Genomic DNA, 57,104 nt, shown 5'->3' with positions numbered 1-57,104 from the left:
ATCCCTGAGACAATCAAGGCACCAAACATAGCACCACTACCATGGCTAGCCCCGATCATGCTGAGAGGCGCTACAGACTGGAAGGCAACCCCAAGGACTACCGGAAGACCGATCCCAAAGTATTTATTGAGCTGCACTTGAAGGAAAGTTGCTACCCCACACATGAAGATATCTGTAGAGATGAGGTAGGTTAGTTGATGAGCATTATAGCCCAAAGCTCCTGCGATCATGATCGGCACCAAAATAGATCCCGAATACATGGCCAAAAGGTGTTGCAAGCCTAGAATGGCCGCCTGTGAATGGCTTTCTTGTTTTTGCATTAGATGTCTGCCTCCTTAAATACAACCTGACCATTTTCAAAACGGTCCAAACGTGCGAGGGATACAACTGGATATCCCAACTCTTCTAACAATCCCCGTCCATCTTGGAAGGATTTTTCAATCACGATCCCAATCGCTTCGACTTGAGCCCCGGCTTGTTCAATGATTTGAATCAAGCCTTTGGCTGCTTGACCATTTGCAAGGAAATCGTCAATGATCAAAACCTTATCTGATGGATCCAAAAATTTACCCGCAATCGAAACGGTGCTGGTGACTTGCTTGGTAAAGGAATAAACCTCAGCCGTCAAGATGCCCTCATTCATCGTGATGTTTTTCGCCTTCTTAGCAAAGATCATGGGAACATCCAAGGCTTCAGCTACATAAAGGGCTGGTGCAATCCCAGATGCTTCAATGGTCACGACTTTGGTCACACCAGCATCTTTAAACCGATCCGCAAAAGTCTGACCAATTTCTTTCATGAGTTTGAAATCCACTTGGTGGGTTAAAAAGGAATCCACCTTGAGGATATTCTCACCTAAAACATTGCCATCTTTTAAGATGCGCTCTTCAAGTAATTTCATACTTCCTCCTACTTTTTTAAAAAATCCTCTACTTCATTCACAAAACACAAAAAGGCCTGCTAAGCAAGCCTTGAAATCTCTCTAGAAAGAGAAATAATCACGACTTACTTATTGTTAGGTGTTCCGGCACCTTGTAGAAACATCACGCCTATTCGTGAAATAAATAAGTAATTCAATTAGTGTGCATCGCCATTCCATATGGAATTCTTAACGATCACATAGTCAACATGTTTCAAATCTGCTAATTTTCGGCCTCCTGCATACGAGATCGAACTTTGCAAATCTTGTTCCATTTCCGTTAAGGTGTCTTGCAAATGACCCTTGGCAGGTAATAAAATCTTCTTACCTTCGACGTTCTTATAAGCGCCTTTTTGGTACTCTGAAGCAGATCCATAGTACTCTTTAAAAGACTCTCCATCAATCTCTACTGTTTTACCAGGACTTTCGATATGTCCTGCAAAGAGAGAACCGATCATGACCATAGACGCCCCGAAACGAATCGATTTGGCAATATCACCATGAGTCCGAATACCACCGTCCGCAATGATTGGCTTACGAGCTGCTTTTGAGCACCAGCGAAGAGCAGCCAATTGCCAACCACCTGTACCAAATCCAGTCTTAACTTTGGTGATACAAACCTTACCAGGGCCGATTCCGACCTTAGTCGCATCAGCTCCCGCATTTTCCAATTCACGAACAGCTTCAGGAGTTCCAACATTTCCAGCAATGACAAAGGTATCTGGCAATTCTTTCTTGATGTGTTGAATCATCCGAATGACACTATCCGCATGACCGTGTGCGATATCAATAGTGATGTACTCAGGCGCATCTGCCTTTAATTGACTCACAAAGTCGTATTCGTATTCCTTAACACCAACCGAAATGGAAGCGATCAAACCTTGATCATGCATGCGTTTGACAAAAGGAATCCGACCTGCTTCATCAAACCGGTGCATGATATAGAAATACCCACCACGCGCCAACTGCTCTGCTACACTCTCATCCAAGATCGTCTGCATATTAGCCGGAACGACTGGAAGCTTGAAGGTATGCTTTCCAAATTGGACGGTTGTATCTGCTTCTGACCGGCTATTGATGATACATTTGTTGGGAATCAACTGAATATCTTCATAGTCGAAAATAGGAAATTCATTTAACATAGATTGAAAAATCTCTTTTCTAAAAACTGACCTACCTATGCGCAAGCGCATCGCTACGTCTCTTGACGTTTCCTTGATAGATTATACCAAAGATACGGACCTAATGCAATGGGAATGATTTTATAGGAAATAACGTTCGGAAATTACAAGACAAAAACCCGTTTCAAAAAGAGAAACAGGTTTTATTTATGAACATTTTGGAGCCAATTGTTCACTTCTCTAGCTACAATTTCAGGCGCCTCTGTATACAGTTCGTGCCCCAAACCATCTAGCAAGACTTGCTCGATCTGGGGATCTAGTTGCTTCAGAGCTTCTTTTCTCCATTCAGGCTCTTCTTGGTATCGAGGCCCGATAAATAGGACAGGCTTGTCTGCAACTGAAATCTGGTTAGCTTTGATCTGACGCCGTAGACGCAATAAGGCCATGACCTTTTCGAGATCCAGATTTAATTCATATTGTTCACTCACTGGATTCCAACGATAGCTAGCCTCTACTGCTTTTCGCGCTATAGGAGTAGGATCTGCTCCATCACCAAGTTCTGATAACACAGCCTCTTCTAAAGTCGCAAAAACTTGCTGCTTCATGAAAGACGCCGTTCCTTCTAGTTCTTCTTCAAGAGGCAGGATCTTTTCCATATCCAGATACCCCCCATCCAGGAGAATCAAAGCCTGAATCTGAGGAAACTCACTAGCCAGATAACGAGCCAAATCTCCACCTAAGGAATGACCCAATAAACAGATTTCTCCCACCTGGCCAACCCGACCTTGGAACCAATCACGAAGATCGTTTTCTGTCTGAATCATTTCCCTATAGGGATCTAGAAAGGTCACAGGAAAGCCTAGCTCATCAATAAGTGGAGCCAGATGGTAGCTATTGCTACCGAGGCCACCAATAAAATAATACTGCATGTGTTTTGTCCTTTCTTTTTCATTCTATTTCATTGGTTAGCGCCATTCCCACTCATTTCCTTTCCTAATTTCTGTATTATAGGCAACTTCTGCTTTTAGACTGCCTTTTTCACTTTTAACCACACCTTTTAGGTGACCAGTATTGACAAGCGCTACAATATTTTCATCCATTGAGGGGTTAATTGTTAATTTAGCTTTTGGAGGTAAGCTTTTGTAATTCGTTATGTCAAGAAATTTACCATCTACATCAATTTCAATCACTTCCTCATCAAAACCATTAAAATCTAACCGTAGATCTCCTAAAAGACCGTAGCTTGCATATCCATGCTTACCAACCTTCTGCCCTAAATAAGCCTTATTCCCATGATTGTCATAAATTACGGTAACGATATTAGCATCGAACATAATCTGCCCATCCCCACCTTGCACAAAAATTGGCGAAAACTCAATTTTACTAACACCAGAGTAATGCTCTTTAATGTAAGTTGCCAGTTGTTCTTCCAACAAACGAAATCCTCGTTTGTAAAGTTTCACTCCTTTGTCGTCTAACACAGTACTCACGTTGTATGGATCTTTCTGCTCTTGCATCTTTTTGTTAAGATACAACATACTTGCAGCAAACAAAATAGCAAGAACTAAGGCAAGCCTAAAGAACTTCTTCTTCATTCTGCTCCTCCTTTATGGAGTTCCGTATTATAAACGATTTCTGCATCAGGACTCCCCTTATCATCCTTAACAACATCTTTTAACTGACCATCTTCAACCAATAATTCAATATTTTCATCTATAAGCTCCTGATTAGTCAGTTTAACTTCATTAGGTAAGTGTTGTTTATTGGAGACATCAATAAATTTCCCATTTGAGTCCATTAATTCTATAGATTCACTTCCATCTCCATAAAAATCAACTATTATATATGAGACGATACCAATTTCACTTGGAATTACATTTTTAACTTTAGTACCAAGAGTGGCTTTATTTCCATGCTTATCATAAATAGTTGGACGAATATAGACACTTGAGAATGTTGACCCTTCCTCAGTAACGTAGATTGGGGAAAATTCAATCTTCTCAATCCCAGTATAGTGTTCTTTGATGTAGGTTCCAATTTGCTCTTCTAGCAAACGAAAGCCATGCTGATAGAGTTTGGTTGTTTTAGGGCCAAGATTTGGTTTTGTTATTTTATGGTAGACAAAGTAACTACCGGATAGGATTAAAATTGAAATAGCAATGATTTTTACCCATTTCCTTCTCATCAGTTGCCCCTCCTTCTATCTACTACTATATTTATCCTCTCTCTGTTCTTCAATTGTAATCAATCTTCGCCATATACATCGGTGCAACTAGTCAACCAGAATTTTTCTTCTTCTGGAATCTTATCCCAAAATGATTTATATTGACCTTTCCATGGTTCTGAAACATATTCTTCAAATGATACGTATTCTGCGTACTGTGAGTACAGTTCCATCTGATCCATATCAATAAACAAGGAAGGTTTAAAATCATAAACTGCGTTCAATCTATCTTCCTGATACGATTTAGCAAATGCTTCTCCTAGCTCATTTCGATCATATTTGTATGCTTCCATATCTTCTAAAAAATATGGCAGTGTTTCATGGGTCAGTTTTGAAGAACGTTTTCGCTCATCATAAAGAGTATCAAGCGAATAGCGTGCTACCTCATAATCAATATACCAGAATTCTAAATCCGAAACATACCAGGTATATTTATTTTCATGTTTAAAAAGAACAACAATATTTTCCCCGTACTTAGGTTCGATCATATTTTCTCCAATCTGATTTCAATTTTTTCTCTTATTTCTTTCCCGATGTGTCATGATATCAGCGAATCGTGTTGTGATTGGCAAACGGCTATCTTTTGTAACAAATTCTAAAACAAATTCCCGAGTCGTTTCCAGATCAATCCAATTTCCACAAGAAATATAGATTGGTTTGACATCTTGATGAGTCCGTAAAACTTGCCCCATAAATTTCACCGTCTTTTACAATATTTGTATAAGCTCCCTCACGATTTTCCGGGTCAGTATATTGTGCCCCGTCAATATGGTAATAGTTTTTAGCGACGCCAATCGTCGGCTTATTTAAGTAGAAAGAAGCGTGTGTCGCTATCCCCATATTGCGCGGATGCAAATATCCATTTCCATCAAACATATACAAATCTGGTATAACACCTAAAAGTTTTACTGCCTCTAAAATCAAAGGTAACTCTCGAAAAGCTAAATAACTAGGAAGATAAGGAACATGGATTTCGTCAGAGTAACTCACTTCCTCCAACACTTCCATAGTTTTACGGTCGATGACAACGATACATGCAACACCATATTCCTTATCTCCTTCTTTCCAATAAGCAAGGTCCACTCCTGCCACATACTGGATATCAGAAGGTATGAAACGATTTGTTAAATCAATCTGAGATCTCAAACGATTTTGTTCTACTTCAAATTCATGTCTCGTTTTGATAAATCAACACCCCACTTCTTTGCTCTCTCAAAATCTGCCTCAGTCGGTTCTAATTTTTCATCGATAATGTGGCCAGCCTCATCGTACTCAATGTAAGTTACCCTTGCCCCTAGAACACAATATGTCTGTGATTTTAATGCGCCGTTTGCATAGTATTTCTTTTGAAGCCCATCAGCTGCACCGCAATCTTGAGGATTGATGCTTTCAATATTTCCATTAGGATAAAACAATACATTCATTCCATGACGGAACCCATCTTTAATATAACCATAATACTCTAATTTACCATCTGGGTATAAATCATAAGCTAAACCTGTAAATGGAATTTCTTCGCCAGATTCATTCTCACAAACAATCTGCTCACAATACCATCCACCCCAATCAAGCTCTTCTTCAAAACAAACACCATTTTGAAGCACTTCTTCTTTTGTTAAAATCTTTTCTTCCATCATTCTTCAACCTTAAAGTTTATTTTATAGCGTTCCTTCCGCAACCAAATCATAAGGAAAATATGAAAGTCCTTCTAATTCCTTATAATCCAAGCCCTTAAGCTTGCAGAGAGCCCCCGACTCAAAGGACCAGTAGCCATAATAATTATCAATGTTGCGCTTATGCAAATCATACCAGCCTTCATCTCTACATCCCTGATACCATTTTTTAGTCAAGTATTCTTTCAAGAGAGATACAGCCTTTTCAGAATTTTCTTCCTCTATAATCTTTCGGGTAAAGCCATAAGGTCTTGGAAAATTATAGTTTATCCGAATTGTCCACTCTGGATGACGAGACTGGATAAGGTAATCGATCAAATAGTCCTCTGGATCATCTTTCCTTACCAAATCTACCAATTTATCAAAAGTCGTTTCATCAACCTCTAACATAATACCAATGGAAAGAGCCCAGAGCATTGCATCATATCCTGAATTACTATACCAAATAGGGAGAAGGCTATCGACATATTTAAGGTACTCTTCTTTGAATCTCTCAATAGAATATCCTGCAGTGTAGGTGGCTATCATATTTTCTTTTTGGCAAACAGAGTTATCAAGCTGTATTGATCTGGTAACTTTTTCTATCGGGCGCTTGTATGGATTGACACCTTGCTTTAATTTTTCCAATTCTTCAGTCCACTCATCTATGGATGATTTATTAATTTGAATTAGTTCATTAATTTTCTCTTCAATAAAAATAGTATCTCTTTTCATCGTCACTCTTTACCTTATACTACAAGAATCATAAATATTGTAAGCCTATTCTATACCGGTAATTCTATCTTCAAACTCATATCTGTGGGTTGCAATACTTTCTGAACCGCTGCAAGAAAGGCCAAACCGTTATCAGATGGAGAGTACTGGAATGTGATATGGATGACTTTTTTGTCAAAATTATCACCATATCGTTCCACATACTGCTTGCTTTCGAGGAAGTGAATGTATTTGTTAATTTTTTCTTGCAGAATTTCCAAATGGACTGCTTCTATCTCTTCCTGCCAGCCAACTGGATCCACTAGAAGAAGCTCTAAATGATTATCAACTATACCAATTGCATCAAGTTCGCTAGGTTCCAGTTCTGAAACAATGGCTTGGGTGACGATTTGGGTAAATTCCTCAGGAGAAAATATTTTTTGGTTATAAGATAAATCATTGAAAATTAAGTCAGGATTATTTTGTATAAAAATTTTATTCGACTCTTCTTGTGTATATTGTTTTTTAGATTTCCAAAAACCATATTGCGCATAAGTCATCAACTCTTTGCCAGCATGTTCTCCCGACATGTAACTATCAGCAGCTTCTTTGGGAATTTCTCTAATCACTTCTGGGCAGGTAATATTAAAAGTTGGATAACGCAAGAAATACTTATCACCATCTTGACAAATTTCCAACATATCTTTTTGACTTACATAAATTGTTTTCATATTTTTCTCCTTCGGTCTACTGGCAAATCCTTTCTCCGACGTAGAATCGTTACTTCACTAATAGGGATTTTTCCTGATGCATACGTAAAATGACCGTACTTATCATCCATCAATGATGCACCATCTGCTATATTGTTTTCATTTAAAAATTCTTTATCAGAAACCAATATTCGCACATAGGAATCAGGTGCTGTAAAATCATCATCTCCACGCTTGTGACCAGCCATTGCAAATTCCTGACCTTTATATAGGACACGATCATAAACCGAATACCTCTGACTAACCTCACTATAAGACAAAAACTTCCCGTATACGCCTTCTCCAGCATCACATACATAGGAACTATAGGGAATGTAGCCTTCTTCCAGCATTGTTGGATCTTTTGATAGAAGAATATATCCATTTATATAATTCACAAAATTAGAATATACTTTGTTTTGATAAACGAGAAATTCTTTACGCATACTATCCCTCCATAAACTGGCATATTAACTACCTTTATCTTCTATTCATCTTGTTTTCTTATTTCGCTTGAAATTTCAAATTCGATCATCCGATCATGATCACTCACGAGAACACCATTGAAAAATAGAACCAGATAAAGCACAATCGGTACAATTAAGAATAGCCTCAATTGGACAAAATAAGCAAATAAGAATATTGGAAAAATGAAGACAAGGAATAACAATCCATAACCCAAGCCTTTTTGAAAAATTCGTTTCTTCATTACCAAAAATCCACTCCTTCTTTCGTTAGTTTTAATGGTTTCAGTGTTTTAACTCTACCAATATACTTTAAATCCGCCTTTTTTCCTTTAAGAAAGGCTTTTAATTTCATTTTTCTAAACACAGCAACAAGCATAAATGAGAAGGTCACCGCAAGAGCCAAAGATAGTAAATGTACCATACCTTGAAAATAGTTTGTCGCTTTAATAGTAGGTCCTAGCCAAAATTGATACGGAGTAAGTAAACGAATAAGTGCAGCTATCACAATAGTTGCTCCAAGGTATGATAGACCTTTCCTACTTCTCACGTTTTGGTTATGTGTATGTTTGATAAATGAATAGTTTGTTTGATAAATGGCAAAGGATTTCTTAGTAGACAGACTCCAATTTCTTTGCACTAAGTATTCTTGAGGTTGGTCTGTCACAATCAAATACCATCCTTTTTGAAACGTCTGGTCATTTAAGGAGATATTGTAGACACGACCTTTAATTTTTTGTTTACGAACCATGAAAACAACCTTTCGATTAGATGAATATTCTTTAATGATAGAGTACATTACCATGAAAGACCAATGCTCTGAATAAAATATTACAAAGATGTTTATTTTCAATAATCTTCTTCATCTTCTCCCCTATTTGATTAGTTTTTCAAACAAAAGCCATCCTTGCTACTTCATGTAATCCGTATTGATATATTTTTCAAAATGAAACCTTTTTGTAAAAAATCCATTCGTATAAAATAGATAAGAAGAAAAAATTACATAGTCCATCACTAGTAACAAGAAGATACTAGGAGTTGAAAGATATAGAAACATTGAGACAGAAAATATAACAATAAATAAAATGGTGAGTAAAACGATGGTTTTGTTATGTTTTTTTACTTGCTGCTGAAATCCTGCGTACTCATCTTTTGTCAATTCAACCTTTTCAAATTCTGTATTCTTATATAGCCGTTTATTAAACACAATCGCAGCAATGATTGAAAGAACAAAGGAAACAAGCAAGAGAACAATACTTAGGACCACGTTAGATTCAACACTTTTAAATAGACCCAATCCTAGAACATGGTAACCAATGATAGATGACAAAAATATTTTGGATGTAGATGCCTTATGAGCAACTGACTTTTTCAAGTCGCCAGTAGATAAATCGATATAAAAGGTATCTTCTTTATAATCTCCTAAACAAAGAAGCGATTTATAGGTATACTTCATTCCTTCTCCTTCTTATCTACAGCCTTTGCATATTGCTCAGTCAGAGCCCCACAAACAAACCGTAAATCTATTACCTACTATCATACCGAAATACAGTTTGAAGTTCAAGTTAGTCACTAGCTAGGGAAATTTGATAAGCAAAAAGAGACCACAGGGTCTCTATCTGAATGAATAAGAAAAAAATCCACTCACTCGTAGGTGAAATGGATTGTTTCTTTATTAACGGTTCAACAAGAAATTGAACAATTTTTCGACAATTTTTACGACCAACCAGCATAAGAATCCGATATAGCTGAAATAGAAAATGAGTGACAAAATCGTAATAATCATGGTTTCCTCCTTCGTCGATTGCAAGTACTTGTCTTATTATACCTTTTTATGCAATCGAACTCAATAGAATTTTGAAAATTGTCTGATTATTCTTTTTCTTCTTTAGCTTCTTTGGTGTCTTGATCAGCTTCTTCACTGCCTTTATTGACAGCAGTCTTAAATTCAGCAAACATTTTGCCGATGGACTGGCCCAACTCAGGCAGGCGTTTTGGTCCAAAAATCAAGAGGGCGCCCAGGATGATGATGATCAAACCCGGTGCTCCAATATCACGTAAAATTCCCATTAGTTTCTCCTTTTTCTTGAATAGATGACTTTACTGATGACGATACTCACTTCAAATAAGAGGATCAAAGGGAGTGTCATAGCCAAGTCACTGATAAAGTCTGCAGGGGTTAGCACGACGGCTAAGACCAGCAGGACAAAGTAAGCGTATCGTCGGTAGATTATTAAAAACTGTGGTGTCAAAAATCCAATCGAGGTCAGAAAAGCGACCAAAACTGGTAACTCGAACAAGACCCCTAAAGGCAAGGTGGTGTGCCATAAGAAGGTTAAATAATTTTGTGCCGTTAATTGGGTATCAAACAACCCTTCTCCCAAGCGCATCAAGACCTCTAAAATAGCTGGACTGACAAAGAAATATCCAAATGCAAGCCCCAGTACAAAGCAAATAAAGCTAGCTGGGATGTAAGCAAAGACTGCACGCGCCTCCTTCTCCTTCAGAGCCGGCCTTACAAATTGCCAAATCTGGTAGACAATAAAGGGCAAGGTCAGGCTAAAAGCTGTGAGATTAGCCAGCGATACATAGATCCAGAGGATATCATTCGGTCCCAGTACCAGCAGTTTTTGATGGAGGCTAGCCGTCAAGGCTTGGTAGAGCTCTCCTCCAAATATAAAAGCCACCAGAAAGACGACAATATAACACAAGACCACTGCGATCAATCGTTTTCGAAATTCGACCAAGTGCTCAACAATGGTCATTTCATCTGCTCTACTCTTTGCCATGTTGTCTCACCGTGATGAGGGCGATCAGAGCCAGAAACATTAACTGAGGAAGAAGAACTTCCCAGCTTGGATAGATGCCCGCCCAATCGATGGTTGGAAGTCCATTGACCAAATGGCTAGGTAGGATATTGGTCAACTGCAAGGCGTGGATGCTGACACCGAGCATCTTGAAGGCCAAGGCGTAAATCAACCAAGTCAGAATGAAAAAGATTCGATGAGGTTGAATAGCTTGACTAGCCTTGGTCATGGCCACTGCAATGATGATGAGAACGGCTATGGCAAGCCCGATTCCCAGTAAGAAATTCGCGGTTGTAATCCGCGGAATAATTCCAACATAAAAGAGAATGGTCTCAGCTCCTTCACGAAAGACTGCTAAGAAACTGAGAGCAAACATAGAGACAAAGCTTCCTGTAGCCGTCACGGTCTTCATTTGACGGTCCATAAAGGCATTCCACTGTTTGACAGAGGACTTTCTGTGGAGCCAAATTCCGATGAGAATCATCATGACTACAGCGAAAATGCCAACGCCACCTTCAATGATTTCCCGGTTAGACCCCGAAGTAACGGCTGGAAAAGCTACTTGCAAAACAAGAGCGATCGCTGCACTGGCAAGAACACCAGCAATGGCTCCACCGTAGACCCATTTGAGGCCTCTCCTCATCTTAGCAGCCTTAAGGGTCGTTACAAGCGCCATAACGATCAGAAGGGCTTCTACTCCTTCACGCAGAAGAATCAACATGGCATCAAAAGCGTTGTAAGAAGCTGTCGTATCGATCGCAGAAAGGTCCCTGATCAAGGCTTGTAATTTCTCTTGATAGGCCTTTTCTTTCCCCTTGACCATAATGACCGGGGATTCGCTCTCTACGCGCGTGTAGAGAGTGGGATTGGTCGTGCTGACATCCCCTTCGATAGTTGGCCAGATCGTGATGAACTGCTTCATAGTCGCTGCAGCAGACTTATCGTCGCCGGATTGGAATTGGCTTTGCGCCTTCTCCAAAAGCTTGATTCCATCGTTCAACGTCAAATCCGTACTGGCACTGCTAATGGCTTCTCCTTTTACAAAGGCATCAATCCCATTTTTGAGGTCGTCATAAGAGGACTGGATGTTGGTAAAATCGGTAGGCTCTGTTTCAATGCTACTGCGTAAGAGCGAAATAGCCGTCTCGATTTTGCCATAGTAGGCTGTGCTGTGATCTCTGACTACCGCTTCGTTTCGCGTCCAGGTGTTATTAAGATCTGCATAGGTTTGACGAGTTTTATCCAGATCCTTAGCTGTAATGGCATCTTGTAGGTTCTTAAAATAAGGAGCGAGGCGACTCACGAGTTTGTCTTTTTCCGCCTCTAAATCGACCGGATTTTGCTCTTTTTCAAAAGCGAGCAAGGCTGATGAGATCTTGGTGAGATCGTCTTTGGTTACCTCCCCTTTTATAGTCAGGGCTTGGCTAACTTTTTTCCCTGCCTTGGAATCATGGTGGTCTTTGGATTCAAAATCAGCCTGAATCTCAGAGATCAATTCCTTGGTCTTTTTCTGGTCCTTATTTTCTACAGCGGTTGTTGCATCTGTGATCTTGATAAAGAGATCGCTATAAGACTCCGCAGCCACTGGATGAGTCCAGAACAAGGCAAGAAGGCCGAACAAGATCAAGAATTTATTCAAAGAGTGCTTGACCAAGATAACCTCCTTTCTCAACGCCTGCAAAGCAAGCAAAGAGTCCACTTCCGATATGGGTGATGTACTCGTTCATTTTATCTACCGCACCCAAGTTGGTTTGGATTTTAACAAAGCTGTTCGGATCCTTTTGAAAGGCGATAAAGATCAGGCCAGCATCAAATTGCCCAGTCTGTTCATTGATGCCATCCGAATAGGAATATGACCGACGTAAAATCGGTCGATCGACTTCTTTGGCCAAACGGACATGTGAATCTACTGGTAGTTTAGATAAATCTACTTCATCAAATTCGTTGGTTTTACCAAAGGGAGCACCGGACTCCTTGTAGCGACCAAAGGTATTTTCCTGCTCCTGCAAATTGGTTCGGTCCCAAGTTTCCAAGTGCATTTGCACTAGGCGAAGAGCCATATAGGAACCACCCTTCATCCAGTCCTTGCTGTCAGTCCAGACGACCTTGTCAAAGTCTTTTTCAGTCGTGACATTTGCCGTTCCATCCTTGAAACCAAAGAGGTTGCGGGGTGTTTCTTTTCGGTCACCAATAGCTGCAAATCCTGATTTGCTCCACTTCATGGTAATGGTATTGCGACCCTTACGAATCAGATTTCGCACCGCATGAAAGGCTACTTGCTCATCATCCGCACAGGCCTGAATGACGATATCACCACCTGTATATTTGTCCTGCAACTGCTCCTTTGGAAATGGAGGCAAATCACGAAAGAGTTTCGGACGTTTGGCCTCCAAGCCCAGTTTCTTTAGAAAGGAAGCCGAAGCCCCAAAAGTCAAGCTCAAGCGATAGGGGTTGAGCCCTACTGTTTCACCTGTATCTGTTGGTGGCAAAAGGGCATTGGCCCCATCTTTTTTGACCAACTCTCCTTCGACTAATTTACTACTATAATCAGTCCAGTCTTTAAAGAGCTGGATGACTTCTTTTTTGTCCGTCGTGTGAAGATCTAATACAACCAAGTAGCAAGCCTTCTGCATGGGCGTTGTAATCCCTGCTTGGTGCTTGCCATAAAAGGAGATGTCTTCATCCCCATCATAAGCTTTTTTGCTGGAACTGTCTTGATTAGCGAAAAAAGCAGATGCACCAGAGAGACCCAGCGCTAGACCAGCCCCTCCAATACCTGCTTTTTTAAGAAATTCACGACGGTCCATTTTTTTATCTAAAAATTTTTCGTCAGCCATGTTTCTTATTTCCCATCTAAAATCACACCCATTTGAGACAAAGGTTCGCCAAGTTTGGTCACAGCTTCTGCCAATTCCTTGGTATCTTCCTTGGATAAATCTGTGTAAGACTTATAGTTTGAATCATCTGTCATGTGTTTGTCCAATAGAGCATTGACATTTTTGAATTCTGCTTCCAAGGTTTTAACCAATTTAGCATCTTTTTTCTCAATCAAGGGTTTAAAGAGAGAGAAGATCTTTTCAGCCCCTTCAATATTAGCGCAGAAGTCGTAAAGATCTGTATGAGAGAAGACTTCTTCTTCACCCGTAATCTTTTGCGTTGCCACTTCATTGAGCAGATCGACAGCTCCGGTCAACATGATATCCGGTGTGACTTCTACTGTAGCAATTTTAGCTTTCAACTCCTTGATATCGTTCACCAGTTGGTCAGCGTATTTGTCTGTTCCATCTGTAGTATTGTTTTCCCAAAGGATACGCTCAATCCGGTGGAAACCTGACCAGCCATCTTCTGATTTATTTTCATCTACATAATCCACCAAGCGGTAGTCGATTTTGACATCCGATTCTCCAAAGGTTTCAGCAATCGGCTCAGATCGTTCATAGGCCATGCGGATTAAGGGGTATTGCTTTTTGGCTTCTTCCAAATTTCCTTCTTTTAGGGTAGCACGGAATCCTTCTGTATCCTTGAGCAATTGGTCAATTTGCATTTCGACAAAATCTTTGTATTCAGCCGTCGCATTGTCCAAGGTCTTCTGGTCAGCCTTTGACAACTGCACCGTTGAGCTAGTTTGCGTCTTTTGACTGGACTGTTTGCTAGTAGTATTTGCACACCCTGCTAAAAGAGCAACACTCAATAAGAGTAGACTATATTTTTTCATGAAAGACTTCTCCTCATCTGTTCTTGCCCTTATTTTACCAGATATTTTCTCATTTTTCAATAATTGTCTGAAAATTTAATAATAGAAAAACTTTTCTGAGAATCAGTCTTTTACAAAAGAATATCTTTGACCCGTCCGATTTCAGATTCTTTAACCACCACAAAGATACTATCCCCTAGATACAAGCGGGTTGCACCATTGACCGTATAGCTCTTACCACTTCGCATTTGCGTGGAGATCAAGATATCTTGAGGGAGGTGCAGTTCATGGACTTGCTTTCCTGCGATCTTTTCTGATACAGGGATCTCAATTAAAGTCAACTCTCCTTCTTCTTGCGCCTTATCCGGCAACAATTGCTCGAGCATGGCTTCATAGACTGGCGCTCCATGGAAGAGATCCATGATCATATAAGCCAGCAAGGTCACCATACCTAGGGGCATTAAACTGCGAATATCACCGACCATCTCTGTTACCAAGATCATAGCTGTTAATGGCGCTTTTGAAATAGCCCCAAAATACCCACTCATTCCTAAAATGATGAAAAGAGGTAATTGATTTTGAGAGATAAAGCCAATGTTTTGGAGGAAGGTTCCAACGATGGCCCCTAAAAGTGATCCTAATGCTAGTATAGGCAGGAAGATGCCACCTGGTAAGCCACTACCATAGCTCAACATACTCCAGATGAAACGGATCGCAAAATAAAGAAGGATGGTCAGCACTGGATACGGTACTCGAGCTAAATCCAAGACCAATTGGTTTCCACCACCAAGAATTTGAGGCAGAAAATAGCCGATTGGAAGAATCAAGGCAAAGGCAAATAAAGAAGAATAATGAGAAGGAACATGGAAAATTTTCTCAAGTAAGCGATAGAGTCGGCCGATATTGAGAACCACTATTTCGTAGACATAACCCGCTGCCCCTAAAAAGACTCCAAGAAAAAGATAAATCCAGTACTGAGACAGATGGAGCGGTGGAATATTTTGTGGCATATGAAGCACTGGTGTTTGACCAAAGACATTGAGTGAAATAAAATTAGCCGTCAAACTAGCAGCCAAGGTTGAAATCCAAAAGAAGCGTGAAAAATGATGGTAGACCTCTTCAACCACAAATAGGAGCCCCGCTATAGGTGCATTAAAGGCAGCCGCAAGACCAGCGGCAGCCCCACTTGCAATCAAAGACCGCTCCTCAACTGGGCTAACCTTCAAATGATGGGCCACTCCTTTTCCACCCATTGCCCCTAATTGAATACTAGGACCTTCACGACCAAGCATCAAGCCACTTCCGATGGCCAAAACACCTAGAATATACTTCTTCCACAGGGTATCCCACCAGCTCACCGCCAAGAGGCCCTTAAGCTCCGCTTCGACTTGCGGAATTCCTGATCCCTTGATATCCCGATTGGTGCGAATGAGGCGACCAGCAATCAGTACGATCACCCCATAACCCAACAGCATCGCCAGCAAATAAAATGGTTGACCAGACATCTCCTTGTAAACGCCTTGAACAAAATGAAAAATATGTTCGATCAAAAAACGAAAACTCGAGACGATGCAGCCCACAACGATCCCAACCAGAACACCTCTGACAATATGGGCCACAATTGAACTAGAGGCAAAATGAAATTCCTTTTTTAAGGCTTCTTCTTTAGCAGACATTCCCTAACTCCTTCAAACTCTTATCCTATTCATTATACCTTATTTCACTGCCTCTGAATACATGGAAAAGCAGAAAAAAACAAAACTAGCACCGCTAGCTTTGTTTTTCAATTATTCATTATTCAGCAGTTAAAGCTGCCATTGTAATGTAGTTGTATGGTTTGTTGAAGTGTGGCAAGAAGAATAAGTCAGTCAAGGCCAACTTATCAATCGTCACGTGTTCTTGAATCGCAAGTGAGAACATGTGGATAGCCATTGAAATGGCGCTATCACGGGATACCATTTGAGCTCCAAGGATTTGACGAGTGTCTTTATCATAGACGATCTTGATACCAACTTCGTAGTTATCGTGTTTGATAAATTCAGGTTTTTGAAGGTCGTTGAAGCCAGTTTCAGTGGCATTGAAACCTGCAGCTTTCGCTTTTTCAAGAGTCAAACCAGTTGAAACCATGTGAAGGCCATAGATAGAGATACCGTTAGAACCTTGAACACCGATTCCTTCCAATTCATGACCAGTCGCATTGTAGGCACCAACAATACCTGAACGAACTGCATTAGATGCAAGAGCGATGTAGCTCATTTCGTTACGAGCGTTATCAAAGATAGTTGCACAGTCTCCAACTGCGTATACACCTGGAAGTGACGTTTCTTGTTTCTTATCAACAAGGAAGGCACCATTGCGGAAGAGTTCGATCTTACCATCAGCAAGAGCTGTATTAGGACGGAAACCAACAGCCAAGATAACCATATCTACATCGAAGGTTTCTTTATCGGTTACAAGGCGTTCTACCTTACCGTCTCCTTCAACCGCTTGAACCGTTTGTCCAAGTGCCAAACGGATGTTGTGGTCTTCCAAGTTTTTCGCCATGATGTCAGTGAAGTCTTTGTCGTAGTAACCATTCAAAACAGTGTCCACGATATCCACCAAGACAACATCTTTACCAAGACGTTCGAAAGCTTCAGCAAGTTCAACACCTATGTAACCACCACCAACGACGGCGATACGGTTCAAGTGTTTGCTGTTGTCTTTCAATTTTTCGATCACTTCTTCAGCGTTTTGGTACAATTTAACAAATTGAAGATTTTCGAGAGTTGCTTTGAATTCGCGGTTACCAGGAACGATTTCAACTCCTTTAATTGGGGGAATAATTGGTGTTGATCCAGTCGCAAAGATCAATTTTTCGTAAGATTCTTTGTGTTCTTTTCCATCAACTTCCGCTGTAACCACTTTGTTGTCATAGTCAATTGAAAGAACAGGAGAGTTCATGTAGACTTTTGCACCTTTTGCTTCCAATTTTTCTTTGTCAGAGTAGAAAAGACCTTCAGGACCATCGATTTGCTCACCGATCCAAAGCGCCATCCCACATCCAAGGAATGAAATGTTTGAGTTTTGGTCAAAAACTACAATTTCATTTTCATTTCCGAAATTATCTAACATAGTGTTGATACAAGCTGTTCCGGCATGGTTAGCCCCTACAACAACGATTTTACTCATAGAATAAATCCTACCTTTAATTTAATTTACTTCTTGAGTATATCATAAAAATGATATCGGTTACAATTATTTTGCTCAGAATTTGTGATCTTTTTTTCAATTTTCCAGAAAATCACATTTCACATGTTTCAAAAAATGTCAAACAATATGCTTGAAAGGATTGTGAAAACGATATCTTTTTGATATACTGTAAGTAAGTGAAAATAGGAAAGGATAGATTTTTAGTGGACCTAAGTAGTCGATCCGAACGGTTGATGGGAACGACCATCACTGTTTCGATCTGTCACCCACAAGCGAATGAACTCTTAGCCCGCTGCTTTGAACTTCTTCGCTCCTACGAACATCGCTTCAGTGCTAATGATGCAAGTTCTGAACTCATGGAAGTCAATCACCAAGCTGGTATTGCTCCTGTCCAAGTACATCCAGATCTTTTTGAACTGATTGCATTAGGAACCTTGCATAGTCAAGCTCAGAACAGCCATTTAAACATCGCCATTGGTCCTCTTGTACAGACCTGGCGAATTGGATTTTCAGATGCTAGACGTCCCCAGCAAGGGGAAATTGATCAAGCTCTGACCATGATCGATCCTCACCAAATCCAGCTCGACCCAGAACATCATACGGTCTTTCTGACGCGTCCTGGAATGAAGATTGATTTAGGAGCCTTGGCCAAGGGCTATAGTGCAGACTGTATTGCAACCTTTTTAAAGAGTCAGGGAGTAACAGATGCCTTGATCGATCTTGGAGGAAATATCCTTACTGTCGGTCAACACCCCATCAAACAACAGCCTTGGCGGATTGGCATTCAAAATCCAGTCGAAAAAAGAGGTCAGCACCTACTGGTCCTCTCTGTCAAGGATAAATCTATTGTCACCTCTGGCATCTACGAGCGTCATTTAGAAGTTGACGGCCAGTCGTTTCACCACATCTTTGATAGCGCGACGGGCTATCCGGTCGAGACAGACTTAGCCAGTATCACCATCATATCTGATCGATCCGTAGACGGGGAGATATGGACTACCCGCTTGTTCGGGGAATCTCCTGCTTCTATCCTCAACACTGTTGAATCACTTCCTGGTATAGATACCTTATTGGTTTCTCAATCAGGCAAGATCGCCTATACAAGTGGGCTTCAATCTTATTTATAATTCTCCTATCAGAAAGGAATTTTCCATGATAAAACTTATTGCGATTGTGGGGACTAACTCCAAACGTTCTACAAACCGTCAACTGCTTCAATACATGCAAAAACATTTTGCTGACAAGTCTGAGATCGAATTGGTTGAAATTAAAGATATCCCTGTCTTTAACAAACCAGCCGACAAACAAGTGCCTGAAGCTGTCTTGGATATTGTTGCAAAAATTGAGGAGGCTGATGGAGTCATTATTGGGACTCCAGAATACGACCACTCTATTCCAGCGGTCTTGATGAGTGCACTCGCTTGGCTCTCATACGGAGTCTTCCCATTGTTGAATAAACCAGTCATGATTACTGGGGCTTCGTACGGTACGTTGGGATCTTCACGCGCCCAACTCCAACTTCGCCAAATCTTAAATGCTCCAGAAATTAAAGCGACTGTTTTGCCGGATGAATTCTTGCTCTCTCATTCATTGCAAGCCTTTGATCAAAATGGAGACTTGGTGGATTTAGATGTCATTCAAAAATTAGATGCCATCTTTGATGATTTCCGTGTGTTTGTGAAAATCACAGACAAATTGCGCAACGCCCAAGAATTGCTTCGCAAAGATGCTGAAGAATTTGACTGGGAAAACTTGTAAGATAGGAGACAGAAAAGAATGAAATTTGTTGGACTTGTAGGATCGAACTACGATCAATCATATAACCGTAAACTTTTGGAATTCATTCGCCGCCAATTTAAAATCAAATTTGAATTGGAGGTTCTTGAAATCGACGAAGTTCCAATGTTTAACCAAGATGAAAAATGGGACGAAAGTTTCCAATTGCGTCTTTTATATAACAAAATCACTCGTGCAGATGGTGTTATCATTGCCACTCCAGAGCACAACCATACGATCTCCGCTGCTCTCAAGTCTGTTCTTGAATGGCTCTCTTTCGAGGTGCATCCATTTGAAAACAAACCGGTTATGATCGTCGGTGCTTCTTACTATGATCAAGGGACTTCACGTGCGCAAGTTCACCTCCGTAAGATCCTCGATGCCCCAGGTGTCAATGCTTATACCCTTCCAGGAAATGAATTCCTTCTTGGAAAAGCAAAAGAAGCTTTTGACGAAGACGGCAATATCATTAACGAGGGAACCGTCAAATTCCTTGAAACCTGCTTGGATAATTTTATGAAATACGTTGAGGTTGTATCTAAATTGAAAAAACCAAAACCAATTGAACCAGAAGACTTGGATTGTAATCATCCAATCGCTACAACTGTTACTGAAGTCGATCCTGACGATCCAGATTGGGTAGAAAAAGTAGCTGAAATCACAGGGGCTGTTTCTGGCGATACTTATGTCAAACTCGACCACGGTATCCTAACCGTTGACCAAATTAATATGTTCTTGAAGGCCATGCCATTTGAGTTGACCTATGCCGATGATAACAACCAATTCCTTTACTACAACAATGCTCATCAAGATCCAGATACCATGTTTGCTAAACGCGTGCCACCTCAATCTGGTAGCCGGATGTCAACCGTTCATGGCTCCCTACCACCAGCACGTATGAAAAACGTGGAATGGGTCATTGGTACCCTTCGCAATGGAAATCAAGAATACGTTCGGACCATTGTTCCAGGATCTCCTGAAGGCGTGATCAACACTCACAACTACCAAGCTATGTACTATGAAGATGGTTCATACGCTGGTATCAATGAGATTGTCTTCAACTTCAAACCATGGTTGGACTGGTACCTGCAAACAACCGGCCAACGCCTTGTAGGTGGTAGCGGTCCATTTGCTCCTGCTGGTGGACACGGTAGTGCAGATGCAACTTCTGGTGCTTCTGATGCTGGAGGACATGGTGACGGAGGGCACGGAGATGCCGATGCAACTTCTGGTGCAAGCAACTAATAAAAAAATGAAGCTTCGTGCTTCATTTTTTTATTGTAAGTCTTTGATAATCTTCTTAGCATCGTCGTTTGAAATAGCCCCTAATTGGACATGTCCAATTTTCCCATGACTGTCTATAAAGACTTCTGTAGGAATAGAACGTACTTGATAGTTCGCAAAGGCAGAGCCATCTGGATTATACAAGACGGGCACTGATGGATAATCTTGTTGGGCAAACCATTCGACGAACTCTTCTTCTGTTTTTTCCCCTTGCATTCCCGGTGCCATAACCGTGAGAATCTCAAAATCTCTATCCTTTTCTTCAACCAATTTATTAAGTTCAGGCATGCTTTGACGACAAGGACCACACCAGGTAGCCCAGAATTTCAAATAAACCTTTTTTCCTTTATAATCTGAAAGCTTAACTGTGTTCCCCTTCATGTCTTTTAGTTCGAAGTCACTTGCTTCTTTTCCTACTAAGGGATGTTTACTTGAGGTTGTGTTGGTCATGGTTTGATTGCTCATATTGTTCATACCACTCTCACTTGATTGCTCCATCGAACAAGCAGACAGTAAAGCGATTGAGAGGATTGAAAAACACGTATATTTGATAAATTTCATAGGTATAATACCTCCATTTGATTTATGAAAAGATTGAAGACAAGCTATTTAATTGTCCCAAGAGTAATAGAATTCCCATAATAATGATGATGGCTCCACCGATTTTCTTCAGCAACAAGAGATGGGGTTTGAGACGATTGAAATAAGGCAATACAAGGCCTGATGCCAGTGCTAAGAGCAAGAATGGGATGGCCATCCCTAATGTATAGATAAAGAGATAGAGAGCACCCACGAGGGCATCTTGTCCATTGGATGCTGCTAATGCAAGAACCGATCCTAATACAGGGCCAATGCAAGGCGTCCAACCAAAACTAAAGCCAAGACCAAGAAGAAAGGCTGAAAACAACTCATTCTTCTGTTTGTTGGCTCCAAAATCTACTGATTTTTGCTTCTCAAGGAAATGAAAATGAAAGACTTCCATCTGATGAAGACCAAGGATAATGATCAGCGCTCCCATCACGTAGCGGAACCAGTTGGTATACATAACCTGCCCCAATAAGCCAGCTCCGAAACCTATGATAAGGAAAATAACAGAAATACCTGCGATAAAACACAAGGTCTTAACGATGCCATGCCAGCGTATCTTTTTCCCAAAAATCTGAACGGATTTTTCCTGATCACTTCCTAGCAAAACGCCGATGTAGACCGGGAGCAAAGGAAAGACACAGGGAGAGAAAAAGGAGAGAATCCCTGCCAGAAAGACAGTGAAAGAGAAAACGATTTGATTCATAAAACGCTCCGTATATTGATATGTTAGAAATAGTATAACATGCCCTTCCTTAAATTAAAAATTTCTGCTACGTTTTGGTTTTAAAGAATCCATTTCGTTACTAGTTTCAAAATAAAAAAACTCTAAAGCGGGGAACTTTAGAGTTTCTAGTAAATCTTATTCTTCTTCTGCACTTTGTTTATTGGGCAAGAACAGAGCAAGGACAATACCAACGACTGCTGGTAGTAACCATGGGAGGGATTGGGCAGCAAACGGCAAGTGCTTAATGATGTTTGCTAGACCTGCAAGTTTAAAGGTACTTGCCAGAACGTCTCCAAACGCAACCAAGCTAACTAAGAAAATAGTCAATTGCATCCCTGGTTTTGATAGTTGAGTAAATTTATTTACAATCACAATCAACACAATAGTAATCGTGATTGGATAGAGGATCATCAAGACAGGCAATGAATAGGCAATAATGGCACTCAAACCAAGATTGGCAATGGAGAATCCAATCAAGGTAAAAAGAGTTGCATAGACCTTGTAAGAAATTTTAGGGAAAGTGTTATGGAAGAATTCCCCTGTCGATACGATCAAACCTGCTGTTGTGGTAAAGCAAGTCACCGTTACCATACCTGCAAGGAAAATTTGAGCAACTGGGCCGAAGATAGCCTTGGTTGCTTCTGAGAGGACATAAACACCCTTATTGGCATCGGAAGCCATCACTTCTGCTGGAATTGGGAAGTGATTTCCAAGATAACCCAATCCAATATACAAAATACTAAAGCCAATAGCTACAACGACACCAACAATCCAGATCGTTTTAATGTATTCTTTTTTGCTGGTGAAACCAAGTTGATTAAGAGTTGTCACTGCGATGACGCTAAAGGCTACTGAAGCAAGAGCATCCAAGGTGTTATACCCTTCAAGGAAACCTTGACCAAAGGCAGATGCTTGGTAGGCTTCTGTTGCCACTTGAGGCGCGTTTCCGCTGTACTTGAGAGCACCAAGGACAACGAGTACAACGATCAAGATAGCAAAGACAGGTGTTAAAATCCGACCAATACTATCTAGGATTTTAGAAGGATACAAGGCAATCAAATAGGCCAAACAGAAATAAATCAAGGTAAAAATGAAAAGACCAAGTCCTCCATTGGCATTTCCTAACAAGGGGGCGATTCCAACTTCGTAAGAAACAGTAGCTGTTCTTGGAATGGCAAAGAAGGGACCAATCGAAAGATAAAGCGCAACTAAGTATACAATCGCGAAAACAGGTGAAATCTTACGAGAAATCTCATGGATATAGCCTTTAGGATTGAGTGTCCCAATAATCAAGGTGATAATTGCAATCCCTACTCCTGATAAGACAAATCCAGCAATAGCTGGCCAAAATTGATTACCCGATAAAGCACCAAGAGCCGGTGGGAAAATCAGGTTTCCAGCACCAAAAAAAATACCAAACAGTAATAAACCTGTCAGGGAACCTTTTCGTAACATACGATCTCCTTAAAAAACGATAATCTTAACTTTATCAAATTCATTTGAAGAATGCAACTTATTTGTATGAACAATCCGCTATTTTTATCAGTCATTATGGTACAATGGATGTAAGATTTTACGAGGGGCAAAACATGTATCTATATCTATTCTGGTTATTTCCAGCTCTTATCTTTTTATTGTTCTTTATGAGTGATCGCAGAAGGCTTTTCAATGCTTATCTCTTTTCGATAAACTTGGGGCTTTTTCTACTGATTTCTGCATTTTTACTAGTCGTTCGAACTGAGTTATGGTTCAATCAACAAATTGCAATGATTGTCTTTGTAGTGATTTCCATCCTCGTTTTTCTCAGCATTATTTTCTCAACTGTTTTTCTTCTTTTTAACGGCCGTCAAATGATGTCTTTTGAAGGTAAAAGGTTGGCTAACCTCCTCTCACTCCTATATGGGATCTTTATTATCGGCACCTTGGCGCTTCATTTTATTCCTGATTTCCCAGGAAAAGATCTCTTGATTTATCCAACAGACTTTGCTCTCTTTTACTCGACTTTTCTTTATCTTTCTTATGTTTTATATGGGACTTTTTGCAATTACTTTCCCGTTCGTAAAGAGCCTGATGCTATCATTGTCCTTGGCTCCGGTCTAATTGGGGATAAAGTACCACCACTGTTGGCCCAGCGTCTCACTAAAGGAAAGGCTATCTATGAGCAGTTCGAGGGACGACCAAAACTGATTGTTTCTGGTGGACAAGGAGCAGACGAATTGACTTCTGAAGCTGCTGCTATGGCAAACTACCTGATCGAACAGGGGGTACCACAGGAAGACATTTTGATCGAGAATCGCTCACGTACTACTTTTGAAAACTTGACTTTTAGTAAGGCTATCCTTCAAGAACAGGGACTAGGAAAATATGTTTTAGTCGTGACCAATTCTTTTCACGCTCTTCGGGCTGTGGTATCTTTATGAGACAATTAAAAATCCCTGGACGCAGTGTCGGTTCAAAAACAGCTTTTTATTATCTCCCATCGGCTTGGATCCGAGAGACGGTTGGGCTAGTTTCTCTCTATTGGAAATGGCATGCTGCTTTCTTAGCTTTTCTGTTTCTGCCTTGGTTCTTTTCACAAGTCATGAGTATCGTGAACTATTTCTTTATTTACTAACCAAAAAAGTTCTCTGCAAATTAGCTGAGAACTTTTTTAAATCATGTCTAATGATCACTAAAGCGTCGGTATTCAATACGGAAATCAAAGTAATTCTCTGCCTGCAGTTTATGGAAGATGTCCCGATAAGCCTCTTCGTCAAAGTGATCACCCCGATAGAGAATTTCAAAGCTCAGTCCTTCGTATTCTAAAAAAGCATTAGCAGTTTTAAATCCATTTCGCTTATAGAAATCCATCCGAGACTGACGCTGCTCTATATTGTCGCATTCTTCATCTAAACGTTCCACTTCAAGAATCATGGTCCTTTGGTAAAATTCCACCAATTTTTCAATGATTTCTTGACCATATCCGTGGCTTCTTAAATGTGGCATAATGGCAAAGAAACTGACATAAAAAGCTTTCTGATTATAGATAGAAAAAGCAAATCCTACAAATTCTTCTTCGTTATAAAAAGCAAAAAAATTAGCATCGTCATTGTCCGTATAACGCAGGTATTCCGACAAAGGAACTCGCTCTTCTTCTGGGAATGCCTCGATATTCAGCCTCTCGACCTTGTCCAGATCTGGGAACGTTTCCGTGATTAATTGGCTGGTTAAGCTCATAAAAGCCTCCTTTTCTGCCCTGATTATACCAAAAAATGTAAGGGCCTTCAACTATCGACGCTTGTCGCTAGTTCCTGAAGTTGGTATAATGACACTATGAAAAGGATTCAACGTGTGGACCTCATAGATGGTCCTATTTTACCCGCTCTATTGAGTTTTGCCTTTCCTATTCTTTTGTCCAATATCTTTCAACAACTCTACAATACCTCGGATGTTATGATTGTAGGGCGTTTTTTAGGTCAAAAATCATTGGCTGCCGTTGGAGCAACCTCTGCCATATTTGATTTGATCGTTGGATTTGCTGTCGGTGTTGGAAATGGGATGGGCATCATTATCGCGAGAAATTATGGAGCCAAAAACGAAGACCAATTACGAAAATCAGTCGCAGCAACTGCTGTTATTGGTGGCATCCTCGGTCTCTTTGTGATCTTCATTGGTGCTGTCGGACTTTTTCCCCTGCTCCAATTTTTAGGGACCCCATCAGCCATTGTGTCTCAGTCTTATCTCTATATCGCTACCATTGTTAATGGTGTGGCTGTGACCTTTGCCTATAATCTTTGTGCCGGACTTCTTCGAGCGGTTGGCGATAGCTTAGCGGCACTCTACTTCTTGATTATCGCTGCTGTTCTCAATATTCTTCTTGATCTTTATTTTATTACCCAACTCCATCTCGGAGTCCAATCCGCTGGTATTGCGACCATTATTGCGCAAAGTTTTTCTGCCCTTCTTTGTTTCTTTTATATTCGAAAAAAAGTACCTTTCCTCCTGCCAAATCGCAACGATTTTGTTTGGGATCAAAGGCTCTATCAGGACTTAATCAGTCAGGGATTTACCATGGGGCTCATGTCTTCCATTGTCTCTATCGGAACAGTCATCTTACAATCAGCTATCAATAAGCTTGGAATGACCATCATTAGTGCTCATATCTCAGCGCGTCGGATCATGTCCTTTGCTCTCCTACCAATGGCTGCTATTTCCACTAGCATGACGACCTTTACCTCGCAAAACTTTGGTGCCAAACAATTCCGACGCATTCAAAAAGGGGTCAAACAAGCTTGTCTTCTCTCCTTCGTTTGGTCGATCATTGTTGCCATCCTCCTCTTCTTTACAAGCCCCTTCTTGACAAGCCTCATATCTGGATCAACCAATCTTAACTTGATCGCAAATGCCAGTCTCTATCTTCAAATCAGCTCCTGCTTCTATCCGGTCTTAGGATGCCTCTTGATTTTAGGGAATTCCCTCCAAGGTATCGGCCGAAAATTGACCCCTTTGATTTCTAGCTTTATCGAGTTAACAGGAAAAATTCTCTTTGTACTTTTCATTATCCCTCATACAGGCTATATAGGAGTCATTCTCTGCGAACCCTTGATTTGGGTCCCCATGACTCTTCAACTATGGTTTACCTATCATAAAGCTAGTCATAAGCTCCTTGCATCATAACATTCGACGAGTACGTAATAAAATAACTTCTGCTCTTTTGAACAGAAGTTATTTTTTGTCATAAGGCGTCTATTAGAACAAGCCGATCGCTGTTCCATCAGCAGCCACATCCATATTTAAAGCAGCTGGACGTTTTGGTAGACCAGGCATGGTCATGACATCCCCAGTCAAAGCGACAATAAAGCCTGCTCCCAATTTTGGAACCACTTCACGAATAGTGATTTCAAAGTTTTCAGGAGCTCCCAAGGCGTTTGGATTATCGGAGAAGCTATATTGTGTTTTGGCCATACAGATTGGCAACTTATCCCAACCATTTTTCACGATTTGGGCAATTTGTGTCTTAGCTTTCTTCTCAAAGTTTACCTTGCTACCACGGTAAATCTCCGTCACAATTTTTTCAATTTTTTCTTCTACAGAAAGGTTGTTATCATACAAACGGGTGTAGTTAGCTGGACTTGTTTCAATGGTCTTAACCAGTGTTTCAGCAAGGTCAACTCCACCTTCAGCACCATTCGCCCATACGCTCGCAAGCTCTACTGGTACCTCAATTTCAGCACACAATTCTTTCAAAGCAGCAATTTCTGCTGCTGTATCGGTGATAAATTCATTGATGGCAACTACTGCAGGAATGCCAAACTTACGAATATTTTCAACGTGACGTTTTAAGTTGGCAAAACCAGCACGAACAGCCTCTACATTTTCTTCAGTCAGAGCATCCTTGGTAACTCCACCATTCATCTTAAGGGCACGAAGTGTCGCTACGATCACTACTGCATCTGGAGAAGTAGGCAAGTTTGGCGTTTTAATATCGAGGAATTTTTCAGCACCAAGGTCAGCACCAAAACCTGCTTCTGTAATTGTATAGTCCGCTAAATGAAGAGCTGTCGTCGTTGCTAATACAGAGTTACATCCATGGGCAATATTGGCAAATGGACCACCGTGAACAAAGGCAGGAGTTCCATAGATGGTTTGAACCAAGTTTGGCTTAATCGCATCTTTAAGGATCAAGGCAAGAGCCCCTTCCACTTCTAAATCACGGACATAAACTGGACTGCGATCATAGCGGTAACCGATCACAATATTAGCCAAACGGCCTTTCAAATCTTCAATATCTGTCGCCAAGCAAAGGATGGCCATAATCTCAGAAGCAACCGTAATATCAAAACCGTCTTCACGCGGAATCCCATTTAAAGGACCGCCAAGACCGACAGAAACATGGCGCAAAGCGCGGTCATTCAAATCCACTACCCGTTTCCAAATAATGCGACGTTGGTCAATACCGAGTTCATTTCCTTGATGCAAATGATTGTCAATCAAAGCAGAAAGAGCATTATTTGCCGTTGTGATGGCATGCATATCCCCTGTGAAATGAAGGTTGATGTCTTCCATCGGTAGAACTTGGGCATAGCCACCACCAGCAGCACCACCTTTAATCCCCATAACCGGACCCAAAGAAGGTTCGCGAATGGCAATCATGGTTTTTTTACCGATTTTATTCAAAGCATCTGCTAGACCAATGGTAATGGTTGATTTCCCTTCTCCAGCTGGAGTTGGGTTGATCGCAGTGACTAAGATAAGTTTTCCTACTGGATTTTTCTCAACTTCACGAATCTTATCAAAGCTCAATTTCGCCTTGTATTTTCCATACAATTCAAGATCATCGTCAACCAAACCAATCTTCTTAACAACGTCCACAATCGGTTGGAGTTCAATGCTTTGAGCAATTTCGATATCTGTTTTCATAAGGGACTCCTTTATATTTGATAGATCTATTATACCGAAAATTCGCGTAAATAACATGGTTTTACCACCTTTTGAATCGAACGTTCGTTTTTTATCTAAATTTTATGGCTACACATAGCTAATCCTAATAGCTTCAGAACTTTACTTACGTATCTTTTTTGTGTAAAATAAGCATATGCATATTTTAATTACATCAGGCGGAACGAGCGAAGCCATTGATAGTGTTCGTTCGATCACCAATCATTCCACCGGGAAATTAGGGAAAATCCTTGCAGAAACAGCTCTTGCTATGGGACATCAGGTGACCTTGATCACAACGCCTACCGCTCTTAAACCCGATCCTCACCCACAGCTTCGACTTCTATTGATCCAGAATGTCGAAGAACTTCTCGCACAAATGAAAACGGAAGTCCCTCATCATCAGGTTTTGATTCACGCTATGGCTGTTTCAGACTACACACCTGTTTACATGACAGGCCTTGATGAAGTTGAGAAAGCTCAAGACCTTCATAGCTTTATCCATCGCGAAAATCAGGAAGCGAAAATTTCTTCCAAAGAAGAATACCAGGTACTCTTTCTAAAGAAAAATCCCAAGATTATCTCGCTCGTCAAAGAATGGAACCCTGCTATTCAACTGATTGGCTTTAAGCTATTAGTCGACGTTTCTTCTGAAGAGTTGATCCAGGTAGCGCGTGAAAGCCTCGTTAAAAATCATGCCAGCATGATCGTTGCCAATGATCTGACCAAGATTCAGAACGGTCAGCATCAAGCCTATCTAGTGACAGACGATCAGGTCCTAGAAGCTTCTACGAAAACAGAAATCGCAGAGGCTATCCTACGTTATATCAAATAAAAAGGAACATATGACACACATTACTTTAGCGGTTACCGGTAGTATTTCCGCCTATAAAGCGGCTGATATTACCAGCCAACTAACCAAATTGGGCTTTGAAGTGAAGGTCCTCATGACTCCTTCAGCCCAAAAATTTATCACCCCTTTAACCTTGCAAGTTCTTTCAAAAAATCAAGTCGGGCTAGATGTTATGATGGAAGACGATCCACAGCGGATCGAGCACATCAACATTGGGAAAGAAACTGACCTCTTTCTTGTCGCGCCAGCCAGTGCCAATACCATTGCTAAATTGGCTATGGGACTGGCAGATAATATGGTCACAAGCACAGCTCTAGCCTTGCCACAAAGAACTAAAAAATTACTGGCCCCTGCTATGAATACAAAAATGCTAGAACATCCCGCTACCCAACGAAATCTAAAGCTCTTACAAGACTATGGTTACCAGATCATCCAACCTCGTGATGCTGTTCTTGCTTGTGGGGACAAAGGTGCTGGAGCTCTAGCGCCTGTAGAAACTATTGTAGAAACTGTTAAGGAGAATTGTTTATGAGAAAATCATCTTCTATTTCACGAATTGCCATCTTTTTTGCGGTGATGATCACCATTCACTTTGTGACGTCCTTCATTCTGCAATTTGTTCCATCAGGAATTCAACCAACCTTGGTTCATATTCCTGTCGTGATCGCCTCTATCATATACGGTCCACGGATTGGAGCTATCTTAGGACTCCTCATGGGACTCTTTAGCCTCACTATGAATACCCTGGTTATAACACCCGCCAGCTATCTCTTTAGTCCCTTTGTCCCTCATGGGAATCTATACTCCCTTATCATTGCCATAGTCCCTCGGATTCTCATCGGGGTAACCCCTTACTTCGTCTATCGCTGGATTCGCAATCGTACTGGACTTGTGATCGCTGGAATTGTCGGCTCTATGACCAATACTGTTTTCGTTCTAAGTGGGATTTACTTCTTCTTTGGTAACAGTTTTGGAGGGGGGATTCAACATTTCCTAGCCTTGATTGTATCTACCAACTCTCTCATCGAAGTCATTGCGACAGTACTCATTACCAGTGCAGTCGTTCCATCTCTTGAAAAATTAAAATAACCTTTCAAGCCAAGACCAATTTATCTTGGCTTTTTTTGATGGTGAATTAGCTCTATTTTTTTGAAAAGATTTACAATTATCGCTAGAATTTTCTGAAAAAATTTGCTATAATGTAAGCGATTAAATTATAAGCAAAAAGGAGACGCTTGCATGACCTATCAAGAAAACTACCAAAAATGGCTCGACTTTGCTGAATTACCAGCTTACCTTCGTGATGAGTTGGTCGCAATGGATGAAAAAACAAAAGAAGATGCCTTCTATACCAACCTAGAATTCGGTACAGCTGGTATGCGTGGATTAATCGGTGCTGGTACCAACCGTATTAATATCTATGTTGTTCGCCAAGCAACTGAAGGATTGGCCCAATTGATCGACTCAAAAGGTGAGGAAGCGAAGAAACGCGGAGTTGCGATCGCTTACGACAGCCGTCACTTCTCTCCTGAGTTTGCTTTTGAATCTGCTCAAGTTTTGGCTGCACACGGAATCAAATCTTATGTATTTGAAAGCCTTCGTCCAACACCTGAATTGTCATTTGCTGTTCGTCATCTCCACACATTTGCTGGGATCATGGTAACAGCTAGTCACAACCCTGCTCCATTTAACGGATATAAGGTATACGGTGAAGACGGTGGACAAATGCCTCCTGCAGATGCTGATGCATTAACAGATTACATCCGTGCTATCGAAAATCCTTTCACTGTGCAATTGGCTGACCTTGAAGAAAGCAAAGCTAATGGCTTGATTGAAGTTATCGGTGAAAACGTCGACGCTGAATACTTGAAAGAAGTGAAAGGCGTTAACATCAACCAAGACTTGATCAATGAATACGGACGCGACATGAAGATTGTCTACACTCCACTTCATGGTACTGGCGAAATGTTGGCTCGTCGTGCTCTTGCCCAAGCTGGATTTGAAGCTGTTCAAGTTGTTGAAGCTCAAGCTGTTCCAGATGCTGACTTCTCAACTGTTAAATCTCCAAATCCTGAAAACCAAGCTGCCTTTGCTCTTGCTGAAGAACTTGGTCGCAAAGTAGACGCTGATGTATTGGTTGCAACTGACCCAGATGCTGACCGCCTTGGTGTTGAAATCCGCCAACCAGACGGTTCTTACCTAAACCTTTCTGGTAACCAAATCGGAGCGATCATTGCTAAATACATTCTTGAAGCTCACAAAACAGCTGGTACACTTCCTGCCAATGCTGCCCTCTGTAAATCAATCGTATCAACTGAGTTGGTGACTAAGATTGCAGAAAGCTACGGCGCAACAATGTTTAACGTCTTGACTGGTTTCAAATTTATCGGTGAAAAAATCCATGAATTTGAAACACAACACAACCACACTTACATGCTTGGTTTCGAAGAAAGCTTCGGTTACCTCATCAAACCATTCGTACGTGACAAAGACGCTATCCAAGCTGTTCTTATCGTCGCCGAAATCGCAGCTTACTACCGCTCACGTGGTATGACTTTGGCAGATGGTATCGAAGAAATCTACAAACAATACGGCTACTTCGCAGAAAAAACCATCTCTGTTACCCTTTCAGGTGTGGACGGGGCTGCTGAAATCAAGAAAATTATGGATAAATTCCGTGGCAATGCTCCTAAACAATTTAACAATACAGACATTGCTAAGACAGAAGACTTCTTGGAACAAACAGCTACTACTGCTGACGGCGTTGAAAAGTTGACAACTCCTCCAAGCAACGTGCTTAAATACATTTTGGCTGATGATTCATGGTTTGCCGTTCGTCCCTCAGGTACCGAACCAAAAATCAAATTCTACATCGCTACAGTTGGTGAATCTGAAGCAGATGCTAAAGAAAAAATTGCAAATATCGAAGCAGAAATCAATGCTTTTGTAGGCTAAAACACGAGGCTGGGACAAAAGTCCTAGCCTCTCAATTATTTTTGGATTGTTGAGCAAGACGCAGTGGTTGAGTGGGCTCTACTACGCTGATTTTATCAGCTTTTACACCCCTACTCAACTGTGCGGAGGTGGGACGACGAAATCGAATTCTAACGAATAACCGATTTCTGTCCCACTCTCTCTTTCTTTCGTAGCAAATACCAGCGATTTTATAGAAAATATGGCATACTAGACTTAGAAGAAAACGAGGTAATCTCATGGAACAATTTTTAGAAGATATTAAAGATCTTGAAGTGACAACTGTCGCGCGTGCGCAGGAAGCAATCGATCAAAAAGAAACAGCAACCTTCTTTATCGGACGCAAGACTTGTCCTTACTGCCGGAAGTTCGCTGCTAAGTTGGCAACTGTCGTAGCTAAAACAAAAGCTCATATCTACTTCATCAATAGTGAAGAACCAAGTCAGCTAGACGCATTACAAGCCTTCCGCTCAACTTACGGCATCCCAACTGTCCCAGGATTTTTACATGTCGAATCCGGTGAAGTCACTGTTCGTTGCGACTCATCTATGTCTGAAGAAGAAATCAAAGCATTCGCTCATTTATAAAATAATAGCTAGAGATCAGTCTCTAGCTATTTTTCATTTTCCGAAAAAGTCGTCCAAATCTTTTGCTGAGGTTTAGCAAAAGGATAGTCCGAAAATTCTTCTGGTGTTAACCAAACAGTCGATTCGCTTGCTAACTCTTCACCTTCTTTTACCAGACCATATCGTATTTGAACCTGCCACTTGTGATGCGAAAAGACATGCTGCACGATAGGATACGATCTGTCCTGCCAATCAATGACCAAGTCATAGTCCTGTTCAAAAGAAAGAATTTCTGGGTTGCTCTCTGCTTCCCCCTTACTATCCAGTAGTGATAATTGGCCTAGGTTCTCAGACAGGCAATCCACTTCGATCAAGGGGAAATGCCAGAAACCTGATAAAAGCCCTTCTCGCTCATTTTTCTCCAGCAAGTAGTGACCTTGACTATCCTTGATAATAAAAGCTGTTAGATAGACAGGTACAGGTTTCTTCTTAGGAGCCTTAATGGGATAACGATCCATGGTCCCATGTTGGTAGGCCGCGCTAAATTCCTTAACAGGACTCTCTTCCGGACGTGGATTGACTGGCGATTCAATATCGGATCCCAAATCCATCAAAGCCTGATTGAAATCACCCGGACGGGCCGGATCGATCAAAATTTCCATCATGGCTTGAAAAATCTTGCGATTGGTCGGTACACCAATATCGTAGTCCACCTCAAACAAACGGGCTAGAACACGCATGACATTGCCATCCACTGCTGGCTCTGGCAAGCCAAAAGCAATACTAGCAATGGCACCAGCTGTATAAGGCCCAATTCCCTTGAGTTTAGAGATTTCGTCATAGCTTGACGGAAACACTCCTCCATGATTTTCCATTATCTGCTGGGCAGCTTTCTGCATATTGCGGACACGTGAGTAATACCCCAATCCTTCCCAAGCTTTTAAGAGTTTTTCTTCAGGGGCTTGAGCCAAATCAGCGACCGTCGGAAACCAATCTAAAAAGCGCTCATAATAAGGAATCACCGTATCGACACGTGTCTGCTGGAGCATAATCTCTGAGATCCAAATTTTATAAGGATCCTGGGTCCTTCTCCAGGGGAGATCCCGTTTATGGGCATCATACCAGGCTAATAACTTTTCTCGGAAAGAGGCGATTTTTTCCTCCTCCCACATGGTAATCCCGTAATCTTTTAAATCTAACATATTCCTAGTATACCATAGAATGAGTTAGAGTTTAGAAATTCTGATTTTATAAAGAAAAAGAGGCTGGGACAAAAGTCCTAGCCTCTCAATTATTTTTGGATTGTCGAGCAAGACGCAGTGGTTGAGTGGGCTCTACTACGCTGATTTCATCAGCTTTTACAGCCCTACTCAACTGTGCGGGGGTGGGAAGACGAAATCGAATTTTAACGAATTACCGATTTCTGTCCCACTCTCTAAATGCATTACTTATTGTTCAACAGCTTGAGCAGCAGTAATCAAGGTCAATTTGTAAACGTCATCTGCATTACATCCACGAGAAAGGTCGTTGACTGGTTTGTTCAACCCTTGCAAAACTGGACCTACCGCCGCAAAACCACCAAGACGTTCTGCCATCTTGTATCCAATGTTACCTGCTTCAATACCAGGGAAGATAAAGACATTGGCTTGACCTGCTACCTTGCTTCCTGGAGCCTTCAAGGCTGCAGTTGCAGGGACAAAGGCTGCGTCAAATTGCAATTCCCCGTCAATTTCAAGATCTGGACGAAGTTCATGAGCAAGCTTAGTCGCTTCGACAACCTTATCAACACTTTCACCGAAACCAGATCCTTTTGTTGAATAGCTCAACATAGCAATTTTTGGATCAATTCCAAACATCTTGGCTGTGATAGCTGAATTGATAGCAATTTCGGCTAATCCTTCAGCATCTGGATTGATGTTGATGGCACAGTCCCCGAACAAGTAGCGTTCAGATCCACGAACCATAAGGAAAGCTCCTGAAGTCCGTTTTACATTTGGACGAGTTTTGATAATTTGAAGAGCTGGACGAACAGTTGCAGCTGTTGAGTGAATCGCACCAGATACCATTCCATCAACGATTCCCATGTGTACCAACATGACACCAAAATAGTTAACGTCGTCTTTCAAGACTTGACGCGCTTCTTCTTCTGTCATTTTGCCCTTACGACGTTCTACCAAGGAAGCTACCATTTCTTCAAAACCTGGATAAGAATGAGGATCGATGACTTCATATCCATCCAAAACCCGTTCGATTTCAAGATAAATCCGTATTTTATCCGGATTACCAAGCAAGACAGGGGTTACTTCTGTCTCGTTCACAATGCGTTTTGTCGCTTGGAGGATACGAGGTTCTTCACCTTCTGGTAATACAATACGTGCATTCTTACCAACGAGGTTGGCTTTGAGATTTTCGAAAACTTCCATGAGTTTTACTCCTTTTAATAATTAATAACTTGTTTGAAGCTGTGTTAATACAGCTTGGAAATCTGGAGGCAGTGGACTTTCTATGACCAATTCTTCCTCTAGAAATGGATGATAATAGGATAGACGATGACAATGAAGGGCCTGGCGCTCAATGCCATCTTCTAAACTGCCGCCATAGAGATCATCTCCCAAGAGCGGAAAACCAATATGGGAAAAATGAACGCGGATCTGATGGGTTCGACCTGTGTGTAACTGAATATCCACTAGGTGAATATCACCAAAAGATTGAACAACCTGGTAGCTAGTATGAGCATACTTGCCACCTTTTGCTACTTTTCGGGTGATAATTGACTCTTCATCACGCGCAATCGGAGCAATAATCTCTCCGACAGGATCAAGCTTCCCAGATCCCTTGACCAAGGCATAATAGCGTTTCTGAATCGTTTTAGACTGCAATTGCTTATCCAAGCGGGCATGGGCATAGCCATGTTTGGCAAAAAGCATGACGCCACTAGTATCCTTGTCCAGGCGAGTGACAATGTGAACCTGCTGGTTCTCGTAGCCCTGTTTCACATAATAGCCTTTTACAAAATTGGCTAAGGTATTAGAATGAATCGCACTTGGAATAGAAGCAATCCCAAAGGGTTTGTTTAAGACCAAAAAATGATCATCTTCAAACAAAATATCCAAAGGCCGATCCATGGGTTTTAGGGTTTCGAACCCTTCTTCTGCTGGAATATCAATGACCAAGTTATCTCCAATATCCAACAAATAAATCGAATTCTCCGGACGTCCATTGACAAGGATCTGGCCACCACGAAACTTAATCTTTGCTAAGAGCCCCTTAGAAACCTCGTGCTTTTTCAGGAAGGTCTTGACCTTGACATGCTCATCGACAATGAATTCAAATCTCATTCTCTATCATCTCCGATAAAGGCATCCTTGACCCGATTCCAGAAGCTGGTGTGACTGGAACTTGCCACAAAATTAATCTTATGGTTGTCAATCTGGTATTCTACCTTGGCAATATTACGGTAAGAATAGGTTGAATTATCAACAGAGATAATGTGGAAGCCAGGTCTTGTCGGTGTAATCTCGATCTTATCCTTTTTAGGGACAATGACAGAAGAACCCAAGGTACGATAAACACGGTTGTTGAGACTGGCGATCTCAGCGATTTGCAGCGCCTCAATAGTTGGGTGAAGGACTGCTCCTCCCAAGGATTTATTGTAAGCCGTACTTCCTGTAGGAGTCGAAACGGTGATCCCGTCTCCTCTGAAGCGCTCAAAATCCACTCCATTAATCGTGAGATCAGCAACCATGGTTCGGTCGCTTCTCTTAATCGTTGCTTCGTTCAAAGCTCTCATGGTACGGGTTTCCCCATTTTCGAAAGTAATCTTGACATTCAAAATAGGGTAAGAAACCTTAGCACCTGTATCATATTTCAAATTCTCAACCAGCTTATCGATTTCACTGTCTAAGTAATCCGTATAGAATCCTAAGTGTCCGGTATGGACGCCAACAAATCGCACCCGATCCAACTGGTGTTCATACTTGTGAAAGGCTGATAACAACATCCCATCGCCACCAATTGAAATCACAATATCCGGGTGCTTCTCCGTCAAAATAAAATTATTTTTCCGAAGCTTGTAGCGCAACTGCTGAAAAACCTCTTCACTTTGACGCTTGCGATTGCGAATAATGGATACTTTTTTACCTGTAGTCTTCATCTGTGTCATCACTATTTCCAACGCCATCATTTAACTTACGATGAAGTGGATCAAACAGGGCTTGAGCCTCCTGAATCGCATCCCGAATTGCCCCCATCTCTTCATCCAAGAGATAGGCCAGGTTTGCTGTCGTCTCTAAGCGTTTTTTGATCTCGTCTGGAAAGTCTCCTTTATATTTATAATTAAGCGAGTGTTCAATGGTTGCCCAAAAATTCATGGACAAGGTCCGAATTTGAATCTCTGCTAAGATCGTTTCATTTCCATCAATAGTATCGACCGGATACTCGACCACGACGTGGTAACTCCGGTAGCCACTTGATTTCTTGTGGCGGATGTAATCTCGCTCTTGGACCACGCGCATATCCTGCCGTTGTCTCAGAACCTCTAGGATCTCTTCGACGTCATCCACAAACTGGACCATGATGCGAAGACCAGCAATATCTTGCATATCCTGAGCCAGATTTTCTTCAGAAATATTTCTTCGGATCATCTTTTCGCGAATGCTCTCAATCGGCTTGACCCGTCCTGTAACAAACTCAATTGGAGAATGCTTTTGTTGCTTACGATATTGCTTACGAATCCCACGCAGTTTGATTTTTAATTCCCCAACTGCTTGGATATACGGATCTAAGAAGTTTTCCCAATCAATTGCCATCCTACCACCTTGTAATCTGAACCATTTTTGTATACAATAAACACATCTCTTATTATATCATGAATCGCTTTTGAAAAAAAGCAAAGGACCACAAAATGAACCATTTAGAAATTGAATACAAAACCATGCTAGACAAGGAGGAATACCAATCCCTCCTTCCACTTTTTGCTGATACAGAATTGGTTGTCCAAACCAATCACTATATCGATACACCCGACCAGCTCATCCGTAAGGAAAAAATGGCCTTGCGGGTGCGTACTTTCACAGATCAGGCTGAATTGACTCTCAAAGTCCCTGAAGATGTTGGCCATTTCGAGTACAATCAAGACCTCAACCCAGAAGAAACCAAGGAGATTCTTCAACAACAACAGTTTCCTGACGGAGAAATCAAAAAACTCTTGAAATCTAAAGAAATCCCAGTTGAGCAACTCGCGGTCTGGGGAAGCCTTACAACAGAACGATTCGAAAAAGAAACTGATGCAGGCTTAGTAGCACTAGACCGCAGTCTCTATCTAGACACTGAAGATTATGAATTGGAAATCGAGGTCGAAACTGCTGAGCAGGAAGAAAATTTCCATCAGTTCATCAAAGAGCATGGAATCGTCTACAAAGCTGCTAAAAATAAAATCGCCAGATTGGCGGAAAGATTGTAAAATAGCTGAAATTATCGCAAATTTTTGCTAAAATAGTGCTAAGATCAAAAATCTAAATGAGGTTGGAATCACATGTCAGATAAAAAAAATATGAAGCTCTTCTCTCTCAATTCAAATCCAGAGATTGCGCAAAAGATTGCGGATCACGCTGGGGTTCCACTTGGGAAAATTTCATCCCGTCAATTCTCAGATGGTGAAATCCAAGTCAATATTGAGGAAAGTGTTCGTGGATATGATATTTATATCATTCAATCAACCAGTTTCCCTGTCAACAATCACTTGATGGAACTGTTAATTATGGTAGATGCTTGCCAACGGGCCAGCGCAAATACTGTCAATGTGGTCATGCCTTACTTCGGTTATGCCCGCCAAGACCGGACTGCTGCTCCTCGCGAACCAATCACAGCTAAGCTCGTCGCAAACATGTTGGTCAAAGCTGGGGTGGATCGCGTTGTCACACTGGATCTCCATGCTGTTCAGGTTCAAGGTTTCTTCGATATTGCCGTGGATAACCTCTTTACCATTCCACTTTTTGCAGAACACTACATCAACAAAGGTCTAACAGGGCCTGATGTCGTCGTCGTCAGCCCTAAAAACTCTGGTGTCAAACGAGCTCGTAGTTTAGCTGAATATCTTGATGCACCGATTGCGATCATTGATTACGAGCAAGATGATGCGAACCGTGATTATGGCTATATTATCGGGGATGTCAAAGATAAGAAAGCGATCTTGATTGACGATATCCTCAATACCGGTAAGACATTCTCAGAAGCTGCGAAAATCGTCGAACGAGAAGGAGCTACTGAAATTTATGCTGTATCAAGCCATGGTTTATTTGTAAAAGGTGCTGTCGAGTTATTAGACCAAGCTCCGATCAAAGAAATCTTGGTAACTGATTCTGTTGCTCCAAATGGACCAACTCCAAAAAATATTAACTATCTGACAGCTAGCGAACTGATCGCTGAAGCTATTGTTCGCATTCAAGAAAGAAAACCTGTTAGTCCTCTATTTGCCTACCACAAGAAATAAGGTCTTAATGTGATATATTTTGATAATGCCGCAACAACTCCCCTTCTACCTGAAGTCATTGATAAAATGTCTGAAACTATGAAGACCACATTTGGAAATCCATCGAGCCTTCATGCTCATGGACGGATGGCTAGTAAACTTCTCCGAGAATCTCGCGAGCAGATTGCTCAGTCTCTCCATACTCTTCCAAATCGTATTTTCTTCACTTCAGGTGGATCAGAAAGTAATAATACCGTTATAAAAGGCTACTGCTTGAAACACCAAGCAGATGGCAAACACATCATTACGACCGCTTTGGAACACCATGCGGTTCTAGAACCCATCGAATACCTTGTAGAACGTTTCGGTTTTGAAGTTACGATCGTCCAACCAAGAGTTGGACGCATTCTGGCTAGTGATATCAAGGCCGCTCTTAGACCGGATACTATTCTTGTCTCTACCATGTTTGCCAATAACGAGACTGGCGATCTTCTACCGATTAAAGAAATCGGAGAACTCTTAAAAGATCATCCAGCTGCCTTTCACGTTGATGCTGTCCAAGCAATCGGAAAGGTCCCTGTCTATCCCGAAGAGTTGGGAATTGATTTTCTCAGTGCTTCTGCCCACAAATTCCATGGACCAAAGGGAGTTGGTTTCCTTTATGCAACTGTCCCAGACTTTGATAATCTCATCCATGGTGGGGATCAGGAAAGTAAGATGAGAGCCAGCACGGAAAATCTCATTTCTATTGTCGGGATGGCAACTGCGCTTCAGCAAGCTACACTTCATCAAGAAGAAAATTTCAACCAGGTTCAAAAACTTGGCCAGGAACTAGTCAATGGTTTAGCAGCCTACGACTACTACGTAAATGCGAATGACGATCATCTTCCATTTGTTTGGAACCTTGGCTTTCCGGGTGTCCAAAATGATGTATTATTGATGCGACTCGATCTTGCTGGAATTTCTGTCTCTACAGGTTCTGCTTGTACCGCCGGTACAGTTCAACCCAGCCATGTCCTTGAGGCGCTCTATGGAAAAGATAGCTCACGCCTAAAAGAATCCCTTCGAATTAGTTTTTCAGAACTCAATACCGTAGAGGAGGTTCAAGACTTCCTCTCAAAACTTAAAGAAATTTTATCATAGGAGAACAATATGACTTTTGAAACAAGTGTTTCATTGAAAGACTGCAAATATACCTATAGTCTACACCCAAATGTTAAAAAATATACCTTACGTGACAATACATTTGCTGTTACAAAAGTTGGAAATTACGAGTTAAATCGTTTGCTCGAAGCTGTTCCAAATAGCGGTGAAGGCTTCTTGCTTAAAATTATCTTCAACAAAGACCTCACAGGTTTTAAAATCAATATTACAGATAAGTCTGGACTTCGTCTGGTGAATATCTTTAAAAATCCAGAAAATGACATTATCCAACAAAAATTTTATTTCCTAATGGATAGTCTTGTCGAAAGAGAAATTTTCAACAAAACAGAGGTCTAATATGGTAACCCTAACTTATATCGACGCTTACCAAGTAGAACGAATGACTACTTATCCCGACCTTGCAGCCTGCATCCTAGCATTTTCAGGCTGTGTAACCCTGCCTGACTCTTACTCAATTGTTTCCATTGAATACAAGGGTGAAAAACTCCCCTATAAGGGGAGAGTCGATGGGCTCTATGCTTTTTTGAAAAAGGTAGAGCAAGCTGAAAACTAAGCTGATGCTGATGGAACTCTCCCATCACCATCAGCTTTTTCTTTAGACAAAAATATTTTTGAAAAACCGTTCAAGATAGTTGATTTTTTCACAATCTTCCTATACAATAAGAGGGAAAGGTTGTGATATTGTGAAACATGATAAAAATACTCCAATTCCACGCGCAACAGCAAAACGCTTATCGCTCTACTACCGCATTTTTAAACGCTTTAACTCTGAAAAAATAGAGCGCGCCAATTCCAAGCAAATTGCGGATGCAATTGGGATTGACTCTGCTACTGTTCGCAGAGATTTTTCTTATTTTGGTGAATTGGGAAGACGTGGATTTGGTTATGATGTAAAAAAACTGATGAACTTCTTTGCAGATCTTTTAAATGACAATGCTATTACTAATGTCGCTATTGTTGGGATCGGAAATATGGGAAGCGCCCTTCTTAATTACCGTTTCCATGAGCGAAATAAAATGAAAATTGTCATGGCTTTTGATGTAGATGATCATGAACTGATTAATACCAAAAGTAAGGATGGGATCCCCATTTATGGGATTTCTACGATCAAAGAGAATCTCAAAAAAGAAGGCATTCAAACAGCCATTCTAACTGTTCCAAGTGTTAAGGCTCAAGAAGTTGCTAGTCTTTTAGTAGATGCTGGTGTCAAAGGAATTCTAAGCTTTTCTCCAGTCCATCTGACAGTTCCTAAAGAGGTTGTTGTCCAATATGTCGATCTTACTAGTGAATTGCAAACACTTCTTTATTTTATGCGTAAAAACGAAGAATAAAGACTTATACTTCAACAACAAAAAGGTTGGAACAAGAAGGTTCCAACCTTTTTTATACCAAATAATCCGTTTCTTCTCGATAACTATAGTAGTTTTCTTCGGATACAATCAAATGATCCAATAGGGTCAACCCCATTACTTCACAGGCCTCTAAGACTCGCTGAGTGACTTCATCATCATTTTTACTGGGGAACACAGCACCAGATGGATGATTGTGAGCCAAGATAATGGAGGTTGCCATGTGCTTCAGTGCATAATGCAGGATTTCACGCGGCTCCGCGATACTTCGATTCACTGTTCCAATAAAGATCGTCTGTTGATGAATAATTTCATTTTGGGTATTCAAATAAAGGGCAACTAGGTGCTCCTGCTTTTTATGGCCAATTTCCTGTTGAATTTTATGGGCCAATTTCTGACTACTCATGATTTGTTCGGAACTCATTAGTTCATCTTTATGAATCCTTCGTCCAAACTCAATAACAGCCTGAAGTTCGATGGCCTTCACTCGCCCAATGCCAGAGATTTCCTGTAGCTCCTCTAGGGTTAATTGCCCTAACTCCTTTAAACTATTTACCGAGCTCAAAAGACCTTGTGCAATCTCATAAACGCTTTTTTGCTTGTTACCTGTCCGTAAGAGAATGGATAACAATTCCTGATGACTCAGCTTATCTACCCCTTCAGAAACCAAACGTTCTCTAGGAAGCAAAGATGGTTCAATAAATGATATGTCGTACATAATTTCCTCCTCACTTATTAATTCGTAATAAATAGAGAAAACGACGACCTTGCATTATTTACAGGCAATTTCTTCCTTCAAATCATCTAACACTAAGACTTCATCTTTATTAAAGCGGATCTGGTAACCTGTTTGAACTTGTTCAAGCTCTTTTAAAAACTGTTGAATTTCACAGCGAATCAAGTACTCCTGGCTCTGAGGAATGGCCTCTAAAGCTTGGTAGACCTGCTCTACTTCATAGATTCCTTTCGTAATTAAACCATTTCGTGGAAAATCGTTTACTAAGAGATTATAGAAATGATGCAAGAGATGGTAAATTCGCTCTTTTGTCACTATTCTACCTCCTTATCATACTCTTTCCCCTTTATTATATACTGATTTTCCCTTAATATTATGACAAGTTCCTTACATTATATTACCAATCTCTTACAATTTTACAAGAATTTCTCCTAGCTTCCTACATAGAAAAAGCCCAGACATTTCTGTCTCGGGCTTTATTTTCTTAAAGTTGCATTTGATTATAAGACTTGCTGAATGAATCCAGGATGTCTTTTGGAGCCTTGTCATAGTCAACAGAAGTTTCCAAATTCCCTTTTACAATCGTACGGTAAGTCGCTGCAGCATCCTCACAGGTCACCAAGGTGATCTCATTGACGCCTTCACGATCTTGAATCACATCTACACGGTCTGGAGTCACTGTCTCAACAGACGAGATGACATAAGTATAGATTTTTTCTTTGTCCGTGATGTAGATCTTCATTCCTGCCTTGGCTTTCTCTAACGGTGAGAATAACATGGCATTTGCTCCAGTTAGGCCAAATACATGGTGACTAGCTAGAGAATAATTGCCTTGCCCCATGACTTGGTTTTCCTTCATGGTCCCTGCTCCGTAGTAGAGGGCTACATTTTCAAGCCCCTTAAAGATCGGAAGGTTCATGTTTAATTCAGGAATCGAAATCCCCCCAATTACTGGTAGCTTTTGAGCTTGCCATTGGGCATTGATGACGGCTTCCGTCGAGAGTGACTGGACATGTTGGAAATCAAAGCTCGTCTTCACTTCTTTATTCTTATCAATGGTTTTTTTATCGACCTTACTAACCTGATATTGGTTGGTATGCCAAACCATAATCATGTTTCGGATCGGAGCATTGAAAATCAAGAGAAGCGAGAGAATAATCAAAAGTGTTGCAACGATGTTGATAAGAGTATTGCGTAAACTCTTTTTCTTTTTTCTTTTGCGTGACATGCTGTCCCCTTATCTATTCGTTTTCTTCCACTACTTCTTCATCTTTTTCATCAGGCTGGACAGTTGTAAAGGTCACAATTTTCGCATCCTGATCCAGTCTCATGACTTTCACACCCTGAGTTGAACGACCCGTTTGAGAAATGTTAGCCACACCTGTGCGGATCATGACTCCTGTATCGGTAATGATCATCAGATCTTCATCCCCTTTAACGGTTAAAAGACCCGCTAAGGAACCATTTTTCTCTGTAATATTGGCTGTCTTGATTCCTTTACCGCCACGGCCTTTGGTTGGGTATTCGCCAGCCATTGTCCGCTTACCATACCCTTTTTCAGTGATGATCAATACTTCATCTTGATCCGTAACGACGCTAGCCCCAACAACCTTGTCTCCTTCACGGAGATTCACACCACGTACACCTGTGGCAGAACGTCCCATATTCCGGACTACAGCCTCATTAAAGCGGACAGAATAACCATACTTGGTACCGATAATAACGTCAGCATTGCCATCTGTAAGGAAGACATTGATCAATTCATCCTCATCACGTAGATTCAGAGCTTTGAGACCGTTCTGACGAATATTCGAAAATTCAGCTACATTGGTCCGCTTGACTAAACCTTGTCGCGTCGTAAAGAAGAGATAAGCTTCGTCACTGCGGTCTTGCTCCACATTGATAATGGTTTGAATCGATTCACCTTCGTCCAATTTTAAGAGGTTGACGATTGGTAATCCTTTAGCTGTCCGGCCATATTCTGGAATCTCATAACCTTTCAGACGATAGACACGCCCCTTATTGGTAAAGAAGAGCAAGTGATCATGAGTGCTCGTAGAGACCAGTTCACGGACAAAGTCATCATCTTTGACACCAGTTCCCTGAACACCACGTCCACCACGTTTTTGAGCCGTAAATTCCGCTTGATCCAAACGTTTGATGTAGCCTTTGTTAGAAAGGGTGATCAAGACATCTGTTTCTTCAATCAAGTCCTCATCTTCAAGAGAAAGGACTTCTCCGATCATCAACTCAGTTCGACGAGCATCGCCAAACTTGCGTTTGACTTCTTCCAGTTCTTCCTTGATGATGGTAGCCACACGTTCTGGTTTAGCTAAAATATCAGCCAAATCAGCAATCAGGGCAACCAAATCATCGTATTCACTTTGGATCTTGTCTCGTTCCAAACCAGTCAAACGACGAAGACGCATGTCCAAAATGGCTTGACTTTGACGTTCAGAGAGCTTGAATTTAGCCATCAATTCAGCTTGTGCTTCAGCGTCTGTCTGGCTATTGCGGATGATCCGGATCACTTCATCGATGTGATCCAAGGCAATGAGCAAGCCTTCTAAAATATGGGCACGAGCTTCAGCTTTTTCTTTATCAAAGATGGTCCGGCGAGTCACCACTTCTGTTTGGTGCTCGATATAAGCACCTAAAATTTGACGAAGAGAAAGGATCTTTGGAACACCGTTTTGAATCGCCAACATATTGAAGCCAAAGTTGGTTTGCATTTGCGTCATCTTAAAGAGGTTGTTCAAAATGACATTAGCCGAAGCATCCCTACGGACCTCGATCACAAATCGAACCCCTTCACGGTTAGACTCATCACGTACAGCTGTAATCCCTTCAATCCGTTTTTCTTGCACCAAGCGAACGATATGTTCGTGAACCTTGGTTTTGTTGACCATATAAGGGAACTCGGTAACGACAATCCGTTCACGACCACTCTTAGTCACTTCAATCTCTGTACGAGAGCGAAGGACGATCGATCCTTTTCCTGTTTCATAGGCCTTATGAATACCTGATTTCCCCATGACCAAGGCTCCGGTTGGAAAATCTGGACCAGGAAGAACTTCCATGAGTTCACGGGTCGTTACCTCAGGATTGTCCATCATCAGCTTCACTGCGTCAATGGTTTCTCCCAAATTGTGAGGAGGAATATTGGTTGCCATCCCAACGGCAATCCCAGTAGCACCATTGACGAGAAGGTTAGGGAAACGTGCAGGTAGGACCAAAGGTTCGCGCTCACTGGCATCATAGTTATCAGCGAAATCAACTGTATTTTTATTGATATCCCGCAACATTTCAAGAGCGATCTTACTCATACGAGCTTCGGTATACCGTTGTGCAGCAGCTCCATCACCGTCCATGGAACCAAAGTTTCCATGACCGTCCACTAACATGTAGCGATAACTCCACCATTGCGCCATCCGAACCATGGCTTCATAAATAGAGGAATCTCCGTGTGGGTGGTATTTACCCATAACATCCCCTGTGATACGGGCTGACTTCTTATGTGGTTTATCTGGTGTAACACCCAATTCATTCATTCCGTACAAAATACGACGGTGAACAGGTTTCAAACCATCACGAACATCAGGGAGGGCACGAGCAACGATAACACTCATGGCATAATCGATAAAACTCGTCTTCATTTCTGATGTTAAATTCACATCAATTAGATTCTTATCCTGCATTCAAAAAATGCCTCTCTTTACTTAATTCACCATACTATTATAACACATTTTAGCCTATTTTTCTTCTAAGGAGTACAAATGTAAAAACGTTTACATCAAGGATTCATACTGTATCAGATGACAAAGACTTTCAAAAGTGGTAGAATGAAGACGTATGAGAATCTATCTCAAAAAAATATGAAGGAGACGTTTAGACTCATGAATTTGACTAAACAACACAAAAAAGTTATCCTTGTCGGTGACGGTGCCGTAGGTTCATCTTATGCATTTGCACTTGTCAACCAAGGAATTGCACAAGAGCTTGGAATTATCGAAATTCCTCAATTGCACGAAAAAGCTGTTGGAGATGCGCTTGACCTTAGCCACGCCCTTGCCTTCACTTCACCTAAGAAGATCTATGCGGCTGAGTACGCTGACTGTGCAGACGCTGACCTTGTTGTAATTACTGCAGGTGCTCCTCAAAAACCAGGTGAAACACGCCTTGACCTTGTTGGTAAAAACCTTGCGATCAACAAATCAATCGTTACAGAAGTTGTGAAATCTGGATTTAACGGTATCTTCCTTGTAGCTGCTAACCCAGTTGACGTATTGACATACTCTACATGGAAATTCTCTGGATTCCCTAAAGAACGTGTTATCGGATCAGGTACTTCTCTTGACTCAGCTCGTTTCCGTCAAGCTTTGGCTGAAAAATTGGATGTGGACGCTCGTTCAGTACACGCCTACATCATGGGTGAACACGGTGACTCAGAATTCGCAGTATGGTCACACGCTAACATCGCTGGTGTAAACCTTGAAGAATTCCTTAAAGATACTCAAAACGTTCAAGAAACTGAATTGATTGAATTGTTTGAAGGCGTTCGTGACGCTGCTTACACTATCATCAACAAAAAAGGTGCTACATACTACGGTATCGCTGTTGCCCTTGCTCGTATCACTAAAGCAATCCTTGATGATGAAAATGCAGTACTTCCACTTTCTGTATTCCAAGAAGGTCAATATGGTGTTAGCAACGTCTTTATCGGTCAACCTGCCATCGTAGGTGCACACGGTATTGTACGTCCAGTGAACATCCCATTGAACGATGCAGAACAACAAAAAATGAAAGCTTCTGCTGATGAATTGCAAGCAATCATTGATGAAGCATGGAAAAACCCTGAATTCCAAGAAGCATCTATCAACTAATTCAATTAGAAAAGACTCTCAAATTTGAGAGTCTTTTTTTGAGCTATGAACATAAGATAAAAAGGCTGAGAGACTTCTCAACCTTTTCTTCTTTCCACCCTGAGGGAATCGAACCCCCATCTCAAGAACCGGAATCTTACGTGATATCCATTACACTAAGGGTGGCAACTGTTATAGTATATCAAATTCTCAAGGATTTTACAAGTAAAAAAGAGAGTGGGACAGAAATCGGTAATTCGTTAGAATTCGATTTCGTCGTCCCACCTCCGCACAGTTGAGTAGGGCTGTAAAAGCTGATGAAATCAGCGTAGTAGAGCCCACTCAACCACTTCGTCTTGCTCAACAATCCAAAAATAATTGAGAGGCTAGGACTTTTGTCCCAGCCTCTGTTTAATATTACAATTCGATATCGCCAAACAAGTCAGCCATTGAGAATCCAGTTTGAGTTTCTGGAAGATCAAAGTCGCGTTTTTCTTGTTTTGGACGACGTGGGCGAGATTGACGTTTTTCTTGTTTTTCGCCTTCTTCTTGAGCTGGACGTTCTTCAAGAGCTTTGATAGAAAGTGATACACGTTCATCTGCAGCATTTACTTCAAGAACTTTAACAGTTACTTCTTGTCCAACTTTAAGAACATCTTTTGGATTTTCAACACGTTTGTGTGAAATTTGTGAGATGTGTACAAGACCATCGATACCTGGCAATACTTCAACGAATGCACCGAAGTCAGTCAAACGTTTAACAGTTCCTTCGATAACATCACCAGCAGCCAATTTTTGTTCAACGCCATCCCAAGGTCCAGGTGTTGTAGCTTTCAATGAAAGTGATACACGACCTTCTTCTTCGTTCAAGTCAAGAACTTTCACTTGGATTTCTTCACCAACAGTTACAACTGATTTAGGTGATACGTTGCGTTCGTGTGACAATTCTGTCAAGTGAACCAATCCATCAACACCACCAAGGTCGATGAAGGCACCGAAGCTTGTAATACGTGCAACTTTACCAGTTACGACATCACCAACGTTCAATTTACCAAATACTTCTGCGCGTGCTGCAGCTGATTCAGCTTCAACAACTTCACGACGTGAAAGGATAAAGCGGTTTTCTTTTGGATCTACTTCTTTGATTTTAGCATCAAATTCTTGACCTACGAAACGTTCAGTGTTACGTACAAAACGAGTATCAAGCATTGAAGCTGGAATAAATCCACGAAGTCCTTCAAATTCTACTGAAAGTCCGCCCTTAACAGCGCGAGTTCCTTTAACAGTAACAACTTCTTCTTCACGTCCAACCAATTTGTCCCATGCTTTGCGAGCTTCCAAACGTTTTTTAGATACAAGGTAAGTTACTGTATCAGTATCTTTACCAACTACTTGACGAAGAACAAGCAATTCAAGTGTTTCACCTGGTTTTACCAAGTCGTTGATGTCAGCATCACGATCGTTTGTCAATTCGCGAAGAGTCAAGACACCTTCGACACCAGTTCCAGAGATTGCAACGTTAGCTTGGTTCGCGTCAACTGTCAATACTTCAGCAGTAACAACGTCACCTGGTTCAACTTGGCTAACACTGTTTAGCAAATCTTCAAATTCATTCATCTAAAAAATCCTCCAACAATCAAGTTTTCTAAAACTTGACATACTTATAATTATTTTTCCTAAGCAAGCACTCGCAATGAGATCAACTACAATCTTTAACGACTCATCCTATAAAGAAATAAAATACCTGGATAGATATTTTATCACTTATCTGATATTACCTAAGAACTGGGGTAGCTGGATTCGAACCAACGCATGAGGGAGTCAAAGTCCCTTGCCTTACCGCTTGGCTATACCCCAAAAAGAGCGCTGACATTAGTCACTTTATCATCGTCACAATGAACGCTAATGGAGAGAGAGGGATTCGAACCCCCGAACCCGAAGGAGCGGATTTACAGTCCGCCGCGTTTAGCCTCTTCGCTATCTCTCCATATAAATCAACAGGATCTATTATACCATTGATTTATTATGATTGCAAGCCCTTATTTATTCAAATTATAATTTTCTATCAAAATTTCAACGGCTTTTTCAAGTTTTTTGTAAAGAGAATCCACATTTCCATTTTTGATAATGGCAAATTGACCAGCCATGTCTGCAATTTCACCAATCGTTTTCTTTCCAATGGACAAAGTGAAACCATCAAAAGTGTCTTTTCCGACGGTTACTTTACTATCAACGATTTGAATCTCAATTTTCTTATCTTTTTTACTCATTTCAACCCTCTTTTCACTTTTTCTATTTTACAAAAATTCTCTTGATGACGCAAGAGAAAAGGGAGTGGGTCAGAAAGAATTTAGTTAGAAATTCCTTCTTTCTCCCACCCCCGAAAAGGTCATTCGGCACTCTTCTATTCCTAAAAGCGAATGAAGAGAAACATTAGCTACTGCGTTTTTTCGTTAAGACTCCTTCTCATTGAAGTCTGGACACTTTGGTCTCAGACGCTTTCGGTTTAATCGACTTTGAAAATCCATCCTTCTGGTGCTTCGACATCACCAAATTGGATACCGGTCAACTCGTCATAAAGCTTCCGTGTGACAGGACCTACTTCTGTTTCAGAATAGAAGACATGGAAGTCATCCCCATGTTGAACGCCTCCGATCGGAGAGATGACAGCAGCGGTACCACAAGCTCCTGCTTCTACAAAGCGATCCAAGTCATTGATAAAGACATCCCCTTCAATTGGTGTCATACCAAGACGGTGTTCTGCCAAGTAAAGCAAAGAGTACTTGGTGATAGATGGCAAAATAGACGGACTCAATGGTGTCACAAATTCGTTATTAGCAGTGATACCAAAGAAGTTTGCAGAACCAACTTCTTCAATCTTGGTGTGAGTCGCTGGATCGAGATAAATCACGTCAGAGAAGTTACGATCATGCGCAATCTTACCTGGCAACATACTTGCTGCATAGTTCCCACCAACTTTTGCAGCCCCTGTACCATGTGGTGCAGCACGGTCATACTCATCTTGAATCAAGAAGTTCGTTGGGACCAAACCACCTTTAAAGTAGTTACCGACAGGCATTGCAAAGATGGTAAAGATATACTCATCTGCAGGTTTTACGCCAATAATATCTCCAACACCGATCAAAAGAGGACGAAGGTAAAGGGTAGCTCCTGTACCATACGGTGGTACATACTCTTCATTTGCTTTTACAACTGCCTTACAAGCATCCACAAACATATCCGTTGGAACTTGAGGCATCAGCAACCGATCAGCCGTGCGTTGCAAGCGTTTAGCATTTTCATCTGGACGGAACAATTGGACGCTTCCATCTTTTGTACGGTAGGCTTTCAACCCTTCAAAGGCTTGCTGACCGTAATGCAAACTTGGAGAAGATTCGGACAAATGCAAAGTCGCATCTTCTGTCAATTCCCCTTTTTCCCAAGCTCCATTGCGATAATGTGCCAAATAGCGATAGGGTAATTTCATATATGAAAAGCCAAGGTTTTCCCAATCAAGTGATACTGTCATGATAGTGCTCCTTTTTATTCTTTCTATTCCTTGTCGATCTGATGCAGGTCGATTCAGTTTCTCAATCTATGTACACTATTGTACACCATTTCATGAGAATTTCAAGCGAAATTTTCAATTTTCAGAAAATTTATTTTTAAAGAAAGTCAGTCCTAGAATGGACCGACGCTTTCTTTTATTTGATGGTAGCTGAAAAAACTTCTTGATCCGAAATAGTATCGTTAACAAAGGATCCATTGCTTGTTCTTTCAGAAATGCTTAATTGTGTTAAATCAACTTCTGTTACCTGACCTGTTGTAGAAGTGATCTGAAGAATTTGATCTTGTTCTGCCACTTCTTCTTGGCTCGTAAAGAGATCAAAATCTCCCTGGTCAGTGAAGACTGGACCTGCCTTGAAGACACGGTGTGGTTTATTTTTCAACTCACGCAAAACCTGTAGTCCCCGTTTAGCCCGACTGGTCACAGGAATATCGTCTTGTAACATCCGTTTGAGACTGCCTCGTTGAGTCAAAATGTACATGCTTGGAGTTGTCGACTTAAAGGCGGCAGCAACTTGATCTCCGTCTTTGAGGTTAATGGCTTTGACCCCTGCTGCTTTGGCTCCTACGACAGGGACCTCTTCAATATTGAAGCGCAACCCGTACCCATTTTTAGTAATGATCATGATGTCCTCAAGGACAACTGGCGCAACTGCTACAATACGGTCATCTTGGTCTTTTAGCTTAGCGTACTTGGTCGATTTAGAACGATAAGTCCTCCATGGGCTCAATTCTTTGCGTTCAAAACGCTTGATTTGTCCTTGTTGAGTTGCTGCAAAGTAGGTTACTCCCTCAAACTGATCTACAATCTCCGCAAAGAGAATTTCTTCCTCTTGCTCGAAATTGGTCAAGGTCTGACTGAGGTGCTCGCCGATATCCTTCCACTTGGTATCTGTCAATTCGTGAATTGGTCGATAAATGGCATTCCCCAAGTTGGTAAAGAGTAAGAGGTGCTGAGTGGTCTTAGCAGGCTCTACAAAAATCAACTCGTCATCGTCTCGCTTACCGACTTCTTCCAGTGTTGAGGCATTGAAAGAACGAGGCGAGGTTCGTTTGATATATCCAGCACGGGTTACGCTGACGAAGGTTTCCTCTTCAACAATGAGACTGGCTGTATCAATCTCGATCGTTTTAGCAGTGTCTTGCAACTCACTGCGACGCGGATTACCAAAGAGCTTCTTGACTTCACGCAACTCTTTCTTCATAAGATTAAACATGGTCCGTTCATCCCCAATGATGGCTGCCAAGGTTGCGATTTGCTCCTTGAGACTGGCATGCTCTTCTTCCAAGGTCACGATATCGGTATTGGTCAAACGATACAATTGCAAAGTGACAATAGCTTCTGCTTGTTCTTCCGTGAAATCGTAGCTGACCTTGAGGTTTTCTTTAGCATCTGCCTTATTATCAGAAGCACGGATCAAGGCAATCACTTCATCAAGGATTGAAATGACGCGAATCAAGCCTTCTACGATATGGAGACGCCGTTCGGCCTTTTCCTTATCAAAGCGCGAGCGAGCGACAATGATATCCCGACGGTGAGCAATGTAGCTAGAGAGAATCGGTACAATCCCCACTTGACGAGGGGTATAATTGTCAATCGCCACCATATTGAAGTTGTAGTTGACCTGCAAATCTGTGTACTTAAACAAGTAGTTCAAGATCAAGTCTGCATTGGCATCTTTTTTGAGCTCAATGGCAATACGAAGACCATCTCGGTCAGACTCATCCCGAACCTCAGCGATACCTGCAACCTTGTTGTTGACACGAACATCATCGATCTTCTTGACCAAGACAGCCTTGTTGATCTCATAAGGGATCTCGGTAACAACGATTTGCTGCTTACCACCTTTGAGCTGCTCGATCTCTGTCTTAGAGCGGACAACCACCCGACCCTTACCAGTTTCATAGGCTTTCTTAATCTCATCCCGGCCTTGGATAATGGCACCCGTTGGGAAATCAGGTCCAGGTAAAAACTCCATGAGCTTGTCTACCTTGGCAGATGGATGGTCGATCATGTAGACCACGGCATCGATGACTTCAGCAAGGTTGTGTGGCGGAATATCTGTCGCGTAACCAGCTGAAATCCCTGTAGCTCCATTGACCAAGAGGTTTGGAAAGGCTGCCGGCAAAACAGTTGGCTCTTTTTCTGTATCGTCAAAGTTCCAGGCAAATGGTACTGTGTTCTTTTCGATATCTTGCAAAAGATAACCCGCAATTTCAGACAAGCGTGCTTCGGTATAACGCATGGCTGCCGGTGGATCACCGTCCATGGAACCATTGTTTCCGTGCATTTCGACTAGAATCTCACGATTTTTCCAGTCCTGAGACATGCGGACCATGGCATCATAGATAGAACTGTCCCCGTGAGGGTGGAAATTCCCCATGATATTTCCGACAGACTTGGCAGACTTGCGGTAGCCTTTGTCATGGGTATTGCCATCCTTATTCATAGAATAAAGGATCCGCCGTTGTACAGGTTTCAAGCCATCCCGAATATCAGGAAGAGCCCGCTCTTGAATAATGTATTTGGAGTAGCGACCAAAGCGCTCCCCCATGATGTCCTCCAGGGACATATTTTGAATATTAGACATAAGATACAAAGCCCTTAAAAATACAAAGTGAAAATAAGAAATTTATCTTTTTCACACAGCACTCAGGGCGTGTTCAACTCCTTTCAAAGAATGTTGAGTAGTCTTTTATATATAGAGGAATTCAGTTACACCAAGTAACCAAAGGATCCTATCTGTAGTTTAAAATAGATTAAATTAATGATTAGAAAGTTTCTCTTTAGCATAAGAAATCATTTTCTCAGCTACTTCCTTATCGTAAGTAAATCCCATCTTTTGGGCCAGAATTTGAGCTTCTCGATCGAATCCCTTCATGGAGGAAAATAAGGATTGACTGATCTTCTCTAAACTAGATAGATCTAGCAAAGCTGAGAACTCCTGCTCCTTCTCAGCAGGCAAATAGTGAAAGAGATACTTGTAGTTCTTTCCGATATCAACTACTCCCCTATCGCTTGTCACCTGCCAAGCTAAGACCTTGAGGAGTTCTTGCTGACAAATGCCATAGAGGTGGTCGGTCGCATAGATAAGCTGATTTCTTCGAATGGCCTTTACGATATAAGCCGATACCCACCAAAATTCATTGCAGGATGCTGCAAATTCCTCTTCAGTAGGCGGAGCTGTCCAATAGCGCTTGGAATTAGGCTGATAGGCTTCAAACAAGCCTTTGTCGTCTTTTATAACTTCAAAATTTGCTTCGCTGTCCACCCACTCTTGGATAGACTCCTTGGGGCAGAGGGTCAAATCGATACGGTTGCCGTCTTCAAACAGCATGAGATACAGACGACGGTGTCCAAGGACATTGTGCTGTTCAATCAGACGCATTCCAAACTGGTCTAGCCAAGATAAATCAGATAACAAGTCGTTCAGATTTTCAACTATATAGACCACATCATAATCTTGAAACTCGTCTTTGGGTGCCCGAGGATTCGTTCGTGATCCGGATAAGGCAATTGCCTCTACTTCTAGAGTATCAGCTATTTGCAAAATCAGATTCATCATTTCTGTATCAGTTCTCATGTCGATTCCTTACCATTTCTACATCCCAGCTTATTTAATTTATAAGTAGAAAGTGATTAAAATACCGTATTTTCTTCCAGGGTAAACTTAACGTTATCTTCAATCCATTGACGACGTGGTGCAGCCTTATCTCCCATAAGGACAGAGACACGGCGTTCTGCACGCGCCAAGTCATCAATGGTGACACGGATCAGGGTACGAGTTTCTGGATTCATGGTAGTTTCCCAAAGCTGATCCGCATTCATTTCTCCCAACCCTTTGTAACGTTGAAGGGTTGCTCCACGGCCAAAGGTCCGACGCAACTCTTCTAATTCGCTATCTGTCCAAGCATAGGCTACTTCTTCTTTCTTGCCTTTACCTTTCGACATCTTATAAAGAGGAGGAAGGGCAATGTAGACATGCCCTGCTTCTACCAAAGGGCGCATATAGCGATAGAAGAAAGTTAGGAGCAAGGTTTGAATGTGGGCACCATCCGTATCCGCATCGGTCATGATAATGATCTTATCGTAGTTAGCATCTTCCACTGAGAAATCTGCCCCAACTCCAGCACCAATGGTGTAGATCATGGTGTTGATCTCCTCGTTTTTGAGGATATCACTCATATTGGCCTTCTCAGTATTAAGAACCTTCCCACGAAGTGGAAGAATGGCTTGGAACTTCCGGTCCCGTCCTTGTTTGGCAGAACCGCCGGCTGAGTCTCCTTCGACCAGATAGAGTTCGTTTTTCTTAGGATTTTTAGACTGGGCTGGTGTCAATTTACCAGATAAAAGTCCTTTGTCTTTCTTGCTCTTCTTGCCATTTCGGCTTTCATCCCGCGCTTTACGAGCGGCTTCACGTGCATCCCGGGCTTTAATAGCCTTACGAATGAGATTAGAAGCCAACTCCCCATTTTCCATGAGGAAGAAGGTCAATTTATCAGAAACAATGCTATCGACGACTGGACGAGCCAAGGGACTTCCTAATTTGTCTTTTGTTTGTCCTTCAAACTGCAAATGAGCTTCTGGAACCAGGATAGAGAGAACAGCCGACAAACCTTCGCGGTAGTCTGATCCTTCCAGATTCTTGTCTTTTTCTTTGAGAAGGCCTGTCTTTCTTGCATAGTCGTTCATAGCCTTAGTAATGGCTGTCTTCAGACCTGTCTCGTGGGTTCCCCCATCTTTGGTGCGGACATTATTAACGAAGGACAAGATATTATCTGAGTAGCCATCATTGTATTGCATGGCCACTTCTACCTGAAAACCATCTGATTCGCCACTAAAGTAAAGAACAGGTGTCAAAGTTTCCTTGTCTTCGTTCAAGTACTCTACGAAATCTTGGACACCATTTTCATAATGAAAGGCCACATGGTTGTCTTCTTCCTTACGAAGATCGGTCAGCGTCAGCGTCACGTCCTTCAGCAAGAAGGCTGATTCTTTGATTCGCTCAGCAATGGTATTAAATTTGAAATCCGTCGTTGAAAAGATGGTTGGATCTGGCATGAAGGTGACCTTGGTCCCTGTCTTAGACTTGGGAGCAGAGCCGATCTTTTCGAGGGTTGTAACTGGTTTTCCACCATCTTCAAAACGTTGCTTGTAGACAGCTCCATCACGAGTAATTTCTACCTCTAGCCAGCTAGAAAGGGCATTGACGACAGAAGATCCCACTCCGTGAAGACCTCCAGATGTCTTATAGCCTCCTTGACCAAACTTCCCTCCGGCGTGGAGGACTGTAAAGATCACCTCAACGGTTGGTTTACCCATAGCATGCATCCCGGTCGGCATCCCACGTCCCTGGTCTTCTACCGATAGCGAACCATCTTTATTAATCGTTACATCGATTTGTGATCCAAAGCCAGACAAGGCTTCATCGACCGCATTATCCACGATCTCCCAGACCATGTGATGCAAGCCATTTCCGTCGGTCGATCCGATATACATCCCTGGACGTTTACGGACTGCATCCAACCCTTCTAGTACCTGAATGGCATCGTCATTATAATTATTAATATTGATTTCCTTTTTTGCCACAAGGAACCTCCTGTTTGTTCATCTTTTCTATATTACAGTTTTTTAGGAAATTTTGCAAAATTTTTTCTCTTTATATGGAGATTTCTATATCTCAGTAAAAAAAGCTGGCTGGACACTTTCTTCAGATGTCACACTTGAACTCCAGAAATTGCTTTTTCTATCGTTGGCTTTTTGATATAATGAGAGTATGATAAAAGAAATAAGTGTTTTAATTTTAGCCTATCTGTTAGGCTCTATTCCTTCGGGATTATGGATTGGGAAAATCTTTTTCCATATAAATTTACGGGAACATGGCTCGGGCAATACTGGAACGACCAATACCTTTCGGATTTTAGGGAAGAAAGCTGGGATCATTGTCTTTGCGATTGATTTCTTGAAAGGAACTTTGGCCGTTCTCCTTCCGACTTTCTTTGGAATTCAGGGGATCTCGCCGATGGTCTTTGGTCTCTTAGCCGTTTTGGGGCACACTTTCCCAATTTTTGCTGGATTTAAGGGTGGAAAGGCAGTGGCGACGAGTGCTGGTGTCTTACTTGGTTTCTCGCCTATCCTGCTACTCATTTTAGCTGTTTATTTTGTAGCCAGCCTGTATTTAACCAGTATGATCTCATTTTCGAGTGTTACCGTTGCGCTACTCGCCATTCTTTCGGTCC

General features: G+C 41.5%; 60 protein-coding genes, 3 tRNA genes, 1 pseudogene and 1 riboswitch (2 of these 65 cut by a window edge). Of the genes and pseudogenes, 18 read left to right on the top strand and 46 right to left on the bottom strand.

The window, feature by feature from the left end; translation table 11 throughout:
• The 23 genes from ACESR9_RS00625 to nox all read right to left on the bottom strand — a co-directional run.
• On the bottom strand, nt 1–320 hold the 5' portion of the coding sequence (locus ACESR9_RS00625; protein WP_373104920.1) for a nucleobase:cation symporter-2 family protein. It extends 943 nt beyond the left edge of the window; 320 of the gene's 1,263 nt are visible here — the first part of the coding sequence; its start codon is at nt 318–320; its stop codon lies beyond the left edge, outside the window.
• A complete protein-coding gene (locus tag ACESR9_RS00620) occupies nt 320–901 on the bottom strand; it encodes a xanthine phosphoribosyltransferase (RefSeq protein ID WP_003001484.1) in 582 nt (193 codons plus the stop codon). The genes ACESR9_RS00625 and ACESR9_RS00620 overlap by 1 nt, the downstream gene beginning before the upstream one ends.
• 91 nt (nt 902–992) lie before the next feature.
• Nucleotides 993–1,088: riboswitch (purine riboswitch) on the bottom strand.
• A complete protein-coding gene (gene guaC / locus ACESR9_RS00615) occupies nt 1,078–2,061 on the bottom strand; it encodes a GMP reductase (RefSeq protein WP_037599307.1) in 984 nt (327 codons plus the stop codon). It overlaps the preceding riboswitch by 11 nt.
• 182 nt (nt 2,062–2,243) lie before the next feature.
• On the bottom strand, nt 2,244–2,969 hold the full coding sequence (locus ACESR9_RS00610; protein WP_070586192.1) for an alpha/beta fold hydrolase: 726 nt from the start codon (nt 2,967–2,969) through the stop codon (nt 2,244–2,246).
• 36 nt (nt 2,970–3,005) lie between these two features.
• A complete protein-coding gene (locus ACESR9_RS00605; protein WP_343093092.1) occupies nt 3,006–3,578 on the bottom strand; it encodes a hypothetical protein in 573 nt (190 codons plus the stop codon).
• A 53-nt stretch (nt 3,579–3,631) separates the two neighbouring features.
• Nucleotides 3,632–4,225, bottom strand: a complete 594-nt coding sequence (locus ACESR9_RS00600) for a hypothetical protein (RefSeq protein WP_343093073.1) — start codon at nt 4,223–4,225, stop codon at nt 3,632–3,634.
• A gap of 59 nt (nt 4,226–4,284) precedes the next feature.
• The gene (locus tag ACESR9_RS00595) at nt 4,285–4,752 is read right to left on the bottom strand and encodes a hypothetical protein (protein WP_373104916.1); all 468 of its coding nucleotides are present in this window, start codon (nt 4,750–4,752) and stop codon (nt 4,285–4,287) included.
• An 18-nt stretch (nt 4,753–4,770) separates the two neighbouring features.
• Nucleotides 4,771–4,956 (bottom strand): endonuclease V, encoded by a 186-nt coding sequence (locus tag ACESR9_RS00590; RefSeq protein ID WP_343093071.1) that lies wholly within the window; start codon nt 4,954–4,956, stop codon nt 4,771–4,773.
• A complete protein-coding gene (locus tag ACESR9_RS00585) occupies nt 4,889–5,356 on the bottom strand; it encodes an endonuclease V (RefSeq protein ID WP_343093091.1) in 468 nt (155 codons plus the stop codon). Before ACESR9_RS00585 ends, ACESR9_RS00590 begins: the two co-directional genes overlap by 68 nt.
• A 65-nt stretch (nt 5,357–5,421) precedes the next feature.
• On the bottom strand, nt 5,422–5,898 hold the full coding sequence (locus tag ACESR9_RS00580) for a toxin-antitoxin system YwqK family antitoxin (RefSeq protein WP_373104914.1): 477 nt from the start codon (nt 5,896–5,898) through the stop codon (nt 5,422–5,424).
• A gap of 24 nt (nt 5,899–5,922) precedes the next feature.
• On the bottom strand, nt 5,923–6,651 hold the full coding sequence (locus tag ACESR9_RS00575) for a PoNe immunity protein domain-containing protein (protein WP_373104912.1): 729 nt from the start codon (nt 6,649–6,651) through the stop codon (nt 5,923–5,925).
• 50 nt (nt 6,652–6,701) lie between these two features.
• Complete coding sequence (locus ACESR9_RS00570; RefSeq protein WP_373104910.1) at nt 6,702–7,361, bottom strand: DUF6572 domain-containing protein; 660 nt, start codon at nt 7,359–7,361, stop codon at nt 6,702–6,704.
• Complete coding sequence (locus ACESR9_RS00565) at nt 7,358–7,825, bottom strand: hypothetical protein (RefSeq protein WP_343093067.1); 468 nt, start codon at nt 7,823–7,825, stop codon at nt 7,358–7,360. The genes ACESR9_RS00570 and ACESR9_RS00565 overlap by 4 nt, the downstream gene beginning before the upstream one ends.
• A gap of 41 nt (nt 7,826–7,866) precedes the next feature.
• Nucleotides 7,867–8,088: a hypothetical protein gene (locus ACESR9_RS00560; protein WP_343093066.1), complete on the bottom strand. Its 222-nt coding sequence runs from the start codon at nt 8,086–8,088 to the stop codon at nt 7,867–7,869.
• The gene (locus ACESR9_RS00555) at nt 8,088–8,594 is read right to left on the bottom strand and encodes a hypothetical protein (protein ID WP_373104908.1); all 507 of its coding nucleotides are present in this window, start codon (nt 8,592–8,594) and stop codon (nt 8,088–8,090) included. Before ACESR9_RS00555 ends, ACESR9_RS00560 begins: the two co-directional genes overlap by 1 nt.
• A gap of 159 nt (nt 8,595–8,753) precedes the next feature.
• A complete protein-coding gene (locus ACESR9_RS00550; protein ID WP_373104906.1) occupies nt 8,754–9,299 on the bottom strand; it encodes a hypothetical protein in 546 nt (181 codons plus the stop codon).
• Between the two features lie 416 nt (nt 9,300–9,715).
• Entirely contained in the window at nt 9,716–9,913 is a 198-nt protein-coding gene (locus ACESR9_RS00545; protein WP_003007243.1) for a Sec-independent protein translocase subunit TatA/TatB, read from the bottom strand.
• The gene (gene tatC / locus ACESR9_RS00540) at nt 9,913–10,632 is read right to left on the bottom strand and encodes a twin-arginine translocase subunit TatC (RefSeq protein ID WP_049522972.1); all 720 of its coding nucleotides are present in this window, start codon (nt 10,630–10,632) and stop codon (nt 9,913–9,915) included. The genes ACESR9_RS00545 and tatC overlap by 1 nt, the downstream gene beginning before the upstream one ends.
• A complete protein-coding gene (locus ACESR9_RS00535) occupies nt 10,619–12,304 on the bottom strand; it encodes an FTR1 family iron permease (protein WP_373104903.1) in 1,686 nt (561 codons plus the stop codon). Before ACESR9_RS00535 ends, tatC begins: the two co-directional genes overlap by 14 nt.
• Nucleotides 12,282–13,487 carry an iron uptake transporter deferrochelatase/peroxidase subunit gene (gene efeB, locus ACESR9_RS00530; RefSeq protein WP_373104901.1) on the bottom strand — a complete coding sequence of 402 codons (1,206 nt, stop codon included), beginning with the start codon at nt 13,485–13,487 and terminating at the stop codon, nt 12,282–12,284. The genes ACESR9_RS00535 and efeB overlap by 23 nt, the downstream gene beginning before the upstream one ends.
• Nucleotides 13,488–13,492: 5 nt before the next feature.
• Nucleotides 13,493–14,365, bottom strand: coding sequence for an iron uptake system protein EfeO (efeO, locus tag ACESR9_RS00525; RefSeq protein WP_373104899.1), 873 nt, complete (start codon nt 14,363–14,365; stop codon nt 13,493–13,495).
• A 110-nt stretch (nt 14,366–14,475) separates the two neighbouring features.
• Complete coding sequence (locus ACESR9_RS00520; RefSeq protein ID WP_373104897.1) at nt 14,476–16,020, bottom strand: ClC family H(+)/Cl(-) exchange transporter; 1,545 nt, start codon at nt 16,018–16,020, stop codon at nt 14,476–14,478.
• Between the two features lie 118 nt (nt 16,021–16,138).
• A complete protein-coding gene (gene nox / locus ACESR9_RS00515; RefSeq protein ID WP_003001563.1) occupies nt 16,139–17,515 on the bottom strand; it encodes a H2O-forming NADH oxidase in 1,377 nt (458 codons plus the stop codon).
• A gap of 224 nt (nt 17,516–17,739) precedes the next feature.
• On the opposite strand from nox, the gene ACESR9_RS00510 reads away from it, so the two are divergent.
• The 3 genes from ACESR9_RS00510 to ACESR9_RS00500 are packed head-to-tail and all read left to right on the top strand — an operon-like array spanning nt 17,740 to nt 20,557.
• Nucleotides 17,740–18,663 carry an FAD:protein FMN transferase gene (locus ACESR9_RS00510; protein ID WP_373104896.1) on the top strand — a complete coding sequence of 308 codons (924 nt, stop codon included), beginning with the start codon at nt 17,740–17,742 and terminating at the stop codon, nt 18,661–18,663.
• Nucleotides 18,664–18,688: 25 nt separating this feature from the next.
• Nucleotides 18,689–19,294 carry an NADPH-dependent FMN reductase gene (locus ACESR9_RS00505; RefSeq protein WP_373104894.1) on the top strand — a complete coding sequence of 202 codons (606 nt, stop codon included), beginning with the start codon at nt 18,689–18,691 and terminating at the stop codon, nt 19,292–19,294.
• Between the two features lie 18 nt (nt 19,295–19,312).
• Nucleotides 19,313–20,557 carry an NAD(P)H-dependent oxidoreductase gene (locus ACESR9_RS00500; protein WP_373104892.1) on the top strand — a complete coding sequence of 415 codons (1,245 nt, stop codon included), beginning with the start codon at nt 19,313–19,315 and terminating at the stop codon, nt 20,555–20,557.
• 30 nt (nt 20,558–20,587) lie between these two features.
• On the opposite strand, the gene ACESR9_RS00495 is transcribed toward ACESR9_RS00500, so the two are convergent.
• The 3 genes from ACESR9_RS00495 to brnQ all read right to left on the bottom strand — a co-directional run bounded on the left by ACESR9_RS00495 (nt 20,588) and on the right by brnQ (nt 23,363).
• Nucleotides 20,588–21,157: a TlpA family protein disulfide reductase gene (locus ACESR9_RS00495; RefSeq protein WP_373104890.1), complete on the bottom strand. Its 570-nt coding sequence runs from the start codon at nt 21,155–21,157 to the stop codon at nt 20,588–20,590.
• A 22-nt stretch (nt 21,158–21,179) separates the two neighbouring features.
• On the bottom strand, nt 21,180–21,887 hold the full coding sequence (gene ccdA2 / locus ACESR9_RS00490) for a thiol-disulfide oxidoreductase-associated membrane protein CcdA2 (protein WP_049497920.1): 708 nt from the start codon (nt 21,885–21,887) through the stop codon (nt 21,180–21,182).
• Between the two features lie 156 nt (nt 21,888–22,043).
• Complete coding sequence (gene brnQ, locus ACESR9_RS00485; protein WP_373104889.1) at nt 22,044–23,363, bottom strand: branched-chain amino acid transport system II carrier protein; 1,320 nt, start codon at nt 23,361–23,363, stop codon at nt 22,044–22,046.
• 134 nt (nt 23,364–23,497) lie between these two features.
• Between brnQ and ACESR9_RS00480 the strand changes: the two are divergent.
• A pseudogene (locus ACESR9_RS00480) lies at nt 23,498–24,522 on the top strand (YdcF family protein).
• A 47-nt stretch (nt 24,523–24,569) separates the two neighbouring features.
• Here ACESR9_RS00480 and ACESR9_RS00475 read toward each other — a convergent pair.
• Complete coding sequence (locus tag ACESR9_RS00475) at nt 24,570–25,124, bottom strand: GNAT family N-acetyltransferase (protein ID WP_373104888.1); 555 nt, start codon at nt 25,122–25,124, stop codon at nt 24,570–24,572.
• Between the two features lie 96 nt (nt 25,125–25,220).
• On the opposite strand from ACESR9_RS00475, the gene ACESR9_RS00470 reads away from it, so the two are divergent.
• Nucleotides 25,221–26,564 carry an MATE family efflux transporter gene (locus ACESR9_RS00470; RefSeq protein WP_373104887.1) on the top strand — a complete coding sequence of 448 codons (1,344 nt, stop codon included), beginning with the start codon at nt 25,221–25,223 and terminating at the stop codon, nt 26,562–26,564.
• A 72-nt stretch (nt 26,565–26,636) separates the two neighbouring features.
• On the opposite strand, the gene ACESR9_RS00465 is transcribed toward ACESR9_RS00470, so the two are convergent.
• The gene (locus ACESR9_RS00465; protein ID WP_373104885.1) at nt 26,637–28,307 is read right to left on the bottom strand and encodes a formate--tetrahydrofolate ligase; all 1,671 of its coding nucleotides are present in this window, start codon (nt 28,305–28,307) and stop codon (nt 26,637–26,639) included.
• Nucleotides 28,308–28,482: 175 nt separating this feature from the next.
• Between ACESR9_RS00465 and ACESR9_RS00460 the strand changes: the two genes are divergently transcribed.
• The 5 genes from ACESR9_RS00460 (at nt 28,483) to ACESR9_RS00440 (ending at nt 32,738) form a co-directional block, all read left to right on the top strand.
• On the top strand, nt 28,483–29,160 hold the full coding sequence (locus ACESR9_RS00460; RefSeq protein WP_003012174.1) for a phosphopantothenate--cysteine ligase: 678 nt from the start codon (nt 28,483–28,485) through the stop codon (nt 29,158–29,160).
• Nucleotides 29,161–29,170: 10 nt separating this feature from the next.
• Nucleotides 29,171–29,710 carry a phosphopantothenoylcysteine decarboxylase gene (gene coaC, locus ACESR9_RS00455; RefSeq protein WP_003012082.1) on the top strand — a complete coding sequence of 180 codons (540 nt, stop codon included), beginning with the start codon at nt 29,171–29,173 and terminating at the stop codon, nt 29,708–29,710.
• Entirely contained in the window at nt 29,707–30,267 is a 561-nt protein-coding gene (locus ACESR9_RS00450; RefSeq protein WP_003011870.1) for an ECF transporter S component, read from the top strand. The genes coaC and ACESR9_RS00450 overlap by 4 nt, the downstream gene beginning before the upstream one ends.
• Before the next feature lie 150 nt (nt 30,268–30,417).
• Nucleotides 30,418–32,133, top strand: a complete 1,716-nt coding sequence (locus tag ACESR9_RS00445; RefSeq protein ID WP_003007201.1) for a phospho-sugar mutase — start codon at nt 30,418–30,420, stop codon at nt 32,131–32,133.
• Nucleotides 32,134–32,390: 257 nt separating this feature from the next.
• Complete coding sequence (locus ACESR9_RS00440; RefSeq protein WP_373104881.1) at nt 32,391–32,738, top strand: DUF6568 family protein; 348 nt, start codon at nt 32,391–32,393, stop codon at nt 32,736–32,738.
• Nucleotides 32,739–32,764: 26 nt separating this feature from the next.
• On the opposite strand, the gene mutY is transcribed toward ACESR9_RS00440, so the two are convergent.
• The 5 genes from mutY to yjbM form a co-directional block, all read right to left on the bottom strand.
• The gene (gene mutY, locus ACESR9_RS00435; RefSeq protein WP_373104878.1) at nt 32,765–33,919 is read right to left on the bottom strand and encodes an A/G-specific adenine glycosylase; all 1,155 of its coding nucleotides are present in this window, start codon (nt 33,917–33,919) and stop codon (nt 32,765–32,767) included.
• Between the two features lie 246 nt (nt 33,920–34,165).
• Nucleotides 34,166–35,140, bottom strand: coding sequence for a phosphate acetyltransferase (gene pta / locus ACESR9_RS00430; RefSeq protein WP_373104876.1), 975 nt, complete (start codon nt 35,138–35,140; stop codon nt 34,166–34,168).
• Between the two features lie 21 nt (nt 35,141–35,161).
• Nucleotides 35,162–36,055 carry an RluA family pseudouridine synthase gene (locus tag ACESR9_RS00425; RefSeq protein WP_373104873.1) on the bottom strand — a complete coding sequence of 298 codons (894 nt, stop codon included), beginning with the start codon at nt 36,053–36,055 and terminating at the stop codon, nt 35,162–35,164.
• On the bottom strand, nt 36,052–36,870 hold the full coding sequence (locus ACESR9_RS00420) for an NAD kinase (protein ID WP_282188909.1): 819 nt from the start codon (nt 36,868–36,870) through the stop codon (nt 36,052–36,054). The genes ACESR9_RS00425 and ACESR9_RS00420 overlap by 4 nt, the downstream gene beginning before the upstream one ends.
• Nucleotides 36,854–37,525 carry a GTP diphosphokinase gene (gene yjbM / locus ACESR9_RS00415; protein ID WP_023918039.1) on the bottom strand — a complete coding sequence of 224 codons (672 nt, stop codon included), beginning with the start codon at nt 37,523–37,525 and terminating at the stop codon, nt 36,854–36,856. Before yjbM ends, ACESR9_RS00420 begins: the two co-directional genes overlap by 17 nt.
• A gap of 95 nt (nt 37,526–37,620) precedes the next feature.
• Between yjbM and ACESR9_RS00410 the strand changes: the two genes are divergently transcribed.
• The 6 genes from ACESR9_RS00410 to ACESR9_RS00385 all read left to right on the top strand — a co-directional run bounded on the left by ACESR9_RS00410 (nt 37,621) and on the right by ACESR9_RS00385 (nt 41,681).
• A complete protein-coding gene (locus ACESR9_RS00410) occupies nt 37,621–38,178 on the top strand; it encodes a CYTH domain-containing protein (RefSeq protein ID WP_070586171.1) in 558 nt (185 codons plus the stop codon).
• 72 nt (nt 38,179–38,250) lie between these two features.
• On the top strand, nt 38,251–39,207 hold the full coding sequence (locus ACESR9_RS00405; protein ID WP_003007186.1) for a ribose-phosphate diphosphokinase: 957 nt from the start codon (nt 38,251–38,253) through the stop codon (nt 39,205–39,207).
• Nucleotides 39,208–39,216: 9 nt separating this feature from the next.
• Nucleotides 39,217–40,329 (top strand): cysteine desulfurase family protein, encoded by a 1,113-nt coding sequence (locus tag ACESR9_RS00400; protein WP_373104869.1) that lies wholly within the window; start codon nt 39,217–39,219, stop codon nt 40,327–40,329.
• Between the two features lie 9 nt (nt 40,330–40,338).
• Nucleotides 40,339–40,686 carry a DUF1831 domain-containing protein gene (locus ACESR9_RS00395; protein WP_373104867.1) on the top strand — a complete coding sequence of 116 codons (348 nt, stop codon included), beginning with the start codon at nt 40,339–40,341 and terminating at the stop codon, nt 40,684–40,686.
• A 1-nt stretch (nt 40,687) separates the two neighbouring features.
• Nucleotides 40,688–40,903 (top strand): DUF4649 family protein, encoded by a 216-nt coding sequence (locus ACESR9_RS00390; protein ID WP_003015144.1) that lies wholly within the window; start codon nt 40,688–40,690, stop codon nt 40,901–40,903.
• 130 nt (nt 40,904–41,033) lie between these two features.
• On the top strand, nt 41,034–41,681 hold the full coding sequence (locus tag ACESR9_RS00385) for a redox-sensing transcriptional repressor Rex (RefSeq protein WP_049506210.1): 648 nt from the start codon (nt 41,034–41,036) through the stop codon (nt 41,679–41,681).
• 52 nt (nt 41,682–41,733) lie between these two features.
• Here the strand turns inward: ACESR9_RS00385 and radC are convergent, their stop codons facing one another.
• From radC to gyrA, 4 genes are all read right to left on the bottom strand, one after another.
• Nucleotides 41,734–42,417, bottom strand: a complete 684-nt coding sequence (gene radC / locus ACESR9_RS00380; RefSeq protein ID WP_049506208.1) for a RadC family protein — start codon at nt 42,415–42,417, stop codon at nt 41,734–41,736.
• 54 nt (nt 42,418–42,471) lie between these two features.
• Complete coding sequence (locus ACESR9_RS00375; RefSeq protein WP_049474901.1) at nt 42,472–42,750, bottom strand: hypothetical protein; 279 nt, start codon at nt 42,748–42,750, stop codon at nt 42,472–42,474.
• A 169-nt stretch (nt 42,751–42,919) separates the two neighbouring features.
• Entirely contained in the window at nt 42,920–43,663 is a 744-nt protein-coding gene (locus tag ACESR9_RS00370; protein ID WP_014713268.1) for a class A sortase, read from the bottom strand.
• 13 nt (nt 43,664–43,676) lie between these two features.
• Entirely contained in the window at nt 43,677–46,133 is a 2,457-nt protein-coding gene (gene gyrA, locus ACESR9_RS00365; protein ID WP_373104865.1) for a DNA gyrase subunit A, read from the bottom strand.
• A gap of 198 nt (nt 46,134–46,331) precedes the next feature.
• On the opposite strand from gyrA, the gene ACESR9_RS00360 reads away from it, so the two are divergent.
• A complete protein-coding gene (locus tag ACESR9_RS00360; RefSeq protein ID WP_003014794.1) occupies nt 46,332–47,318 on the top strand; it encodes an L-lactate dehydrogenase in 987 nt (328 codons plus the stop codon).
• A gap of 93 nt (nt 47,319–47,411) precedes the next feature.
• On the opposite strand, the gene ACESR9_RS00355 is transcribed toward ACESR9_RS00360, so the two are convergent.
• The 9 genes from ACESR9_RS00355 to parE form a co-directional block, all read right to left on the bottom strand.
• Nucleotides 47,412–47,483 (bottom strand) — tRNA-Arg (locus ACESR9_RS00355).
• A gap of 231 nt (nt 47,484–47,714) precedes the next feature.
• Entirely contained in the window at nt 47,715–48,914 is a 1,200-nt protein-coding gene (rpsA, locus tag ACESR9_RS00350; RefSeq protein WP_003011990.1) for a 30S ribosomal protein S1, read from the bottom strand.
• A gap of 168 nt (nt 48,915–49,082) precedes the next feature.
• Nucleotides 49,083–49,154 (bottom strand) — tRNA-Gln (locus ACESR9_RS00345).
• Between the two features lie 49 nt (nt 49,155–49,203).
• Nucleotides 49,204–49,284, bottom strand: a tRNA-Tyr gene (locus tag ACESR9_RS00340).
• 52 nt (nt 49,285–49,336) lie between these two features.
• A complete protein-coding gene (locus tag ACESR9_RS00335) occupies nt 49,337–49,567 on the bottom strand; it encodes a DUF2969 domain-containing protein (protein ID WP_003003589.1) in 231 nt (76 codons plus the stop codon).
• 236 nt (nt 49,568–49,803) lie between these two features.
• Entirely contained in the window at nt 49,804–50,826 is a 1,023-nt protein-coding gene (locus ACESR9_RS00330) for a branched-chain amino acid aminotransferase (protein WP_155199562.1), read from the bottom strand.
• Between the two features lie 175 nt (nt 50,827–51,001).
• Nucleotides 51,002–53,455 carry a DNA topoisomerase IV subunit A gene (gene parC, locus ACESR9_RS00325; protein WP_042766161.1) on the bottom strand — a complete coding sequence of 818 codons (2,454 nt, stop codon included), beginning with the start codon at nt 53,453–53,455 and terminating at the stop codon, nt 51,002–51,004.
• Nucleotides 53,456–53,629: 174 nt separating this feature from the next.
• The gene (locus tag ACESR9_RS00320) at nt 53,630–54,448 is read right to left on the bottom strand and encodes an aminoglycoside 6-adenylyltransferase (protein ID WP_373104863.1); all 819 of its coding nucleotides are present in this window, start codon (nt 54,446–54,448) and stop codon (nt 53,630–53,632) included.
• A 56-nt stretch (nt 54,449–54,504) separates the two neighbouring features.
• Entirely contained in the window at nt 54,505–56,454 is a 1,950-nt protein-coding gene (parE, locus tag ACESR9_RS00315) for a DNA topoisomerase IV subunit B (protein WP_003007156.1), read from the bottom strand.
• A 187-nt stretch (nt 56,455–56,641) separates the two neighbouring features.
• Here parE and plsY point away from each other — a divergent pair, with 187 nt between their 5' ends.
• A protein-coding gene (plsY, locus tag ACESR9_RS00310) for a glycerol-3-phosphate 1-O-acyltransferase PlsY (protein ID WP_031576989.1) crosses the window boundary here: on the top strand, nt 56,642–57,104 show its 5' portion. Its footprint extends 182 nt past the window's final position; 463 of the gene's 645 nt are visible here — the first part of the coding sequence; it begins with the start codon at nt 56,642–56,644; its stop codon lies off the right edge, out of view.

The sequence above is a fragment of the Streptococcus parasanguinis genome (assembly GCF_964238605.1).
In the GTDB taxonomy this organism is placed as follows: Bacteria; Bacillota; Bacilli; order Lactobacillales; family Streptococcaceae; genus Streptococcus; species Streptococcus parasanguinis_AJ.
The sequence above is the reverse complement of the archived record's forward strand: the minus strand, read 5'-3'. Positions and strand labels throughout refer to the sequence as shown.

What these genes read in the sequence shown, in the direction of transcription:
- ACESR9_RS00620 (WP_003001484.1), bottom strand. Translation starts at nt 901, where the DNA reads ATGAAATTACTTGAAGAGCGCATCTTAAAAGATGGCAATGTTTTAGGT.
- guaC (WP_037599307.1), bottom strand. Translation starts at nt 2,061, where the DNA reads ATGTTAAATGAATTTCCTATTTTCGACTATGAAGATATTCAGTTGATT.
- ACESR9_RS00610 (WP_070586192.1), bottom strand. Translation starts at nt 2,969, where the DNA reads ATGCAGTATTATTTTATTGGTGGCCTCGGTAGCAATAGCTACCATCTG.
- ACESR9_RS00605 (WP_343093092.1), bottom strand. Translation starts at nt 3,578, where the DNA reads ATGTTGTATCTTAACAAAAAGATGCAAGAGCAGAAAGATCCATACAAC.
- ACESR9_RS00600 (WP_343093073.1), bottom strand. Translation starts at nt 4,225, where the DNA reads ATGAGAAGGAAATGGGTAAAAATCATTGCTATTTCAATTTTAATCCTA.
- ACESR9_RS00595 (WP_373104916.1), bottom strand. Translation starts at nt 4,752, where the DNA reads ATGATCGAACCTAAGTACGGGGAAAATATTGTTGTTCTTTTTAAACAT.
- ACESR9_RS00590 (WP_343093071.1), bottom strand. Translation starts at nt 4,956, where the DNA reads ATGGGGCAAGTTTTACGGACTCATCAAGATGTCAAACCAATCTATATT.
- ACESR9_RS00580 (WP_373104914.1), bottom strand. Translation starts at nt 5,898, where the DNA reads ATGGAAGAAAAGATTTTAACAAAAGAAGAAGTGCTTCAAAATGGTGTT.
- ACESR9_RS00575 (WP_373104912.1), bottom strand. Translation starts at nt 6,651, where the DNA reads ATGAAAAGAGATACTATTTTTATTGAAGAGAAAATTAATGAACTAATT.
- ACESR9_RS00570 (WP_373104910.1), bottom strand. Translation starts at nt 7,361, where the DNA reads ATGAAAACAATTTATGTAAGTCAAAAAGATATGTTGGAAATTTGTCAA.
- ACESR9_RS00565 (WP_343093067.1), bottom strand. Translation starts at nt 7,825, where the DNA reads ATGCGTAAAGAATTTCTCGTTTATCAAAACAAAGTATATTCTAATTTT.
- ACESR9_RS00560 (WP_343093066.1), bottom strand. Translation starts at nt 8,088, where the DNA reads ATGAAGAAACGAATTTTTCAAAAAGGCTTGGGTTATGGATTGTTATTC.
- ACESR9_RS00555 (WP_373104908.1), bottom strand. Translation starts at nt 8,594, where the DNA reads ATGGTTCGTAAACAAAAAATTAAAGGTCGTGTCTACAATATCTCCTTA.
- ACESR9_RS00550 (WP_373104906.1), bottom strand. Translation starts at nt 9,299, where the DNA reads ATGAAGTATACCTATAAATCGCTTCTTTGTTTAGGAGATTATAAAGAA.
- ACESR9_RS00545 (WP_003007243.1), bottom strand. Translation starts at nt 9,913, where the DNA reads ATGGGAATTTTACGTGATATTGGAGCACCGGGTTTGATCATCATCATC.
- tatC (WP_049522972.1), bottom strand. Translation starts at nt 10,632, where the DNA reads ATGGCAAAGAGTAGAGCAGATGAAATGACCATTGTTGAGCACTTGGTC.
- efeB (WP_373104901.1), bottom strand. Translation starts at nt 13,487, where the DNA reads ATGGCTGACGAAAAATTTTTAGATAAAAAAATGGACCGTCGTGAATTT.
- efeO (WP_373104899.1), bottom strand. Translation starts at nt 14,365, where the DNA reads ATGAAAAAATATAGTCTACTCTTATTGAGTGTTGCTCTTTTAGCAGGG.
- ACESR9_RS00520 (WP_373104897.1), bottom strand. Translation starts at nt 16,020, where the DNA reads ATGTCTGCTAAAGAAGAAGCCTTAAAAAAGGAATTTCATTTTGCCTCT.
- nox (WP_003001563.1), bottom strand. Translation starts at nt 17,515, where the DNA reads ATGAGTAAAATCGTTGTTGTAGGGGCTAACCATGCCGGAACAGCTTGT.
- ACESR9_RS00505 (WP_373104894.1), top strand. Translation starts at nt 18,689, where the DNA reads ATGATAAAACTTATTGCGATTGTGGGGACTAACTCCAAACGTTCTACA.
- ACESR9_RS00500 (WP_373104892.1), top strand. Translation starts at nt 19,313, where the DNA reads ATGAAATTTGTTGGACTTGTAGGATCGAACTACGATCAATCATATAAC.
- ACESR9_RS00495 (WP_373104890.1), bottom strand. Translation starts at nt 21,157, where the DNA reads ATGAAATTTATCAAATATACGTGTTTTTCAATCCTCTCAATCGCTTTA.
- ccdA2 (WP_049497920.1), bottom strand. Translation starts at nt 21,887, where the DNA reads ATGAATCAAATCGTTTTCTCTTTCACTGTCTTTCTGGCAGGGATTCTC.
- brnQ (WP_373104889.1), bottom strand. Translation starts at nt 23,363, where the DNA reads ATGTTACGAAAAGGTTCCCTGACAGGTTTATTACTGTTTGGTATTTTT.
- ACESR9_RS00475 (WP_373104888.1), bottom strand. Translation starts at nt 25,124, where the DNA reads ATGAGCTTAACCAGCCAATTAATCACGGAAACGTTCCCAGATCTGGAC.
- ACESR9_RS00470 (WP_373104887.1), top strand. Translation starts at nt 25,221, where the DNA reads ATGAAAAGGATTCAACGTGTGGACCTCATAGATGGTCCTATTTTACCC.
- ACESR9_RS00465 (WP_373104885.1), bottom strand. Translation starts at nt 28,307, where the DNA reads ATGAAAACAGATATCGAAATTGCTCAAAGCATTGAACTCCAACCGATT.
- ACESR9_RS00460 (WP_003012174.1), top strand. Translation starts at nt 28,483, where the DNA reads ATGCATATTTTAATTACATCAGGCGGAACGAGCGAAGCCATTGATAGT.
- coaC (WP_003012082.1), top strand. Translation starts at nt 29,171, where the DNA reads ATGACACACATTACTTTAGCGGTTACCGGTAGTATTTCCGCCTATAAA.
- ACESR9_RS00450 (WP_003011870.1), top strand. Translation starts at nt 29,707, where the DNA reads ATGAGAAAATCATCTTCTATTTCACGAATTGCCATCTTTTTTGCGGTG.
- ACESR9_RS00445 (WP_003007201.1), top strand. Translation starts at nt 30,418, where the DNA reads ATGACCTATCAAGAAAACTACCAAAAATGGCTCGACTTTGCTGAATTA.
- ACESR9_RS00440 (WP_373104881.1), top strand. Translation starts at nt 32,391, where the DNA reads ATGGAACAATTTTTAGAAGATATTAAAGATCTTGAAGTGACAACTGTC.
- mutY (WP_373104878.1), bottom strand. Translation starts at nt 33,919, where the DNA reads ATGTTAGATTTAAAAGATTACGGGATTACCATGTGGGAGGAGGAAAAA.
- pta (WP_373104876.1), bottom strand. Translation starts at nt 35,140, where the DNA reads ATGGAAGTTTTCGAAAATCTCAAAGCCAACCTCGTTGGTAAGAATGCA.
- ACESR9_RS00425 (WP_373104873.1), bottom strand. Translation starts at nt 36,055, where the DNA reads ATGAGATTTGAATTCATTGTCGATGAGCATGTCAAGGTCAAGACCTTC.
- ACESR9_RS00420 (WP_282188909.1), bottom strand. Translation starts at nt 36,870, where the DNA reads ATGAAGACTACAGGTAAAAAAGTATCCATTATTCGCAATCGCAAGCGT.
- yjbM (WP_023918039.1), bottom strand. Translation starts at nt 37,525, where the DNA reads ATGGCAATTGATTGGGAAAACTTCTTAGATCCGTATATCCAAGCAGTT.
- ACESR9_RS00410 (WP_070586171.1), top strand. Translation starts at nt 37,621, where the DNA reads ATGAACCATTTAGAAATTGAATACAAAACCATGCTAGACAAGGAGGAA.
- ACESR9_RS00405 (WP_003007186.1), top strand. Translation starts at nt 38,251, where the DNA reads ATGTCAGATAAAAAAAATATGAAGCTCTTCTCTCTCAATTCAAATCCA.
- ACESR9_RS00395 (WP_373104867.1), top strand. Translation starts at nt 40,339, where the DNA reads ATGACTTTTGAAACAAGTGTTTCATTGAAAGACTGCAAATATACCTAT.
- ACESR9_RS00390 (WP_003015144.1), top strand. Translation starts at nt 40,688, where the DNA reads ATGGTAACCCTAACTTATATCGACGCTTACCAAGTAGAACGAATGACT.
- radC (WP_049506208.1), bottom strand. Translation starts at nt 42,417, where the DNA reads ATGTACGACATATCATTTATTGAACCATCTTTGCTTCCTAGAGAACGT.
- ACESR9_RS00370 (WP_014713268.1), bottom strand. Translation starts at nt 43,663, where the DNA reads ATGTCACGCAAAAGAAAAAAGAAAAAGAGTTTACGCAATACTCTTATC.
- gyrA (WP_373104865.1), bottom strand. Translation starts at nt 46,133, where the DNA reads ATGCAGGATAAGAATCTAATTGATGTGAATTTAACATCAGAAATGAAG.
- ACESR9_RS00360 (WP_003014794.1), top strand. Translation starts at nt 46,332, where the DNA reads ATGAATTTGACTAAACAACACAAAAAAGTTATCCTTGTCGGTGACGGT.
- rpsA (WP_003011990.1), bottom strand. Translation starts at nt 48,914, where the DNA reads ATGAATGAATTTGAAGATTTGCTAAACAGTGTTAGCCAAGTTGAACCA.
- ACESR9_RS00335 (WP_003003589.1), bottom strand. Translation starts at nt 49,567, where the DNA reads ATGAGTAAAAAAGATAAGAAAATTGAGATTCAAATCGTTGATAGTAAA.
- ACESR9_RS00330 (WP_155199562.1), bottom strand. Translation starts at nt 50,826, where the DNA reads ATGACAGTATCACTTGATTGGGAAAACCTTGGCTTTTCATATATGAAA.
- parC (WP_042766161.1), bottom strand. Translation starts at nt 53,455, where the DNA reads ATGTCTAATATTCAAAATATGTCCCTGGAGGACATCATGGGGGAGCGC.
- ACESR9_RS00320 (WP_373104863.1), bottom strand. Translation starts at nt 54,448, where the DNA reads ATGAGAACTGATACAGAAATGATGAATCTGATTTTGCAAATAGCTGAT.